The organism is Porphyrobacter sp. HT-58-2 (assembly GCF_002952215.1).
Taxonomy (GTDB): Bacteria; Pseudomonadota; Alphaproteobacteria; order Sphingomonadales; family Sphingomonadaceae; genus Erythrobacter.
Map to the genome: position 1 here is coordinate 2,820,208 of NZ_CP022600.1, position 56,073 is coordinate 2,876,280.

55 protein-coding genes, 1 other RNA gene and 3 pseudogenes (2 of these 59 cut by a window edge) are annotated in these 56,073 nt (G+C 64.8%); 32 read left to right on the forward strand and 27 right to left on the reverse strand.

Annotation, left to right across the window (positions count from 1 at the left end; translation table 11 throughout):
• The 6 genes and pseudogenes from cysS to fsa all read right to left on the reverse strand — a co-directional run.
• Positions 1-100, reverse strand: the beginning of a protein-coding gene (gene cysS / locus CHX26_RS13305; RefSeq protein ID WP_104942782.1) for a cysteine--tRNA ligase. The gene continues 1,370 nt to the left of window position 1, outside the view; the window shows 100 of its 1,470 coding nt (coding positions 1-100); its start codon is at positions 98-100; its stop codon lies beyond the left edge, outside the window.
• Positions 101-140: 40 nt separating this feature from the next.
• Positions 141-803, reverse strand: a complete 663-nt coding sequence (locus CHX26_RS13310; protein WP_104942783.1) for a nitroreductase — start codon at positions 801-803, stop codon at positions 141-143.
• A 123-nt stretch (positions 804-926) separates the two neighbouring features.
• On the reverse strand, positions 927-1,418 hold the full coding sequence (locus CHX26_RS13315) for a hypothetical protein (protein ID WP_104942784.1): 492 nt from the start codon (positions 1,416-1,418) through the stop codon (positions 927-929).
• Positions 1,415-2,029 (reverse strand): hypothetical protein, encoded by a 615-nt coding sequence (locus tag CHX26_RS13320; RefSeq protein WP_104942785.1) that lies wholly within the window; start codon positions 2,027-2,029, stop codon positions 1,415-1,417. The genes CHX26_RS13315 and CHX26_RS13320 overlap by 4 nt, the downstream gene beginning before the upstream one ends.
• A 104-nt stretch (positions 2,030-2,133) precedes the next feature.
• Positions 2,134-4,049, reverse strand: a pseudogene (gene cobT, locus CHX26_RS13325) (cobaltochelatase subunit CobT).
• Positions 4,049-4,705 (reverse strand): fructose-6-phosphate aldolase, encoded by a 657-nt coding sequence (gene fsa / locus CHX26_RS13330; RefSeq protein WP_104943437.1) that lies wholly within the window; start codon positions 4,703-4,705, stop codon positions 4,049-4,051. Before fsa ends, cobT begins: the two are co-directional and overlap by 1 nt.
• 61 nt (positions 4,706-4,766) lie before the next feature.
• Here fsa and CHX26_RS13335 point away from each other — a divergent pair, with 61 nt between their 5' ends.
• On the forward strand, positions 4,767-5,426 hold the full coding sequence (locus CHX26_RS13335) for a DUF2490 domain-containing protein (RefSeq protein ID WP_172449844.1): 660 nt from the start codon (positions 4,767-4,769) through the stop codon (positions 5,424-5,426).
• Here the strand turns inward: CHX26_RS13335 and CHX26_RS13340 are convergent.
• Entirely contained in the window at positions 5,423-6,142 is a 720-nt protein-coding gene (locus CHX26_RS13340) for a DUF4197 domain-containing protein (RefSeq protein WP_233997163.1), read from the reverse strand. The genes CHX26_RS13335 and CHX26_RS13340 overlap by 4 nt on opposite strands.
• A gap of 40 nt (positions 6,143-6,182) precedes the next feature.
• Here CHX26_RS13340 and CHX26_RS13345 point away from each other — a divergent pair, with 40 nt between their 5' ends.
• From CHX26_RS13345 to CHX26_RS13355, 3 genes are read left to right on the forward strand one after another with little or no spacing between them, the layout of a single operon-like run.
• Positions 6,183-8,351 carry a primosomal protein N' gene (locus CHX26_RS13345; RefSeq protein ID WP_104942787.1) on the forward strand — a complete coding sequence of 723 codons (2,169 nt, stop codon included), beginning with the start codon at positions 6,183-6,185 and terminating at the stop codon, positions 8,349-8,351.
• A 45-nt stretch (positions 8,352-8,396) separates the two neighbouring features.
• Positions 8,397-9,905, forward strand: a complete 1,509-nt coding sequence (locus CHX26_RS13350) for a tetratricopeptide repeat protein (RefSeq protein ID WP_146107740.1) — start codon at positions 8,397-8,399, stop codon at positions 9,903-9,905.
• 44 nt (positions 9,906-9,949) lie between these two features.
• Positions 9,950-11,506 carry a cryptochrome/photolyase family protein gene (locus CHX26_RS13355; protein WP_104942789.1) on the forward strand — a complete coding sequence of 519 codons (1,557 nt, stop codon included), beginning with the start codon at positions 9,950-9,952 and terminating at the stop codon, positions 11,504-11,506.
• Here the strand turns inward: CHX26_RS13355 and CHX26_RS13360 are convergent.
• On the reverse strand, positions 11,503-12,402 hold the full coding sequence (locus tag CHX26_RS13360) for a CPBP family intramembrane glutamic endopeptidase (protein WP_104942790.1): 900 nt from the start codon (positions 12,400-12,402) through the stop codon (positions 11,503-11,505). The two genes, CHX26_RS13355 and CHX26_RS13360, sit on opposite strands and share 4 nt — an antisense overlap.
• Positions 12,403-12,504: 102 nt before the next feature.
• Here CHX26_RS13360 and CHX26_RS13365 point away from each other — a divergent pair, with 102 nt between their 5' ends.
• Entirely contained in the window at positions 12,505-13,140 is a 636-nt protein-coding gene (locus tag CHX26_RS13365; protein WP_104942791.1) for a glutathione S-transferase family protein, read from the forward strand.
• A 79-nt stretch (positions 13,141-13,219) separates the two neighbouring features.
• Here the strand turns inward: CHX26_RS13365 and CHX26_RS13370 are convergent.
• Both CHX26_RS13370 and CHX26_RS13375 read right to left on the reverse strand, forming a co-directional pair.
• Positions 13,220-13,717 (reverse strand): annotated as a pseudogene (locus CHX26_RS13370) (methylated-DNA--[protein]-cysteine S-methyltransferase); the annotation flags it as partial.
• Positions 13,718-13,916: 199 nt separating this feature from the next.
• Positions 13,917-14,585: a hypothetical protein gene (locus tag CHX26_RS13375; protein WP_104942792.1), complete on the reverse strand. Its 669-nt coding sequence runs from the start codon at positions 14,583-14,585 to the stop codon at positions 13,917-13,919.
• A gap of 85 nt (positions 14,586-14,670) precedes the next feature.
• Here CHX26_RS13375 and CHX26_RS13380 point away from each other — a divergent pair, with 85 nt between their 5' ends.
• From CHX26_RS13380 to CHX26_RS13420, 9 genes are all read left to right on the forward strand, one after another.
• Entirely contained in the window at positions 14,671-16,263 is a 1,593-nt protein-coding gene (locus CHX26_RS13380) for a S1 family peptidase (protein ID WP_233997164.1), read from the forward strand.
• Positions 16,264-16,329: 66 nt separating this feature from the next.
• Positions 16,330-17,280 (forward strand): hypothetical protein, encoded by a 951-nt coding sequence (locus CHX26_RS13385; RefSeq protein ID WP_146107741.1) that lies wholly within the window; start codon positions 16,330-16,332, stop codon positions 17,278-17,280.
• A 210-nt stretch (positions 17,281-17,490) separates the two neighbouring features.
• Complete coding sequence (locus CHX26_RS13390) at positions 17,491-18,045, forward strand: F0F1 ATP synthase subunit delta (RefSeq protein WP_104942794.1); 555 nt, start codon at positions 17,491-17,493, stop codon at positions 18,043-18,045.
• Positions 18,046-18,056: 11 nt separating this feature from the next.
• Positions 18,057-19,586 (forward strand): F0F1 ATP synthase subunit alpha, encoded by a 1,530-nt coding sequence (atpA, locus tag CHX26_RS13395; RefSeq protein WP_104942795.1) that lies wholly within the window; start codon positions 18,057-18,059, stop codon positions 19,584-19,586.
• 12 nt (positions 19,587-19,598) lie between these two features.
• Positions 19,599-20,468 carry a F0F1 ATP synthase subunit gamma gene (locus CHX26_RS13400; RefSeq protein ID WP_104942796.1) on the forward strand — a complete coding sequence of 290 codons (870 nt, stop codon included), beginning with the start codon at positions 19,599-19,601 and terminating at the stop codon, positions 20,466-20,468.
• A gap of 21 nt (positions 20,469-20,489) precedes the next feature.
• Entirely contained in the window at positions 20,490-21,944 is a 1,455-nt protein-coding gene (gene atpD / locus CHX26_RS13405; protein ID WP_104942797.1) for a F0F1 ATP synthase subunit beta, read from the forward strand.
• Positions 21,945-21,950: 6 nt separating this feature from the next.
• Complete coding sequence (locus tag CHX26_RS13410) at positions 21,951-22,208, forward strand: ATP synthase F1 subunit epsilon (RefSeq protein WP_104942798.1); 258 nt, start codon at positions 21,951-21,953, stop codon at positions 22,206-22,208.
• 164 nt (positions 22,209-22,372) lie between these two features.
• The gene (locus CHX26_RS13415; RefSeq protein ID WP_335682305.1) at positions 22,373-24,481 is read left to right on the forward strand and encodes a prolyl oligopeptidase family serine peptidase; all 2,109 of its coding nucleotides are present in this window, start codon (positions 22,373-22,375) and stop codon (positions 24,479-24,481) included.
• Between the two features lie 245 nt (positions 24,482-24,726).
• On the forward strand, positions 24,727-24,972 hold the full coding sequence (locus tag CHX26_RS13420; RefSeq protein WP_104942799.1) for a DUF1153 domain-containing protein: 246 nt from the start codon (positions 24,727-24,729) through the stop codon (positions 24,970-24,972).
• Between the two features lie 67 nt (positions 24,973-25,039).
• Here the strand turns inward: CHX26_RS13420 and CHX26_RS13425 are convergent, their stop codons facing one another.
• The 3 genes from CHX26_RS13425 to glmU are packed head-to-tail and all read right to left on the reverse strand — an operon-like array spanning position 25,040 to position 27,382.
• Positions 25,040-25,315, reverse strand: coding sequence for an HNH endonuclease (locus CHX26_RS13425; protein WP_104942800.1), 276 nt, complete (start codon positions 25,313-25,315; stop codon positions 25,040-25,042).
• Positions 25,316-25,332: 17 nt separating this feature from the next.
• Positions 25,333-26,004 (reverse strand): hypothetical protein, encoded by a 672-nt coding sequence (locus tag CHX26_RS13430; RefSeq protein WP_146107742.1) that lies wholly within the window; start codon positions 26,002-26,004, stop codon positions 25,333-25,335.
• Between the two features lie 7 nt (positions 26,005-26,011).
• Positions 26,012-27,382: a bifunctional UDP-N-acetylglucosamine diphosphorylase/glucosamine-1-phosphate N-acetyltransferase GlmU gene (gene glmU / locus CHX26_RS13435; protein WP_104942802.1), complete on the reverse strand. Its 1,371-nt coding sequence runs from the start codon at positions 27,380-27,382 to the stop codon at positions 26,012-26,014.
• Positions 27,383-27,457: 75 nt separating this feature from the next.
• Here glmU and CHX26_RS13440 point away from each other — a divergent pair, with 75 nt between their 5' ends.
• The 3 genes from CHX26_RS13440 to CHX26_RS13450 all read left to right on the forward strand — a co-directional run bounded on the left by CHX26_RS13440 (position 27,458) and on the right by CHX26_RS13450 (position 29,949).
• Positions 27,458-28,153 carry an HAD-IA family hydrolase gene (locus tag CHX26_RS13440; protein ID WP_104942803.1) on the forward strand — a complete coding sequence of 232 codons (696 nt, stop codon included), beginning with the start codon at positions 27,458-27,460 and terminating at the stop codon, positions 28,151-28,153.
• Between the two features lie 128 nt (positions 28,154-28,281).
• Entirely contained in the window at positions 28,282-29,211 is a 930-nt protein-coding gene (locus tag CHX26_RS13445; protein ID WP_104942804.1) for an SDR family NAD(P)-dependent oxidoreductase, read from the forward strand.
• A gap of 96 nt (positions 29,212-29,307) precedes the next feature.
• A complete protein-coding gene (locus CHX26_RS13450; RefSeq protein WP_104942805.1) occupies positions 29,308-29,949 on the forward strand; it encodes a DUF4328 domain-containing protein in 642 nt (213 codons plus the stop codon).
• 9 nt (positions 29,950-29,958) lie between these two features.
• Here the strand turns inward: CHX26_RS13450 and CHX26_RS13455 are convergent, their stop codons facing one another.
• The 4 genes from CHX26_RS13455 to CHX26_RS13470 are packed head-to-tail and all read right to left on the reverse strand — an operon-like array spanning position 29,959 to position 33,064.
• Positions 29,959-30,315: a DUF2794 domain-containing protein gene (locus tag CHX26_RS13455; RefSeq protein WP_104942806.1), complete on the reverse strand. Its 357-nt coding sequence runs from the start codon at positions 30,313-30,315 to the stop codon at positions 29,959-29,961.
• Between the two features lie 6 nt (positions 30,316-30,321).
• Positions 30,322-31,059, reverse strand: a complete 738-nt coding sequence (gene epsC / locus CHX26_RS13460) for a serine O-acetyltransferase EpsC (RefSeq protein WP_104942807.1) — start codon at positions 31,057-31,059, stop codon at positions 30,322-30,324.
• Positions 31,060-31,107: 48 nt separating this feature from the next.
• Positions 31,108-31,758: an HdaA/DnaA family protein gene (locus CHX26_RS13465; RefSeq protein WP_104942808.1), complete on the reverse strand. Its 651-nt coding sequence runs from the start codon at positions 31,756-31,758 to the stop codon at positions 31,108-31,110.
• Between the two features lie 13 nt (positions 31,759-31,771).
• Positions 31,772-33,064: a hypothetical protein gene (locus CHX26_RS13470; protein ID WP_104942809.1), complete on the reverse strand. Its 1,293-nt coding sequence runs from the start codon at positions 33,062-33,064 to the stop codon at positions 31,772-31,774.
• A 68-nt stretch (positions 33,065-33,132) separates the two neighbouring features.
• On the opposite strand from CHX26_RS13470, the gene purM reads away from it, so the two are divergent.
• From purM to CHX26_RS13485, 3 genes are all read left to right on the forward strand, one after another.
• Positions 33,133-34,230 (forward strand): phosphoribosylformylglycinamidine cyclo-ligase, encoded by a 1,098-nt coding sequence (gene purM, locus CHX26_RS13475; RefSeq protein WP_104943441.1) that lies wholly within the window; start codon positions 33,133-33,135, stop codon positions 34,228-34,230.
• Positions 34,231-34,314: 84 nt separating this feature from the next.
• Positions 34,315-35,280, forward strand: a complete 966-nt coding sequence (gene purN / locus CHX26_RS13480; protein WP_104942810.1) for a phosphoribosylglycinamide formyltransferase — start codon at positions 34,315-34,317, stop codon at positions 35,278-35,280.
• Entirely contained in the window at positions 35,280-36,485 is a 1,206-nt protein-coding gene (locus tag CHX26_RS13485) for a sulfotransferase family protein (protein WP_104942811.1), read from the forward strand. The genes purN and CHX26_RS13485 overlap by 1 nt, the downstream gene beginning before the upstream one ends.
• A 54-nt stretch (positions 36,486-36,539) precedes the next feature.
• On the opposite strand, the gene ndk is transcribed toward CHX26_RS13485, so the two are convergent.
• The 6 genes from ndk to CHX26_RS13510 form a co-directional block, all read right to left on the reverse strand.
• A complete protein-coding gene (gene ndk, locus CHX26_RS13490; RefSeq protein ID WP_104942812.1) occupies positions 36,540-36,962 on the reverse strand; it encodes a nucleoside-diphosphate kinase in 423 nt (140 codons plus the stop codon).
• 129 nt (positions 36,963-37,091) lie between these two features.
• Positions 37,092-37,598: a hypothetical protein gene (locus CHX26_RS13495; protein ID WP_104942813.1), complete on the reverse strand. Its 507-nt coding sequence runs from the start codon at positions 37,596-37,598 to the stop codon at positions 37,092-37,094.
• A gap of 62 nt (positions 37,599-37,660) precedes the next feature.
• Positions 37,661-38,095 (reverse strand): DNA polymerase III subunit chi, encoded by a 435-nt coding sequence (locus tag CHX26_RS13500; protein ID WP_104942814.1) that lies wholly within the window; start codon positions 38,093-38,095, stop codon positions 37,661-37,663.
• Complete coding sequence (locus tag CHX26_RS13505) at positions 38,092-38,241, reverse strand: DUF2256 domain-containing protein (protein ID WP_104942815.1); 150 nt, start codon at positions 38,239-38,241, stop codon at positions 38,092-38,094. Before CHX26_RS13505 ends, CHX26_RS13500 begins: the two co-directional genes overlap by 4 nt.
• Before the next feature lie 8 nt (positions 38,242-38,249).
• Positions 38,250-38,372, reverse strand: coding sequence for a hypothetical protein (locus tag CHX26_RS16165; RefSeq protein ID WP_257790843.1), 123 nt, complete (start codon positions 38,370-38,372; stop codon positions 38,250-38,252).
• Positions 38,369-39,829 (reverse strand): leucyl aminopeptidase, encoded by a 1,461-nt coding sequence (locus CHX26_RS13510; protein WP_104943442.1) that lies wholly within the window; start codon positions 39,827-39,829, stop codon positions 38,369-38,371. Before CHX26_RS13510 ends, CHX26_RS16165 begins: the two co-directional genes overlap by 4 nt.
• Before the next feature lie 133 nt (positions 39,830-39,962).
• Here CHX26_RS13510 and CHX26_RS13515 point away from each other — a divergent pair, with 133 nt between their 5' ends.
• The 4 genes from CHX26_RS13515 to rsmA all read left to right on the forward strand — a co-directional run bounded on the left by CHX26_RS13515 (position 39,963) and on the right by rsmA (position 45,664).
• A complete protein-coding gene (locus CHX26_RS13515) occupies positions 39,963-42,257 on the forward strand; it encodes an LPS-assembly protein LptD (protein ID WP_104942816.1) in 2,295 nt (764 codons plus the stop codon).
• A 209-nt stretch (positions 42,258-42,466) separates the two neighbouring features.
• On the forward strand, positions 42,467-43,819 hold the full coding sequence (locus CHX26_RS13520; RefSeq protein ID WP_104942817.1) for a peptidylprolyl isomerase: 1,353 nt from the start codon (positions 42,467-42,469) through the stop codon (positions 43,817-43,819).
• A gap of 5 nt (positions 43,820-43,824) precedes the next feature.
• Positions 43,825-44,835, forward strand: a complete 1,011-nt coding sequence (pdxA, locus tag CHX26_RS13525; protein ID WP_233997356.1) for a 4-hydroxythreonine-4-phosphate dehydrogenase PdxA — start codon at positions 43,825-43,827, stop codon at positions 44,833-44,835.
• Entirely contained in the window at positions 44,828-45,664 is an 837-nt protein-coding gene (gene rsmA / locus CHX26_RS13530) for a 16S rRNA (adenine(1518)-N(6)/adenine(1519)-N(6))-dimethyltransferase RsmA (protein WP_104942819.1), read from the forward strand. Before pdxA ends, rsmA begins: the two co-directional genes overlap by 8 nt.
• Here the strand turns inward: rsmA and CHX26_RS13535 are convergent.
• Both CHX26_RS13535 and CHX26_RS13540 read right to left on the reverse strand, forming a co-directional pair.
• On the reverse strand, positions 45,624-46,178 hold the full coding sequence (locus CHX26_RS13535; RefSeq protein WP_104942820.1) for a hypothetical protein: 555 nt from the start codon (positions 46,176-46,178) through the stop codon (positions 45,624-45,626). The genes rsmA and CHX26_RS13535 overlap by 41 nt on opposite strands.
• A gap of 63 nt (positions 46,179-46,241) precedes the next feature.
• Positions 46,242-48,341, reverse strand: a complete 2,100-nt coding sequence (locus tag CHX26_RS13540) for a malate synthase G (RefSeq protein ID WP_104942821.1) — start codon at positions 48,339-48,341, stop codon at positions 46,242-46,244.
• 123 nt (positions 48,342-48,464) lie between these two features.
• On the opposite strand from CHX26_RS13540, the gene CHX26_RS13545 reads away from it, so the two are divergent.
• The 5 genes from CHX26_RS13545 (at position 48,465) to CHX26_RS13565 (ending at position 52,883) form a co-directional block, all read left to right on the forward strand.
• Positions 48,465-49,655: a hydrolase gene (locus CHX26_RS13545; protein ID WP_233997165.1), complete on the forward strand. Its 1,191-nt coding sequence runs from the start codon at positions 48,465-48,467 to the stop codon at positions 49,653-49,655.
• The gene (locus CHX26_RS13550) at positions 49,652-50,668 is read left to right on the forward strand and encodes an arginine N-succinyltransferase (protein ID WP_104942822.1); all 1,017 of its coding nucleotides are present in this window, start codon (positions 49,652-49,654) and stop codon (positions 50,666-50,668) included. Before CHX26_RS13545 ends, CHX26_RS13550 begins: the two co-directional genes overlap by 4 nt.
• On the forward strand, positions 50,665-51,915 hold the full coding sequence (locus tag CHX26_RS13555) for an N-succinylarginine dihydrolase (protein WP_104942823.1): 1,251 nt from the start codon (positions 50,665-50,667) through the stop codon (positions 51,913-51,915). Before CHX26_RS13550 ends, CHX26_RS13555 begins: the two co-directional genes overlap by 4 nt.
• 92 nt (positions 51,916-52,007) lie before the next feature.
• Positions 52,008-52,265 (forward strand): hypothetical protein, encoded by a 258-nt coding sequence (locus CHX26_RS13560; protein ID WP_104942824.1) that lies wholly within the window; start codon positions 52,008-52,010, stop codon positions 52,263-52,265.
• 78 nt (positions 52,266-52,343) lie between these two features.
• The gene (locus tag CHX26_RS13565; protein WP_104942825.1) at positions 52,344-52,883 is read left to right on the forward strand and encodes a hypothetical protein; all 540 of its coding nucleotides are present in this window, start codon (positions 52,344-52,346) and stop codon (positions 52,881-52,883) included.
• Between the two features lie 44 nt (positions 52,884-52,927).
• Here the strand turns inward: CHX26_RS13565 and ssrA are convergent.
• Positions 52,928-53,301: a transfer-messenger RNA gene (gene ssrA, locus CHX26_RS13570) on the reverse strand.
• Positions 53,302-53,436: 135 nt separating this feature from the next.
• Entirely contained in the window at positions 53,437-53,856 is a 420-nt protein-coding gene (gene mscL, locus CHX26_RS13575; protein ID WP_104943444.1) for a large conductance mechanosensitive channel protein MscL, read from the reverse strand.
• Positions 53,857-54,025: 169 nt separating this feature from the next.
• Here mscL and CHX26_RS13580 point away from each other — a divergent pair, with 169 nt between their 5' ends.
• The 3 genes and pseudogenes from CHX26_RS13580 to CHX26_RS13590 form a co-directional block, all read left to right on the forward strand.
• Positions 54,026-54,628 carry a LemA family protein gene (locus CHX26_RS13580; RefSeq protein WP_104942826.1) on the forward strand — a complete coding sequence of 201 codons (603 nt, stop codon included), beginning with the start codon at positions 54,026-54,028 and terminating at the stop codon, positions 54,626-54,628.
• A 5-nt stretch (positions 54,629-54,633) separates the two neighbouring features.
• Complete coding sequence (locus tag CHX26_RS13585) at positions 54,634-55,488, forward strand: TPM domain-containing protein (RefSeq protein ID WP_104942827.1); 855 nt, start codon at positions 54,634-54,636, stop codon at positions 55,486-55,488.
• Positions 55,489-55,491: 3 nt separating this feature from the next.
• A pseudogene (locus CHX26_RS13590) lies at positions 55,492-56,073 on the forward strand (TPM domain-containing protein) (it continues 92 nt past the right edge of the window).

The following is a 56,073-nucleotide window of genomic DNA, read 5'->3' on the forward strand; positions in this document are numbered from 1 at the left end:
GCCCGCAGGAATAGACGCGCGCTTCCCCTGGGTGGACGGGCTCGAACACCTCGAGTGTGCGGGTGAGCGAGTTGAACAGCTTGAGCGGCGCGTCGGTCATGCGCGCGCTTTGGCCAGCCACGCGCCCCGCGTCAATTCTCTCACTCGAAACCGATGAACTTCACCTGCTCCGCCAGCGGCACCCTCTGGCGCTCGAAATTGTTCACCGGCGCATCCGGGTCGCGGTAGCCGATCGCCATGCCGCAGAAGAACATGTAGCGTTCGTGATCGAGACCGAGAAACTCGCGGATCACATTGGCATAGAGCGCCATGTATTCCTGAAAGCAGCTATCCAGCCCCTCCTCGCGCAGCAGCAGGGCGACGGTCTGGAGCCACATGCCGGTATCCGACCATTGGGCTTCCTTCATCAGCCGCGGGAAATAGACGAACAATACCGCCGGCGCATCGAAGCTCACCGCGTTCTTCATCATCGCCGCCATGCGCCCTGCGCCATCATCACGGGCAATGCCCATCGCGCCGAACATCCCGGCAGACACCGCGTTCAGGCGTTCCTTGTAGGCATCCTCCTGCCCCGGCGCGGCCCAGTCATATTCGGCCTGCTGGGGCGCTGACGAGGTGATCTTCGCCTGCAAATCCTTGAGCGGCTGGCCGGTGACGATGCTGGCTTCCCACGGCTGGTAATTGCAGCCCGACGCCGCCCAGCGCGCTTTGTCCATTACCCGGGTCAGGGTTTCGAGATCGACCGGCTTGTCGAGAAACGCCCGGATCGAACGGCGGGTGGTGACGGCTTCGGTGACGTTCATGCTGGGTTACTTTCCGGTCTTTCCAATCAGGCGGGCCGTCTTCTTCCCCGCGAAACAGCAGGGCCGCAAGCGACAAAATCGCCAGCGGCCCTGCAAATCTGCGATCCTGGGATGGATCGCGGCTTATTGCGGATAGTTGGTCGCGCGCACCGCTTCCGACATGTCGTCACCATCGACCAGCTTGGGATTCTTGTACTTCGAACGGAACTCGTTCTCGGTGCTCGGCGCGATATCCGCACGGCCCGACATGAAGCCCGACTTGATCTTGCAGCGCACGAACTGGGTCTCGTCCGGCTCGATCTCCAGCGTCAGCGCGTCCTTGGTTTCAAGCGACTTGACGGTGAAACTGCGCGGGCCGGGTTCGGACACCAACACGAAATAGCGCCCCGCACCCAGCGAGCTGAGCTTGTCTTCGGCACCCACATCAAACACCGCGCAGCCGAGCGCAGCTCCGCTCAGGCCTCCGGTCCGGTAGAAGATGATCTGGCCCTTGCCTTCCGGCGGTGTGGGGATTTCAAACCCGCCTTCGGCCTGTGCCAGCGCCGCAGGAGCGGTGACCGCCGTCGCAACCGGCATGGCAGCGGCAATCGCGATGGCGGCGACAAGTTTCTTCATGGCATTCCCTCCTCGTTAGACCGGTCGTGCTCTTCTGGCGCAGCGGCGGGCCGGTCAAACGCCTCGTCGTTGCGTGTCTTTGCCGTCGCCAGTGTCCCCGGCGCGATGGTAGTGTTGCCTCCGCCGATCAGAAAGCCCAGCGGCCCGATGACGGCGTTGGTGGCTGATGCGAGGTCGATATTGTTCTGCCCACGGCTTAGAATGGCGTCGCCTTCCTCGATGAACTTGAAGCTTCTGAGCTCGATCCGGCGGCCGGCGAAGTCGAGATAGCGCGCTGCCAACACCAGCTCGCCGGCAGAGCCCGCCATGCCAGCCTTCTTGGCGTGGACGACCTGGCCTTCGCCGGTAATTCCGGCGGGCAGCACCTCGACCCCGTCGATGGTGACGGCCTGCGCCAAACGGATCGGGAAGGATTGCCCGGTGCCGCTGATCTTAGAGCCGACTTCCTTTTCGACTGCGATCAGGATCTGATACCCTTTGGGCAGCAGCAGATCAGACACGGGGACGGCGGGCGCATCGGCAGAAGGTTCTGGGTTATCCGCCACATCCCCGGCCACAGGCACCTGACCGGCAGCCTGTGTTTCCTGTGCATCAGCGGCAACAGGCTGCATCAACAGCACCAATATGGACGATAACAACCTGGCGACCCCCGTCTATTTCAGATTCGGGGTGTCCTCCAAGCCGCGATCCACGTCAACTGGAATCAGCCGGGCGGCTAACGGCGCCCTTTCACGCCCTTCTCGTCCTCGAACAGTTCGGCGAGCTGCTCCATGATCGTGCCGCCGAGCTGTTCCACGTCCATGATCGTCACCGCGCGGCGGTAGTAGCGCGTCACGTCATGGCCGATCCCGATAGCCACCAGTTGCACTGGCGAGACCTTCTCGATCCACTCGATCACGCTGCGCAGGTGCGCTTCGAGGTAACCGGCGCTGTTCACGCTCAGGGTCGAATCGTCCACCGGCGCGCCGTCGGAGATCACCATCAGGATGCGGCGTTCCTCGGGGCGGTAGAGCAGGCGGCTGTGCGCCCAGATCAGGGCTTCGCCGTCGATGTTTTCCTTCAGCAGGCCTTCACGCATCATCAGGCCGAGATTGCGGCGCGCGCGGCGCCACGGCTCATCGGCCTGCTTGTAGATGATGTGGCGAAGATCATTGAGGCGGCCGGGGTTGGCGGGCTTGCCGTCGGCGAGCCATGCCTCGCGGCTCTGCCCGCCCTTCCACGCGCGGGTGGTGAAGCCGAGGATCTCGGTCTTGACCCCGCAGCGTTCGAGCGTCCTTGCCAGAATATCGGCGCTGATCGCGGCGATGCTGATGGGTCGTCCGCGCATCGAGCCGGAATTGTCGATCAGCAGGGTAACGATGGTATCCTTGAACTCGACATCGCGCTCGACCTTGTAGGAGAGCGCCGTGCCGGGCGAGACGATCACGCGGCTGAGGCGCGCGGCATCGAGCACGCCTTCTTCCTGATCGAAGTCCCAGCTGCGGTTCTGCTGCGCCATCAGGCGGCGCTGCAAGCGGTTGGCGAGGCGCGTCACCACGCCTTGCAGGCCGGTCAGCTGGCTGTCGAGATAGGCGCGCAGGCGGTCAAGTTCCTCGGCATCGCACAGGTCGGGCGCAGCAACTTCCTCGTCGAAGCGGGTGGTGAAGGCCTTGTAATCGACACTGACCGGGATCTCGCCCTGCGGGCGGTTGGGGCGCACCGGAGCGTTGGCAGCGTCGCTATCGTCGCCGGGCTCGCCTTCGGCCATGTCGCTGTCGGTCTGGGTGTCGGAGGATTCGTCCCCCTCGCCCTCGCCTTCGGCCATATCGCCGGCCATTTCGGCCGACTGGGGATCGCCCTCACCCTGATTGTCGTCGTCGCCCTGCTCGTCATCGCTGGGCGCGTCGTCATCATCAGCTTCGTCCGAATCGCTTTCGTCAGGGGCTTCGGTGGGGCGAGTGAGATCAAGCTCGCGCAGCATGTCGAGCGCGAGCTTCTGGAACGCCTCCTGATCGGCGATCTTGTCGGCAAGGCCCGCAAAATCGCCACCGACTTTCTCTTCGAGGAAATCGCGCACCAGCTCGATCCCGCCCTGCGCCTTGGCAGGCACAGCCTCCCCCGTCAGCGCCTCACGCACCAGCAGCGCAAGCGCGGTCTGCAAGGGGACTTCCGAGGAATTCTGCGCGCGCACGATCTTGTCGGAGGCGGTGCGCAACTCCGTCGCGGCGTCGAGATTGGCCTTGATCCCGCCAAAGCGGTTCGCACCGAGCGCCTCGTAACGCACCTGCTCGATCGCATCGTAGCATGCGCGCGCGATGGGTTCAGGGGGGGCGCGGCTGACCGCGAGGCTCGGCACGCTCTCGCGAGCGCACGCCTGCATGCGCGCGCGATGGGTTCAGGGGGGGCAGAGCGGGCGTGGAGTGCGGCGTTGTGATGGCGCAGCTTGAGCGCGAAGCTATCGGCAAAGCCGCGCGCCTCGGTCACCTGATCGGCCGGCAGATCGCGGCCCGGCAGCGGCACGCGAAAGCGGTTGCCCGCCGCGCCCGGCACATCGGCGCTCCACGCGACCTCAACCTCAGGGTCACGCGCAATCGCCCGGCTCGCACCGGTGAGCGCCTGCTTGAACAGATCGAGCGGGGACTGATCGGCCATTACTTCAGGATGCTCTGCCCGGTCTTGGCCCAGTCAGCAAGGAAGCCCTCGATGCCCTTGTCGGTCAGCACGTGCTTGAACAGATCGTGGATCACCTTGGGCGGCGCGGTCATCACGTCGGCGCCGATCTTGGCCGCCTGCAGCACATGAGTGGTGTGGCGCACGCTCGCCACCAGAATTTCGGTGGCGAAATTGTAGTTGTCATAGATCAGGCGGATGTCCTCGATCAGGTCCATCCCGTCAAAGCCATTGTCGTCATGCCGCCCGACGAAGGGCGAGATGAAGGTCGCCCCCGCCTTGGCCGCCAGCAGCGCCTGATTCGCCGAAAAGCACAGGGTCACATTGACCATCGTGCCTTCGCCGGTGAGCGCCTTGCAGGTCTTGAGGCCATCGACCGTCAGCGGCACCTTGATGCAGACATTGTCGGCGATCTTCCTGAGGACTTCAGCCTCTTTCATCATCGTCGCGTGATCGAGCGCCACCACTTCGGCGCTGACCGGGCCGTCGACGATGCCGCAGATTTCGCGGGTAACCTCCATGAAATCCCGCCCCGACTTGGCGATCAGCGAGGGGTTGGTCGTCACCCCGTCGAGCAGGCCGGTGGCGGCGAGATCCTTGATCGCGTCGATTTCGGCAGTGTCGGCGAAGAATTTCATGGGGTTCACTCCGGTAAAGTTGCGATAGCCAGCACGGGTCGGCAAGCCTATGGGGCAGCGCATGACTCTTGGGCCGATGCGATCTGCGCTGCTGCTTGCCGCCATGCTGGCGGCTTGGCAACCATCGAAAGCGCGGGCGGGCGAAGAAGACACGCAATTCTGGCTCAATGCCATCGCCACAGGCCAGATCGGTGAAGGCACGACACTGACCATCGATGCAACGCAACGCTGGCGCGGCGATGAAGAAGTCGGCAACGATCAACAGACCATCCGTGTGATGGTGGAACAGCAGGTCGCCGACAACACCCGGCTCGGCGGCGGGATCATGCTGTTCGATACTGCCGGCCTGACCGAGATTCGCACGCACCAGCAGGCCACCGTCATTGTGGGCCGGATCGAGGCGCGCACCCGGCTGGAACAACGCTTTTTCGACGGGGCAGACCGGATGGAACTGCGTCTGCGCCAGCGCTTCACCTATAATCAGCCGATCGCCAACAACTGGCGCGCTTCGGCCGGGGTCGAATGGCTCGGCATCATGCAATCGCGCCGCGCAGACGAAGGCCGTTCGACCGAGCAATGGCGCTTCCAGACGAACCTCATCCACCGCGCCGCGCCCAATCTGGAAGTGGGCGCGATCTACTGGCTGGTTGTCTTCCCGCGCGGCCCACGGCCCGACCGGGTAAGCCACATTCCTCAGGCGACGCTGATCTACCGCTTCTAGATCCGTCCGAGTCCGCCGAACACGCCGATCAGCACCGGATCGCGGGTGTCTTCGGGCCGCGCGCGGATCGCGGCTTCCTCGCGCGCGATTTCGCCCCAGATGGCATCATCGACCTGCCGTCCGAAACGGTCGGCGACCCCGGCCACATCGACTCCTGTAAGCGAGCCCAGCGCCTGGCCCAGCAACGGATCGCGGCTCAGACGCATCGCCTGCCCCAATTCCGGCACCATTGCATCGATCAGTGCCGAACCCATCTCGGCGCGCAGGAAATCGCTCGCCGCGTTCGGGCCGCCGCGCACCAGATCGATGGCATTTTCCAGGCCGATCACCTGAATTGCATCGGTCACCACCGGCGCCGCGCGGAAGCTGGCGTCAATGGCGAGATTGGCAAAGCGGTCTTCCAGCTGATCCTTTACCAGCCCCGAGGTAAGAATACGCGAAAGCACATCGCCGCGCGCGCCCAGCACCGAACCAAGGCCAAGCTGCGCAACCTGCTGATCCCAGAACCCGCCCGGCTCGGTCAGGCGCGCAAAAGCGTTCTCACTGGCGAGCAGCAGCATCCGGCGCACTGCCTCGACCATGCTGAAGCCGCCAGTGGTGGCGCAGGCGGGCAAGAGCAGCAGCGTGCCAGCCCCGGCTGCACCCGCCAGCAGGCGGCGGCGGGTGAAGGACTGCGCGGCGGTGGTGACATTCACGGTCATATTGCGGGTCTCCATGCTTGTCCTAGGCCTATGCCGATCTCCATATAACGCCAAGATGAACCGGGTTCGCCTTCTTGTCCTGAACGCCGCACTAGGCCCGCTGGATTACCGCCTGCCGGACGGCGTTGACGCGCCTGCGGGCAGCGTGGTGATCGCACCCCTAGGGCCGCGCAAAGTGACGGGGATCGTGTGGGACGAGGGCCGTCTGCCGGGCGAGGACATCGCCTTTGAACGCCTGCGCCCGATTGTCGAAGTCCTGCCTGTCCCGCCGCTCCCTGCGCCGCTCAGACGGCTGATCGAATGGACCGCCGATTACTATTGCGCTCCGCTCGCCAGTGTCGCGCGCATGGCGCTGTCCAGCGGCGGCGCGCTCGGCGGGCCTGCCACCATGACCGAATACCGCCTGACCGGCAGCGAGGCGACCGGCAGGCTGACCGCGAAGCGCAAGACCGCCTTGGAGAAGCTCGCAGGCGAACAAGGCACCATGCGCGAACTTGCAGGCATGGCGGGCGTCTCGGAAGGCGTGCTGCGCGGCATGGCGGGTGCTGGCCTGCTGGAACCGGTGACCGTGCAGATCGACCGGCCCTATCCGATCGCCGATCCCGATCACGCCCCACCTGATCTGTCCGACGACCAGCGCGCCGTCGCCGGCCGGTTGGTCTCAGCGGTGAACACCCGGGCCTTTGCCCCCTTTCTGCTCGACGGAGTGACGGGTTCCGGCAAGACCGAGACCTATTTCGAACCCGTCGCACAGGCGATCCGGCAGGGACGGCAGGTGCTTGTCCTCCTGCCTGAAATTGCGCTGACCGAGAATTTCCTGGCGCGCTTTGCCGCAAGGTTCGGCACGGCCCCGGTGCTGTGGCATTCGTCGCTCAAATCCACCGAGCGCCGCCGCGCATGGCGGGCGATTGCGAACGGAGAAGCGCAGGTCGTGGTCGGCGCGCGTTCGGCGCTGTTCCTGCCCTATGCCAACCTTGGCCTGATCGTGGTCGATGAAGCGCACGAAGTCAGCTTCAAGCAGGATGACGGGGTGCGCTATAACGCGCGCGATGTCGCCGTGATGCGGGCGCGGTTCGAAGGCGTGCCGGTGGTGCTCGCCAGCGCCACCCCCGCGCTGGAAAGCCTGCACATGGCGGCGCAGGGAATCTACGAAAAGCTCGACCTGCCGAGCCGCTTCGGCGGGGCGAGCCTGCCTGCGGTGCGCCTCGTCAACCTGACGGAGGAAAAGCCCGGCAGCCAGCGGTGGCTGGCCGGGCCGCTGATCGAGGCCCTGCGTGACCGGCTGGACAAGGGCGAACAATCGCTGCTGTTCCTTAACCGCCGCGGCTATGCCCCGCTGACCCTATGCCGCAATTGCGGACATCGCTTCAAATGCCCTTCGTGCAGCGCGTGGCTGGTCGAACACCGCCTGTCGTCCCGTCTCGCCTGCCACCATTGCGGGTTCGAAACCCGGGTGCCGGACGCCTGCCCCGAATGCGGCGAGAAGGATTGCCTCGTGGCCTGCGGCCCGGGGGTAGAGCGCATCGCTGATGAAGTGCGCGACCTGTTCCCGGATGCGCGCGTGGCGCTGGCGACATCGGATACGCTGAACACGCCCGAGCGTGCGGCGCAGTTCATCGCCATGGCGCAAGACAAGGCGATCGACATCATCATCGGCACGCAGCTGGTGACCAAGGGCTTCCACTTTCCCGACCTGACGCTGGTGGGCGTGGTCGATGCCGACCTTGGCCTCGAAGGCGGCGACCTGCGCGCAGGCGAGCGCACCTTCTCCCAGATCGCGCAGGTCGCCGGGCGCGCCGGGCGCGGGGCCAAGCCGGGCGAGGTGCTGATCCAGACCCGCCATCCTGATGCGCCGGTGATCGCCGCGCTGGCCAATGGTGACCGCGACGCCTTCTATGCCGCCGAAACCGAAGGCCGCCGGGATGCGGGCGCGCCGCCCTTCGGGCGCTGGGCAGCGATCATCCTGTCCTCGGAGGACGAAAAGGAAGCCCGCGAGGCCGCCGTGCGGCTCGGGGATGTCCGGCCACGGCTGGCGGAGGTGCAGATCCTTGGCCCTGCCCCTGCCCCGCTGTCGCTGCTGCGCGGGCGCTATCGCTACCGTTTCCTCGTCAACGCGCGGCGCAGCGCCAATCTGCAAGCCGTTCTGCGCGACTGGATCGGCAGCATCCGCTTTGCCCCCGGCGTGCGCGTGGGGGTGGACATCGATCCCTATTCCTTTGTGTGATCGCTACTTTACAATAGCTTAGGCGGCGTTAACTTCGCGGGCGTGGTGCCCCGCCTCTGCCTGTTCGTGATGGCCCTGTGCCTTGCCTGGTGCTTTGCCCTACCTGTCCATGCCCAGGCCTGGCTCAGGGCCGAGAGCGATCATTACGTCGTCCACGCCCGGCTCGACGAGGCGGAATTGCGCAGCCTGATGCAGTCGATCGAGGAATTCGACCGCGTGCTCCATGGGCTGATGCCGGCCGAAACGCGGCACGGGCGCAAGCCTGAGCTCTACCTCACCGACAGGCCCGCCCGGATCGCCCGCGCCGCCAATTTCGGCGCGAGCGCAGTGTGCCAGGACCATGCCGAACTCCCGATCGCCTATGCGCTTTACACCACCGACCCGACCGGCGAGCGTGACCCGAGCGAGGTGTTCTACTGCCTGACCCAGTTTCACCTCGGAAACGGCTTCTTCCGGCCCAAGCCGATGTGGGTGACAGCGGGCCTGTCGCATTACTTCGCGACCGCCTCGAGCAAGGAACGGGGCCTGTTCACAATCGGCAAGCCGCGCAGCATCCGCCCGATCCGCGGCATCACCAGCGCCGCAATGACCGAAGCGCTGATGGTGCGCTTCCGTCACCGCACCGAAGCCGAATATTCGCGCTTTCTCGACCTGAGCCGGGTGATCGCCAGCCCGCTGCTGATCGAGCCGCAATATGCCGGCGTGCTCGATCGCTACATTGATGCCTATGTGACCGGCCGCAGCATGGAAGACGCCGCGCGCGAGCTGGGGGATCTGGAAGCGCTGGCGACCGAGCTGGGCCAGCGGCGGATCGTCGCGCCGATGCGGCGGGTGCGGATCCAGCCGATGTTCGTCGCCGATGTCACTGTCCGCCGGATGGCGCGCGACGAAATTGCGCTGATAGACCTGCGCATCGAACGACTGCTCGAAACCCGGCTGAATGCCAGCGCCCGCGAACTGGGCGAGCTGACCCGCCGCTTTCCCGACAGCGCGCTGGTCTGGTACGAATATGCCGCCGCTGAATATGCACGGGTGCAGAACAGCGATTTCGGCGGACGGCCGGTGTTTCGCGGCTTCGGCTTTTCCAATGGCGAGCTGATCGTCATGGCCAACCCCTATTCCGATGCCGAGGCGTGGCGTGCGGTCAACAAAGCCCTGTCGCTCGACCCCGATCTTGCCCCGGCGAGGCGGCTGCGCGCCGAGATCCTGCTCGCGCGGCTGGTGCGCGAAGGCAATCCCGACGACCCGGCCGCCTATGACGAGGTGCGCGCGATGCTCGGCCCGCTGGCGCGCGCGCCGGAACGCGAGCCGCTCGCCGCCGCGCTCTATCACCAGTCCTATGTCGAACAGGACCGCGAGCCGCCCGAAGCCGCCCTTAATCAGCTCCGCCGCGCCTTTCTCGCCAATGCCGGGGTCGGCGATTTCCGCTATGCCTATGCCACGGCGCAAAGCCGGCGCGGGGAGAAGAACGAGGCGCGCAGCCTGCTGATCTCGATGCTCAACGATCCCGCCTTTCAGGCCGCCGCCTTCCGCGCGCTGGAAGTGACGCAATAGGCACCGCGCGAAACCAAACCGGACGCTCGCGCGTAACCCTGCGCATGACCGCTCCCGTTCTCGTGCCGATCCTCGGCGACCAGTTGTCGCATAACCTGAGCAGCCTCGATGGTCTCTCCCCCGCAAGCACCGTCGTGCTGATGATGGAGGTGTGGGACGAAGCGACCTATGTGAAGCACCATAAGCAGAAGATCGTGCTGATCTTTTCGGCCATGCGCCATTTCGCCGACGAGCTTCGGGCGGAAGGCTGGCAAGTCGATTACATCCGGCTCGACGATCCAGAGAACACCGGCAGCTTCACCGGCGAGGTCGCCCGCGCGATCCAGCGCCACGCCCCTGGCGAAATCCGCGTCACGGAAAGCGGCGAATGGCGGGTGGCGCAAGCGATGCTCGAATGGGAAGGCCGCTTCGCCTGCCCTGTCTCAATCCTCCCCGATACGCGGTTTGTGGCCACCCACGCCGAGTTCCGCAAGTTCGCGGAAGGGCGCAAGCACCTGACGATGGAGTATTTCTACCGCGAAATGCGCCGCAAGACCGGACTGCTGATGGAGGGCGACAAGCCCGTCGCGGGCGTCTGGAACCTCGACAGCGAAAACCGCGAACCGCCCAAGGCCGGATTGAAAGCACCCCCCACGCCGAAGTTCGCCCCCGATGCCATCACGCAGGAGGTGATCGCGCTCGTGGCTGAGCGCTTCCCCGACCATTTCGGCGACCTGGAACCCTTCGGCTGGCCCGTCACCCGCGCTGAGGCGCTGGAAGCTGCCGAAGCGTTCTTCGCGCGCAGGCTCGAAAAATTCGGCCCCTATCAGGACGCAATGGTGCATGGAGAGGACGATCTTTACCACTCGATGCTCTCGACCAGTCTCAATTGCGGGTTGCTCGATCCCCTCGAACTGTGCCGCGCCGCCGAAGATGCCTATAAATCAGGCAGGGCTCCGCTCAATTCCGTAGAGGGCTTCATCCGCCAGATCATCGGGTGGCGCGAATATGTGCGCGGGTTTTACTGGCACCAGATGCCGGGGCTGGCTGAGGCGAACGAACTGGGCGCGACAAGGCCGCTCCCCGAATTCTTCTGGACCGGCAAAACCGACATGCGATGCCTTGCCGACTGCATCCGCACCACGCAGGAGGATGCCCATGCGCACCACATCCAAAGGCTGATGGTGCTGGGCAACTTCTGCCTCATCGCCGGGATTGATCCGCGGGCAGTCGCCGATTGGTATCTCGCGGTCTATGCCGACGCCTTCGAGTGGGTCGAGCTGCCCAATGTGGCGGGCATGGTGCTCTATGCGGATGGCGGCAGGCTGGCGACCAAGCCCTATGCCGCGAGCGGCAATTACATCAACAAGATGTCGGACTATTGCGGCAAGTGCCGTTACAAGGTCAGTCAGAAGACCGGCCCCAACGCCTGCCCCTTCAACCCGCTCTACTGGCACTTCATGGACCGCAACCGCGCCCGCCTCGAAAGCAACCATCGCATCGGGCGCATCTATGCCACCTGGGACAAGATGGGCGAGGCCAAGCAGGCCGAATATCTCCAGAGTGCCGAAAAATTCCTGGACAGCCTCGAACCCGCGCGCAAAGGCTGGGCGCGCGCCTAGGCTCCTGCGGCGACGCCGCGGCGCGCCCACCAGGGGGCCATCACCTCGCCCGCCCTGACTGCGCGCCACACCATCCACGCGCCCGCCACACCCCCGACCACCAGCGCGATGACCGAAGCCTCCAGCCCGAAGGCCCCGCCCGAAATCAGCGGATCGCCCACCAGTCGCGCGTCCACCAGTCCGTCGCCATCATAGCCCGAGACCGGCACGTCCCACACCAGCCCCTGCGTCACGTTCCAGCCAAAGTGCAGCCCCACCGGCAACCACAGGCTCCGCGTGAGCATATAGGCCCCGCCCAGCAGCGTACCCGCCACTGCCGCAATCGTCAGCCCTGACATCCAGGTTGCATTGTCGTTGCCCATATGCACCAGCCCGAACAGCCCCGAGGTGATAAACAGCGCCGCCCAGCTGCCGCCGAATTCCTCGATCCAGCGGAACAGGATGCCGCGGAAGATCAGCTCCTCGATGAAGCCTGCGTTGAACCCGGCCCAGAACAGGATGAACACCCAGCTTGTCATCCCGCCCCAGCCGTCGATCACATAGGCGCCGAGCAGGGCGGCAATGCCGACGATGAGGCTGAACAAGGCCCCCGCCCCGAACACACCCATCGCCAGATCGCGCGGAGCAGCGGCAAATGGCAGGTCGTCATGCTTGCGCGACCCCAGTCGGCGCAGCACCAGCTTCTGCAAGCCGATCAGGGCGACAATCAAGGTCACCGCCACCACCGGCTCCACAATATCCCAGCCGACCGGCTCGCCGAAGAACCCGCCGACGATATTGACAGGCACCATCACGGCAGCAACCAGCGCCAGCGCGATCAGCATGGTGACAAGCGGAAAGTCGATGATCCGCTTCCAAAGCGGCGCGGGCGCGGGCGCGGTTTCGACAATGTCCATGATTCGACAAGGCTCCCCAAGGCGTTACGCGGCAAGGATGGCGCAGCGGCAAGTCTTTGGCTAGGCCTTGGCGCTACACAACCCACGGGAGAGAGCGCCGCCATGCTGACCATCCACCACCTGCGCCTGTCGCAATCCGAGCGTATCGTCTGGCTGGCCGAGGAGCTGGGGCTGGAATACGACCTGAAGCTCTACACCCGCCGCACCGACAACCGCCTCGCGCCCGACGACTACAAGGCGCTGCACCCGATGGGCATTGCGCCGGTCATCACCGATGGCGACTTCGTGCTGGGCGAAAGCGGGGCGATCATGGACTATATCGTCGCGAAATATGCCCCCGGCACGGCGCTGGTGCCGGGCGCGGATCACCCCGACTTTGCCGACCACCTGTTCTACTACCACTGGGCCAACGCGACCTTCATGACCAATGGCATGATGGCGCTGGTGGCGCAGTTCATGGGCGCGGCGGAAATGCCACCCTTCGTCGCCGACCGGGTACAGAAGGGTTGGGCGATCGTCGAAAAACGGCTGGGCGAAGCGGAGTATTTCGGCGGCACGCAGCTGACCACGGCGGACATCATGATGGGCTTCCAGCTCACGACTTCGCGGGCGATGAGCGGCATGGGGATCGAGGGGATGCCCAATTTGCAGGCCTATCTGAAGCGCATCGGTGAACGGCCTGCCTACCAGCGCGCCATGGCGAAGTGCGAACCGGGGATGCCGCCGAAGCTCGATTGAGGGGGAGCGAACCCAATTCACCGTCAAGCCCGGGATTGACCCCGGAAGACGATGGGGTTGGGAATGGAGCTGCCAGTACTCAAAGCAACCCGCCCGCGGCAACCCCCTCCCGCCGCAGCAACTCCGCCTTGATTGCCAGCCCATAGGCATAGCCCCCCAGCGAGCCGTCGGCGGCGATCACCCGGTGGCAGGGGATCAGCACCGCGACGTGGTTCGCCCCGTTCGCCCCGCCCACCGCGCGGCTCGCCTTGGGGTTGCCCAGCGCGGCGGCGAGTTCGCCGTAGCTGCGGGTTTCCCCATGCGGGATGCGGCGCAGTTCTTCCCAGACCCTCTGCTGGAAGGCGGTGCCGTGGACGTCGAGCGGGATTGCGGCGCTGCCGGGACCGGGCTGTTCGACCGCCGCCAGCACCTTCGCGAACAGATCACGGAAGGCCTCGCCCGCCGCGCGCAGTTCCGCCTTCGGGAACCGCGCCCGCAATTCCGCCTCGCCCTCTCCGAAGGCAAGGCAGCACACCCCCTTGTCGGTCGTCGCCACCAGCATCGGCCCGAGCGTCGTTGCCAGCACTGCCCAATGGATGCGCTTGGCTGTGCTACTGCTGTTCGCTCGTTTCATGGCTCACCTGCCTTTCGCTGCGGCCTGCAATTCCGATCGCTCCAGCGTGGCGCCAGACCCGTGCTTGCCCCCTTCCAGATCCCTGCCTGACCCCTGTCAGCCCTGCCTTGACCGGGCCTTGCGCGGCCTGTTTCACGTGGAACAATCGGTTCTGCGCAGGCCTTCAGGGAACCAGCGCCAGGCTGGCGGCAATCGCCCGACTGCGCGCCTTCAACGTGTCGTCAGGCACCTCGCGCTTGGCATCGGCATAGGCGTGAACGGCGAAAACCTGCCCTTCGACCAGCGTCATGCAGGTGGCAAAGTTCATGACCTGGCTCAGCTCGCCGACGGAAACCTGAGCGCTGCCAAGGATATAGGCGCAGTCAGCATCGAAGCCTGCGCTGCGAGCGGCAGCCTCGCCGAGCTTCAGCGAATCGCCGGTTCCCGCCGAAAGATCCTTGCGCGCCTGATCCAATCCCGATTCAAACAGCTGTCCGCCCAATTCGTTTTCGAGCGTACGCGCCATCAGCGGGACGAAGATTGCCTTCGTCACGTTCACCGGCTTCGCCTTGCGCATTGATTTTATGAGAGAATAATCCTCGTACACCGCATCGCAACGCTGGATCGAGGCGTGGGTGAAATTGATCGTGTCGAAATCGGCATAGGCTTCTGCAAGAGCAAGGTCGGCGCCTTCCGGCAGGCAGTAGCCTTCCGGCACAGCGAATGTGAAAGCCTTGTCCGCGATCTTGAAGGTTGCCCCGACGCCCTCCTGCAACTGCGCCTGTTTCTGTGCCTGAGCAGGGCCGGACAGGGCCAGAACGCCAGTCGCTGCGAAGAGAAGCCATTTCGTCATTGCCGTCGATCCAGCCTTGCGTTGTTGATGTGATGCCCTGCCAATGCCATTGATCACATTGCGTTTCAATCGAGGCCTTTATCGCATGACGCCGACCGCCGAGATCATGAGCAAGGTGCGCCAAAGGGCAGCCGCAGTGCTGCTTTGGGTGATGCTGGCATTCGCTCTGGCAATACCCGCTTCCGCCGATCCCGGCGATGTCGATGCGGCAGCGCGCGGAGTGGTGCGGGTGGTAATCATCGGCAGCGAGGACGGCCAGCCCGTCCCCGTCTCGCACGGCACCGGCTTCGCGGTCTCGCCCACCCGCATCGTCACCAATGCCCATGTGGTGCGCGAAGTGCTGCAGGACGATACGCTGCGGATCGGGATCGTTCCGCCAGAGGGCGCAGGCGGCGCTTTCGGGCGGGTGGTGGCGGTCAGCCCGCGCAATGATCTGGCCCTGCTGGAGATCGCCAAGGGCGCCCTGCGCCTGCCGCCACTTGCATTGGCGGGTGGCCCGGGAGCAAACCTCGGCGAGGTGGCCGCGGTCGGCTATCCCATGAATGTCGATCTGGCGCAGGGGCTCGATCTCAGCGACATCTTCCGCGCCCAGCCACCGGTCAAATCGCGCGGCTTCCTGTCGGGCGAGCGCCCGTCGCGCCAGTTCGACACTATCCTCCACACAGCCCCCATCGCGCGCGGCAATTCGGGTGGGCCGCTGCTTGATCCCTGCGGACGGGTGATCGGGGTCAATTCCTTCAGCGCGGATTCGAACAGCGGCGAGGCGGAGTTCTACTTCGCGGTATCCTTGCGCGAATTGCTGCCCTTCCTGCGCACCAACGGGGTCGAACCGGTGGTCAACACCCTGCCCTGTCGCTCGATCGACGAATTGAATGCGGACGAGCGTCAGCGGCTCGAAGCCGAACAGTCGCAGGCCCGTGCATTGCTGGCCGAGCGTGCGGAAACCTTGCGCGAGACGCGCGAACGGGCGCGGATTGCGGCGCAGATGGACGTACTGGCCGAGCGCGAGAACCGCATGGCTTTGGCCCTGATCGCGCTACTGACAGCGACGGCGGCAGGCTATTGCGCCTTTGCGTGGCGCGGGATGGAGGCGCGCCGCACCCATGGTCGGATTGCAGCGGCGGCCTCGGCAGCGGCGGTGGTGACGGCTGTGCTGCTGTGGATCACCCGGCCTGGTCTTGCCGAAATCGAAGACCGGGTCGCCGCTGCCATCGCCGAGGTCGAGGGAAGTAACAAGCCTGCCCCCGCCGCCGGATCAGAAGCAGCAGAAGGCGCGCTCATCTGCACATTGGTACCGGAACGCAGCCGCGTGACCTCGGCCCGCACCGACGATGTGGCCTTCGATTGGTCTGCCGATGGCTGCGTCAACGACCGCACGCAATATGGCCTCGGGCCGGCAGGAGAATGGCAGCGAGTCTTCGCTGCGCAGGAGGATGCCGCGGTCGCGGTCAACACCTTTGAACCGGCCACTCGCACCCTTCGCACTGATCGATATCTGTTGGGTCAGGAAGCGCTTGCGGCAGCCCGCGAGGCTCGCGCGGCCTACACCCCGCCGTCCTGCGGCGTCAGCGACGCGGCGCGCACGCTGGGGGAACAGCAATCCGCCCTTATCGCCGCTCTGCCCGCACGGCCCAATGAGAGACTGGTCTACAGCTGCAAGGCCAAAGGCGGCAGTTAAGCATCTGTTCAAGTTGCAAAAACGAGGATCAGTTCACACGGGAGACAAACCTAGAGGAGAGGCGATGTGGGACGTTTCTTTGTTGCGGGCCTGACAGCCCTGGGTGTGATCGGATTTTCAACCTCGCTAGCGGCTCAGGAAACGCCCTGGCCATTGACCGAAGATGATCCCATCGAAGTTCAGGGCGACCGCCCGCTTTCGCGCGACGAGATCGTGCGCGGTCAGCGCCAGCTGTTTGGCGGTGACCTGCCCTATGACACCGCGCCGCGCTTCCATGATCCGGTCTGTATCGCTGTTGTCGGGCTTTACGGACAGCAGAACGAAATGGTCGCTGAACGCATACGCCGGAATATCCGCGAGGCCGGCGTCGCGTTGGCAGAGCCCGATTGCAAGCCGAACGCACTGGTCTCGGCCAACCGCAAGCCACGCAAGGTTATCGACGCCCTGCGCAAACGCGATCCGCAACTGTTCAACCCCGACAGCGATCGCGCCATCGCCAGGCAGCTTGCCGCCGACAAGCCCGCAATCGTGTGGGGCGAAACCGTGCTGCGCACAAATGACGGCATTCTGCTCGGCAATCGCTCAACCGCCAATACCAACCCGGCCTTCGCCGTTCCGGTCTTTTTCGGTACCAACCCCTCGCGTCATCGCGCCAACCTCTATCAGGCAAAGATGAACGCGATCGTGTTTCTCGATCTTGCGCAGCTGGAAGACATGCACGTCACCCAGCTGGCCGATTACGCAACCCTGCACCTGCTCGGCAATCCGCGCGATCCGGCCGACTATGAAGCTGCTGGGGTGCCAACCATTCTAAGCCTGTTTGCCGATGGCCCGCGCAAGGCTCCGCTGGAGATGACTTCGCTCGATCGGGCCTATCTGCGCGGCCTTTATCAGCTGCGCCGCACAGACTTGGCCTGGAATCTGACCGCCAGCGTTCTGCGGTCCTACACGGGGCCTGCCGTGTTCGAGGACAGCGGCGCACCTACCACCACAAGCAGCCCGACCAGCCCGTCCTGACCGGCGTCTAGAGGTTCAGTCCGCACAAGCGAGGCGCACCATCGCTGGGGCGCCTCGCTTCGCACCTGCACAATTACCGCCCCTCGTGGCTTGCAGGAACCGGAATCAATTGCTAGGCGCGCGCCAACTTTGGGGGGCACCCGCTTGCGTGCCCCGTTTCCAAGGCCCAAGCATTACCCTTCTCATGCTTCGCAAGAGGATTGCACGCGCGTGGATATATCCGCCGGTATCAAGGCTAGCCTGGCTGGACGCTATGCCTCGGCCCTGTTCGATCTCGCCGCTGAAAACGGCAAGGTGACAGCGGTCGAAAAGGATCTCGAAACGCTGGGCGCTGCCCTCGCCGAATCGGGTGATCTGGCGGCGCTGACCACCAATCCCGAACTCGCCCGCGCCGCTCAGGGCGCCGCGATGGCGGCGGTGGCGAAGAAGCTGAAGCTCAGCCCGCTGACCACAAATTTCCTCGGCGTGCTTGCGGCAAACCGCCGCTTGGCGAAGCTGCCCGCGATCATCAGCGCGTTCAAGGCGATTGCCGCTGCCCAGCGCGGCGAAGTGACCGCCACCGTCACCAGCGCCCACCCGCTGTCGGCCGATCAGCTTGCCAGCCTCAAGACCAAGCTGACCGCGCGCGAAGGGCGCACCGTCATGCTCTCCGCCGCGGTCGATCCCGACCTCCTCGGCGGCCTCGTCGTCACCATCGGTTCGCAGCGCATTGATGCCTCGATCCGCACCCGTCTCAACTCGCTCGCCAAGGCCATGCAGGCTTAAAGGACTGAACAATGGAAATCCGCGCCGCAGAAATCTCGAAGGTCATCAAGGACCAGATCGCCAATTTCGGCACCGAGGCCGAAGTCAGCGAAACCGGCACCGTGCTGTCGGTGGGTGACGGGATCGCCCGCATCCACGGCCTCGACAAGGTCCAGGCCGGCGAGATGGTGGAATTCTCGAACGGGGTGCAGGGCATGGCCCTCAACCTCGAAGCCGACAACGTCGGCGTCGTGATCTTCGGCTCGGACAGCGAGATCAAGGAAGGCGATGTCGTCAAGCGCACCGGCACCATCGTCGACGTGCCGGTCGGCAAGGGCCTGCTCGGCCGCGTGGTCGACGCGCTCGGCAACCCGATCGACGGCAAGGGCCCGATTGTGGCCGAAAAGCGCAGCCGCGTCGAAGTGAAGGCGCCGGGCATCATCCCGCGCGAATCCGTGTCGGAGCCCGTCCAGACCGGCCTCAAGGCGATTGACGCGCTCGTCCCCGTCGGCCGCGGTCAGCGCGAGCTGATCATCGGTGACCGTCAGACCGGCAAGACCGCCGTCGCCATCGACACCTTCATCAACCAGAAGGAAGCCAATCAGGGCGACGACGAGAAGAAGAAGCTCTACTGCGTCTATGTCGCGGTCGGCCAGAAGCGTTCGACCGTGGCGCAGATCGTAAAGCAGCTCGAAGAAAACGGCGCGATGGAATATTCGATCGTCGTCGCCGCGACCGCTTCGGAGCCCGCGCCGCTCCAGTACCTTGCGCCCTACACCGGCTGCGCAATGGGCGAGTTCTTCCGCGATAACGGCATGCACGCCGTGATCGTGTACGACGACCTTTCCAAGCAGGCTGTCGCTTACCGCCAGATGTCGCTGCTGCTGCGCCGCCCGCCGGGCCGCGAAGCTTACCCGGGCGACGTGTTCTACCTTCACAGCCGCCTGCTTGAGCGCGCCGCGAAGATGAACGAGGAAAACGGCCACGGCTCGCTCACCGCGCTGCCGATCATCGAGACCCAGGCGGGTGACGTGTCGGCCTACATTCCGACCAACGTGATCTCGATCACCGACGGCCAGATCTTCCTTGAAACAGGCCTGTTCTATCAGGGCATCCGCCCCGCCATTAACGTCGGCCTGTCGGTGTCGCGTGTGGGCGGTGCCGCCCAGACCAAGGCGATGAAGAAGGTTTCGGGCTCGATGAAGCTCGACCTTGCGCAGTACCGCGAAATGGCGGCCTTCGCGCAGTTCGGCTCGGACCTCGACGCCGCGACGCAGAAGCTGCTGAACCGCGGTGCGCGCCTCACGGAGCTGCTCAAGCAGAAGCAGTTCTCGCCGATGCCGTTCGAAGAGCAGACCGTGTCGATCTACGCGGGCACCAACGGCTTCCTCGATGCGATCCCGGTGAACCGCGTGAACGAATACGAAGCGCAGATGCTCGACTACATGCGCCGCGAACACGGCGACGTGCTAGCCGAAATCCGCACCTCGAAGAAGTTCGAAGGCGAAGTCGCGGACAAGACCAAGGCCGCGCTCGAAGCTTTCGGCAAGCAGTTCGCGTAAGGACGCCCTGACGTGCCCTCACTCAAGGAACTCAAGGGCCGGATCAACTCGGTCAAGTCGACCCAGAAGATCACCAAGGCCAAGCAGATGGTCGCGGCGGCCAAGCTGCGCCGTGCCCAGGCTGCGGCCGAGGCCGGGCGGCCCTATGCCACGCGCCTCAGCGCGGTGATGGCCTCGCTGGCGAGCAAGGTGTCGGGTTCCGCCGCGCCCAAGCTGCTGGCGGGCACCGGCGCGGATCAGAAGCACCTCCTCGTCGTGGTTAACACTGACAAGGGCCTGTGCGGCGGTCTCAACTCCAACCTCGTCAAGGCTGCCAAGGCCAAGGCGCGCGAGCTGCAAGCCGCTGGCAAGACAGTCGAATTTTACCTCGTCGGCAAAAAGGGCCGCGCGCCGCTCAAGCGCGAGTTCCCCTCGGCTGTCGGCGCGGGCTTCGACACCAGCACGGTCAAGACCCCCGGCTTCCCCGAGGCCGAAGCCATCGCCAATGAGCTGATCGCCATGTTCGACGCGGGCCAGTTCGATGTCGCGCACCTGATCTACCCGACCTTCAAGTCGGCGCTGGCGCAGGATCCGACGGTGAACCAGCTGATCCCCGTCCCCGCCCCGACCGATGCGGTCGTCGCGGACGCCGTGGTGCAATACGAGCCGGGCGAGGAGGAAATCCTCGAAGAACTGCTGCCGCGCTACGTGCGCACCCAGCTGTTCGGCGCGCTGCTTGAACGCGAGGCTTCCGAGCAGGGCGCGTCGATGACCGCGATGGACAACGCCACGCGCAACGCGGGCGAGCTGATCCAGAAGCTCACCATCCAGTACAACCGCAGCCGTCAGGCCGCGATCACCACCGAACTCATCGAAATCATTGCTGGCGCGGAAGCGCTGTAATCGAAAGCCAAGGAAACAATCATGGCCACCGCCGCTCTCAACCAGACCACCAACGGCACGATTTCGCAGGTCATCGGCGCCGTCGTCGACGTGCAGTTCGAAGGCGAACTGCCGCCGATCCTCACCGCGCTCGAGACCCGCAACGGTGACAAGACGCTGGTGCTCGAAGTCGCCCAGCACCTTGGCGAGAACACCGTGCGCACCATCGCGATGGACGCGACCGAGGGCCTGACCCGCGGCAGCGAAGTCATCAACACCGGTGCGCAGATCAGCGTTCCCGTGGGGCCGAAGGTTCTCGGCCGCATCATGAACGTCGTCGGCGAAGCGATCGACGAGCGCGGCCCGATCGGTGCGGAATCGACCGCCCCGATCCATGCCGAAGCCCCGGCCTTCATCGACCAGTCGACCGAAGCGGCGATCCTTGTCACCGGTATCAAGGTGATCGACCTCCTCGCGCCTTACGCCAAGGGCGGCAAGATCGGGCTCTTTGGGGGCGCGGGCGTCGGCAAGACCGTGCTCATTCAGGAGCTCATCAACAACATCGCCAAGGGCCACGGCGGCGTGTCGGTGTTCGCCGGCGTGGGTGAGCGCACCCGTGAAGGGAACGACCTCTACCACGAATTCCTCGATGCCGGCGTGATCGCCAAGGACGCCGAGGGCAACGCGACCTCGGAAGGCTCCAAGGTGGCGCTCGTCTTCGGCCAGATGAACGAGCCCCCGGGCGCCCGCGCGCGCGTCGCGCTGTCGGGCCTGACCATGGCGGAGTATTTCCGCGACGTCGAAGGTCAGGACGTGCTGTTCTTCGTCGACAACATCTTCCGCTTCACCCAGGCTGGTTCGGAAGTGTCGGCGCTGCTCGGCCGCATTCCCTCGGCGGTGGGCTACCAGCCGACGCTCGCGACCGACATGGGCAAGCTGCAGGAGCGCATCACGTCGACCACCAAGGGCTCGATCACCTCGGTGCAGGCGATCTACGTTCCCGCGGACGACTTGACCGACCCGGCGCCCGCGACCTCCTTCGCGCACCTTGATGCGACGACCACCCTGTCGCGCGCGATCTCGGAGCTCGGCATCTACCCGGCGGTCGACCCGCTCGACTCGACCTCGCGTGTGCTTGAGCCCCGCGTCGTGGGTCAGGAGCACTACGACACCGCCCGCCGCGTTCAGGCGATCCTGCAGAAGTACAAGAGCCTGCAGGACATCATCGCCATTCTCGGGATGGACGAGCTTTCGGAAGAGGACAAGCTGACCGTCGCCCGCGCACGCAAGATCCAGAAGTTCCTCTCGCAGCCGTTCCACGTCGCGGAAGTCTTCACCAACATCCCGGGCGTGTTCGTGCAGCTCGAAGACACGGTGAAGAGCTTCAAGGCGGTGGTCGACGGCGAATATGACCACCTGCCCGAAAGCGCCTTCTACATGGTCGGCGGGATCGATCAGGCGGTCGAAAAGGCCAAGAAGATGGCCGAAGAGGCATAAGGCACCATGCCCCTCCACTTCGAACTCGTCACCCCGGCCAAGCTCGTCCGTTCGGAAGACGTCCACATGGTGGTCGTCCCCGGCGCTGAGGGTGAATTCGGCGTGCTGGAGGGCCATGCGCCCTTCATGAGCACCATCCGCGACGGGGCGGTGCAGGTCTTTGCTTCGGCCAATGCCGCGCCTGAAATCATTCAGGTGCGCGGCGGCTTTGCCGAAGTGAACGAGAAGGGCCTCACTGTTCTGGCGGAGCACGTCGAGGGGTAACTCCCGCGTCAATCAACGAACGACCAATAGGGGCGGGCCAATGGCTCGCCCTTTTTGCGTCTATCCCCTTCCCTTTCCATCGCTTGCTCGGCACAACAGCGCGCAGCATTTCCCTGAGGAGAGGACGCTTGAAACTTGTCTCCACTTTCGCACTGGCACTCGCAATGACGATGACCGCAGCCACTGGCGCAGCCGCTGAGGAAACCCCGGTGCCGGGCGTCCCCGGCCCCGAACAAGATCCTTATATCTGGCTGGAAGAAGCCCGCAGCCCCGAGGCACTTGCCTGGGTCGCCACGGAAAACGAACGCACCCTCGCCGCATTCGAAGCCGATCCGCGCTATGCGCAGTTGAAGGCCGAGGCGCTGGCGATCTTCGACAGCAACGACCGCATCCCCTTCGTCAGCTTCCGCCCGGATGGCCTCTATAACTTCTGGCAGGATAAGGCGAACCCCAAGGGCGTGCTGCGCCGCACAACCCTTGAAAGCTACCGCACTGACAAGCCGGAATGGGAGGTGATCCTCGACGTCGATGCGCTGGCAAAGGCAGAAGGCAAGGAATGGGTCTATCAGGGATCGACCTGCCTGCCGCCGATGCTGAACAAGTGCATGATCGCGCTCAGCGATGGCGGCGAGGATGCCACCATCATGCGCGAATTCGACACGACCACGAAGCAATTCGTCGAAGGCGGCTTCGTGCTCGATGCCAAGAGCCAGGGCGGCATTCAGTGGATCGATGCCGACACCTTGCTGGTCAATCGCAACTTTGGCGAAGGGACACTGACGGAAAGCGAGTATCCCTTCACCAGCCGCGTATGGAAGCGCGGCACCCCGATCGCGGATGCACCCGAAATCTTCCGGGGCGAGGCCAGCGACGTGTGGGCCGGCGCGAATCTGCTGCGCGACAACACCGGCACGATCCACGCCCGCACCGCCTTCCGCGGGGTCAGCTTCCATGAAAGCCTCAATTACGTCTGGAAGGACGGCGAGTGGCTCCAGCTCGATATCCCCAAGAAAGGCGGGCTTTACGGCATAGTCGATGGTCACCTGCTGATTTCGACCGATGAAGACTGGACTGTGGATGGCCAGACCTTCGCTGCCGACAGCCTGATCGCGGTCGATCTGGAAGAATGGAAGGCCGACCCCAACGGCGCGAAGAAGACGCTGGTCTGGGCGCCGGGAGAACGGCAGACCAAGCAGGGCGGCGCGGTGACCGCGAATGCGCTTTACGTGACGCTGCTCGACAATGTCGTGGGCAAGGTGCTCGAATTCAACTTCGCGAACGGCCAGTGGGTCAGCCGCGAAGTGCCGCTGCCGGACAATGCGACGCTCGGGATCGCCGCTTCCTCGAACGAGACCGACCAGATCATGTACACCGTGAGCGGGTTCCTTGAGCCGACCACGCTCTACTATACCGACGGCACGGCGGCACCCGAAGTTCTCAAGACCAGCCCGGCCTATTTCGACCCCGCCGGCATGGAGGTCGAACAGCACGAGGCGGTGAGCAAGGACGGGACGAAGATCCCCTATTTCATCGTCAAGCCCAAGGGCATGGTGCTGGATGGCACCACCGCGACGCTGCTGACCGGCTATGGCGGTTTCCAGGTGCCGCGCCTGCCGTCCTATCTCGGTTCCACCGGCAAGCTGTGGGTGGAAAAGGGCGGTGCCTATGTCCTCGCCAATATGCGTGGGGGCGGTGAGTTCGGGCCGATGTGGCACCAGACCGCAATTCGCGAGAACAAGCAGCGCACCTGGGACGATTTCATTGCAGTGGGCGAGGATCTGGTGAAGCGTGGTTTCACCAGCCCCAAGCACCTTGGCATTCAGGGCGGATCACAGGGGGGGCTGCTGGTCGGCACCTTCTTCACCCAGCGGCCCGACCTCTTGAACGCGGCGATCGTGCAGATCCCGTTGTTCGACATGCTGCGCTATCACCTGATCGGGCGCGGGGCTTCGTGGATCGGCGAATATGGCGATCCGCGCATTCCCGAACAGCGCGCCTGGATCGAAGGCTATTCGCCCTATCAGAAGATCGTCGAAGGCGTGGATTATCCCGCGCCCTTCCTGTGGGCTTCGACCGCGGATGATCGCACGCATCCGGCCCATGCGCGCAAGGGCGCCGCACGTCTCAAGGAGCTGGGGCAACCCTATTACTACTTCGAGGATACCACTGGTGGACATTCGGGCGGGGTCGACAATGACCAGCGCGCGAAACTGCAGGCGCTGCAGTTCATCTACCTGATGCAGCGGCTGATGGGTCCAGCCAAGGGCGCGTAAACACCGGTCCATCGAGCGATGGGAAGGGGGCGGTTTCCAGGCGGAAGCCGCCCCTTTTCGTTAGCTGCCCGAAAGCCAACGCAACTGCCTGTAAAACAAGCCGACACTTTGCGCTCCGCTCGTCGCAGACAATGCACGGCGCGTTTCATGACCAGCAAGTTAACCCTGTCCGGCAAGGTCTGGTTAGGCCTGCCCGTCAACACTCAGTCCATCGGGGGCGATGACACGCGACGAGGAGCTGACCAATGGCCTACCCCAGAACTGTTTCGATCGCCGATGCGATCAAGAGCTACTATGCCCTGCCACGGACGCATCGTGTCCACTGGGACAAGGCGAAGAAGGACGAAGTGGTGCGCGCCGTCCGCGACCGGGCGATCAGCTTCCACGAGGCGCGCGAACGTTATCTGCTGAGCCGCGCCGAATTCGAGCAATGGGAGGCCGATTATCTCGCCGATGGCGGCGACCAGACGCGGGTCGGGCAAGAAGCCTGAGGAGCATTTCCTGTTGCCGCATCACGTGACCCGGAAACCGCATTCCCACCTGTCGACGTGATGCGGGTTAGCGCGTCGGCGCGTCGAAATCGGCGGGCTTGTTCGCGATCCAGGCGACGAATTTGGCAATCGCGGGATGAGCGCGGATCGCCTGAACATCCTCGCCAATCCGCGCGAGCTCGTTGTTGGTGAAGTTCGCGTGGATCGTCTTGTGGCAAATCGGGTGAACCGGCACCTTCACCTTGCCCTTCTTGGCCTTGGGAACGGGGTGATGCCACTGGACGATATCGCCCAGCGGGCGGGCGCAGAGCCAGCAGGTGAGGGTTTCGACGTCCCGGTCCATAACCTTGTTCCCCCCGTCTACTTCCGCCCAACACGTGCACGCATCTTCTTCTTGCCGAGAAAGATGCGCAGGTTTTCGGCAAAGGCATCCTGAACGCTCGCGCGCGCAGCGGCATCATCGGTCTGCGCGCCGGTGTCGAATGCAGGAGCGCCAGTGCTTCCCGCATCGATGAAATCGAAGATGGTATCACCGGTCGGCCCGAATTCGCGGAAGACGAAAGCCGTCTGGATCTTCTTGCTGATTGCGGTGCGAAGCAGGGTTACGAAGACGACATGCAGCTCCGCATAGCAGGGGGCTGCCGAATCCCCGTATCGCGGCCCCTTGGCGATGCCCTTCTGGATCCAGTTGGCATAGGGCGAGACCTCGGGTGCCTCATGAAAGACGACGCGGTAGGCCTGAAATGCCGGGCTCTCCTCCAGCTTCATATCAGCGATCTTGCGCGCCTGGCTGTCAGGATCGACGGCAAGGCCGATGCGCTTGGCAACCTCGTCCATGGGAGTAAGTGTGAGATTGAGGACGGGGCCATTCAGCCACCCTCCCGAGCTGGCACCGTGGTAGACCGCGTAGAACTGCCGCGTCGGCCAGACATGCAATTCGCATAGCGCCTGCGCTGTTTGAGCCGCTGCGGGCACGGCCGACAAGCCCGCCGACAGTGCGAGCGCCACAAGCGCCTTGCAAACCCAACGCATCACCCCCTCACCCCTTCTTCTCCGCCGCCTTTTTCTTCTTCATCGTGTCGTGGAAGCGATCGGCCCAGCCCGGTTTCATCAGCTGCTCGGCGCGGACCATGCGCAGCTCTCCGGGGGCAACGTCTCGGCTGACAGTCGATCCGGCCGCCACAATCGCATCCGCGCCGATGGTAACGGGCGCAACCAGCGCGGAGTTGGAGCCGATGAAGGCGCGTTCACCGATGGTGGTACGGTACTTGAAATAGCCGTCGTAATTGCAGGTGATGGTCCCTGCTCCAATATTCGCGCCTGCGCCGATGGTGGCATCGCCGAGATAGGTGAGGTGGCTGGCCTTGGCGCCTGCATGCAGCACCGCGTTCTTCACCTCGACGAAGTTGCCGATGAAGCTGCCCTCCTCCAGCACCGTGCCGGGGCGCAGGCGGGCAAACGGCCCGACCTTCACGCCGCTCGCCAGCGAGGCGCCCTCGATGTGGCTGTTGGCGCGGATCAGGACGTTGTCGGCGACCTTTACGCCGGGGCCGAAGAAGACATTGGGCTCGATGGTGACATCACGGCCCACCATCGTGTCATGGGAGAAGAACACCGTGTCGGGCGCGATAAGGGTTGCGCCTTCGTCCATCGCCCGAAGGCGGCGGGCGGCCTGCCAGCGCGCCTCAGCCCCGGCGAGTTCGGCGCGGCTGTTGATCCCGGCCACTTCGTCGGGACTGTCGGCGACGATCACCGCGCAAGGACGACCATCGGCAATCGCGATGTTGACGATGTCGGGCAGGTAATACTCACCCTGCGCATTATCATTCCCGACCCGCGCCAGCAGCGCGAACAGATCCGCCGCGCGCGCCGCCAGCAGGCCTGAATTGCACAGATGGCACGCGCGCTCGCCCTCGTCCGCGTCCTTGTATTCGACCATCTTGAGGATCGTGCCCGCATCATCCGCAATCACCCGGCCATAGGCTAGCGGGTCTTCCGGCTCGAAGCCCAGCACCACCACGGCGGGCGCATCCGCGGCGTGCAGCCGTTCGAGCATGGCGCGCATCGTGCCCGCCTTCACGAAGGGCACATCGCCATAGAGCACCAGCACGTCGCCGCCGAACCCCGCCAGCGCAGCCTCGGCCTGCTGCACCGCATGGCCGGTGCCGAGCTGCGGCTCCTGCAGACAGGTGACCGCCCGCGCCCCCACCGCCGCCTCGATCTGTTCGCGCCCCGCGCCCACGACCACCGCAGTCCGCTCCGGCCCAAGCTCGGCGACGCTCGCCATCAGGTGTTCGAGCATCGGGTGGCCCGCTACCTTGTGGAGCACCTTGTGGGTGTCGCTCTTCATGCGGGTGCCCTTGCCCGCGGCAAGGATAATGGCGGCAAAGGGAGAGGTGGTGTCAGTCATGAAAGCCCCTGTAAGCAAACGCGCGCCTGCCAGCAAATGCTTGCGATTTGAAGAAGCATCGGCCACCCGCGCCGCATGACCATCATCCCCTTTGACGCGATCGGCTTCGACCTCGACGGCACCCTGCTTGATACTTTCCGCGATCTCGGCGCGGCGGTGAACCATGCGCTGGTGCTGGGCGGCTTTCAGGCGGTGTCGGTCGAGACGTCAAAAGACCTGATCGGTGGCGGCGCCAAGATCATGCTCGCCCGCGCGATCGAGGCGCAGGGCGGCGTCGACGAGGCGGAGTTCAAGCGGCTCTACAAGGCGATGCTGGCCTTCTACGAGCAGAACAACGCGGTTCACACCGTGCCCTATCCCGGCGCACGCAAAGTGCTGGCGGAGCTGGCCTCGCAGGGCGTCAGGATGGTGGTGGTCACCAACAAGTTCGAAGCCTTCGCCCGCTCGGTGCTGACCCAGCTCGATCTGATCGGTGCCTTCGAAACGGTGATCGGCGGCGACACCATGGGCAAAGGCGAAGACGGCCAGTTTCTCGCCAAGCCCCACCCCGCCCCCGTCCTCAAGGCGCGCGAGGTGACAGGAGCGGGACGTTTCGTGTTCATCGGCGATTCGACCTATGATGTGCGCGCAGCCAAGGCAGCAGGCGTACCGGTAATCGCGGCAGCCTATGGCTATTGCGATAAACCGCCGCACGATCTGGGCGCAGACGCGGTGATCGATTCGTTTGAGGGGCTGATTCCCGTATTGCACGCCCTCGCGCCCGCCACCTGACCCTACGGCACAGCCTCCTGTCAGTTCGGCTGTTGCAAGGGGCGCGCGAAAGTGCCACGCAGCGGCCCGCAATTCGGTTTACGCGGGCGTAAAGCACGCCCGTCTCACATCCACAGGAGAGAGACATCATGACCATCAGCTTCAAGGATAAGGTCGCCATCGTCACCGGCGCAGGCGGCGGGCTCGGCAAGGCCTATGCACTCGAACTCGCCCGGCGCGGCGCGAAGGTCGTCGTCAATGACCTCGGCGGTTCACGCGATGGCACCGGCACCTCGGACGCGGCGGCGCAGGTCGTGGCGGAAATCGAGGCGATGGGCGGCGAGGCGATGGCCAACGGCGCCAGCGTCACCGAATTCGAGCAGATGGAAAAGATGATCACCGACGCCAAGCAGAAGTGGGGCGGCGTGCATGTGCTGATCAACAATGCCGGCGTGCTGCGCGACAAGACCTTCGCCAAGATGGAGCCGGCCGACTTCGAATTCGTCGTCAAGGTGCACCTCACCGGTTCGGCCTTCGCCACCAAGGCCGCTTGGGAAACCATGCGCGAACAGGGCTATGGCCGCATCCTCATGACCGCGTCCTCGACCGGCCTGTTCGGGAACTTCGGCCAGGCGAACTATGGCGCGGCGAAGCTGGGTCTGGCGGGTCTGACCAAGACGCTGGCGCTGGAAGGCGCGAAGTACAACGTGCGCGTCAACACCCTCTCGCCGGTCGCGGGCACCCGCATGACCGAAGACCTCTTCCCTGAAGAAGCCTTCAAGCTGTTCGCGCCCGAGAACGTCGTGCCTGCTGCGCTGTTCCTCGTCAGTGAAGATGCACCCACCAACGCCATCGTTGGCGCGGGTGCGGGCGGCTATCACTCCTCGTGGACGGTGATGAACGATGCCGTGTGGCTGCCCGAAGGCGAGCGCACTCTCGAAGGCTTCGCCGCGCGCTGGGAGGAGATCAATTCCTTCACCAACCTCATCGCCCCGCAGTCGGGCAGCGAGCAATCGGCGAACATCCTCAAGGCGATGCAGAAGGTCACCGGCACCGGCCCGTCGAGCGCGCGCGGGTAAGCTTCAAGCCGCCAAAATCTCTTGAAATGCCAACGCCCTCGTGCACAAATGCGCGGGGGCGTTTGCTATTGTGCGGCGCCCGAACAGGGGTCGTTCATGGAGTCAGAGGGAATTGACGTCGGGATCGGCGTGTTACGTCAGCGCGAGCGGATTGCGGTTTTCGCGATGTATGCGGTGATGGCCATCTCGGCACTCACCGTAGTGTTCGAAGTGATGGAGATCGCCGGCATTGTCGATCTGGTGCAGGAACCGGACACCCCGATGGCGCTGGTCTACATAGGGGTGCTGCTGATCAACTTCGTGATCTATATCGGCGCTGTGATTGCAGTCGCCATGTGGATCCACCGTGGTCACCGCAATCTGCACGAGGCCGGGATACCCGACCTCAAATTCTCTCCCGGCTGGGCCGTCGGCTGGTACTTCGTGCCCATCGCTTTCCTGTTCATGCCGTTTCAGGCGATGCGCGAATTGTGGACCGTGAGCCATAACAGCTCTGACAGCTTCAGCGCGTCCGCGCCGGGCAATCTCGGCATGTGGTGGGCGTTCTGGATCATCGGCAACATCCTCGGCAACGTCAGCTTTCGCACAAGCGACATGGGCGACGGGAGTGTTGGGCTGATCACGGGTCTTGGATCGAGCGTCTGCACTATCGTTGCCGCATGGCTGCTGATGAAGATCATGCAGGAGATTACGGCAGCGCAAACAGACGGGATCGGCGTGGCGCAGGTTTTCGAATAGGCCCGCGGCTTAGTCCTCCACCGCCTTCAGCAGCCGCCGCTCCACCGGCGCGAGGACGTTCGCGAGGTCATGCCCGCGCTTCAGCACCTGTCCGTGTTCGCCGAAAAGCGTCCACATCCCCTGCTTGCCGCGCAGTGCCGGGCGTTTTTCCACCCGCGCCTGAGGGCGCTCGGCCGCGCGACGGAAGGCGGCGAAGGTCGCAGCCTGCCGGGTGAAGTCCATCGCGTAATCGCGCCATTCACCCGCCGCGACCATTCGCCCGTACAGATCGAGGATACGCATCAGTTCCGCGCGCTCGAAGCCAACCTGATCCGCAGCCCTGCCGGGAAAGGGAACAATCTGCCCGGCACTGCCCGTCTGCTGCATCCCGGATCAGTCCTTGGTGCCGCTTTTGCGGACCCGTACCGGCTGCGCCGGTGGCAGGCTGTCGCGCTCGGCCAGCAGCACCTTCATCGCCGCCATCTCCTCGCGCATGGCGGCGATTTCGGATTCGAGCTTTTCCACGCAGTCGCGGCGCGGGCGGCCATCCTCGTCGCAAGGGGGGTCATCGCAGGGCGTACCATAGGGGATGAATTCGCGAATCCAATCCTCTGCGGGAACCAGCGTGGAGCGGGCCTTGATCCCGATCATCGTCGCTCCGGCAGGCACGTCATCGGTGACAACCGCATTGGCGCCCACGCGCGCTCGCTCGCCCACGACAATTGGCCCGATGATTTGCGCGCCCGAACCGATGATGACATTGTCCTTGATCGTCGGGTGACGCTTGCCCCCCTTGCCATTCGCAGGGTTCGTGCCGCCGAGCGTGACGCATTGATAGATCGTGACATTGTCGCCGATCTCCGCCGTCTCGCCGATCACGGTGAAGCCGTGATCGATGAAGAAGTTCTTCCCGATGGTCGCGCCGGGATGAATGTCGATCGCCGTCAGCAATCGCGAGAAATGATTGACGAACCGTGCGAGGAAATAGAGCCGCGCCTCGAACAGCCAGTGAGCAATGCGGTGCAGGCCCAGCGCCAGCACGCCGGGATAGAGCAATATCTCCCAGCGCGAACGCGGCGCGGGGTCGCGGGCGCGCACTGAGTCTAGGTAAGAAATCAGCCGGTCAAACATCGCCCCTCACACTTCCCACCAAAGCCCTGCCAATGCAATCCGCACGGCCTATAGCAGGCGCTGCTGCTCCGGCCCGTGTAGAGCTTCGAGCGCTGCACGCCATACAGACATGGTGGCCGGGCTCTGGCGTTCAAGGGATATCCGATCAATCGCGGCCACCAACGCCTCGATCGCGGCAAAGCTGCGTGTCGTGCGCGGGACGAGATAATCCGTCGCCCCGTCGGGGAGGGAAAGCCCGCGCGCTTCGGCATGGGCGTGGATCAACTCGGCCGCCATGGCATCATCCGGCGCGCCAATCGCCAGTTGCAGCGAGCCGCCGATGCGCGAGGCAAGATCGGGCAAGTCGATCCGCCAGCCGTCATGGTCCTCGTCCGCATTGGCGATGAGCAGCAACGCACCGCCTTCGCGCGTCCCGCCCTGCTGGACGGCGTTCCAGCGATGGAAAAGCTCAGTCTCGACGCGCGTCTCGGCATCGTCGATGATCTCCACTGCCGCACCATGGAGCCCCTGCGCCCAGCGCCCCAGCAGGCTCTTGCCCGAACGCGGTGGCCCGCTCAGCACCGCTACGTGGAACGGCCAGCGTTCCGGGTGCTGCAACGCCTCGATCACCGCCGCATTGGCATCCCCCACGACAATGCGCTTCGCTCCGGCAGGGACACGCGCGGCCAGTGGCAGGGCGATCTGGGAGGGCGCGCTCATGCAGAAGGCGCCTTCAGCGGCTGATGGCGAGCGCGCTTGCTCCGCGCCGCACTGTGAACCCGCGCGCTTCGAGTGCGGCGGCGAGTTCTTCGAGCGATCCGGCAAAGCTTACGCTCATCACCGATGTGCCGCCGATCGCGGTGCTGGTAACGCCCACGCCGCGCACGCCGCCGGTGCCGCGCACTGCGCCCAGCGCCGCATCGAAGGCCCCGGCATCCGATGTGGCGAACTGTACGGTGATGCTGCGTACCGGCACCTCGCCTGGCTCCACCCCGGTCACTGGCTGCGCTTCGATCCGCGGCACGCCCAGCCCAGCGGCAGCGGCCGCTGCGGCGGCTTCGCGCTCCTTTGCGGCGCGTCCGATCTCGATCAGACGCTGGATCGCAGGGTCGATCTCACCCGCTGTGCCCATCCGCAACGTCGGATCGGGACGCAGCTTTCCCTCGGCAAGAGCGGCAGTGAAGATCGTGTCCATCCGCTCGACCGCCTGCGCAAGCATCACGGGGACACCTTCGGGATTGTCAGCCTTTAGCGTGAAGGTTTCGAGCGGCCGACTGTCCGGGCCATAACGCGCAGTGAAGGTGCCGCTCACCGGCCCGCCGGGGAACTGGTGATCGAGCCGCGCGAAGGCCATCAGCACATCGGTCGCGCCATATTGGTCAAGGGTCGAGCGCCACCATGCGCGGCTACGGCGGCCCGCCTGCCCGAAATTGACCAGCAGCGAATCGCCCCCTGCCCCGCTGAGGCGCACGTAATCGATGCGGCTGGTGCCGGGGTTGAATTCGGCCCAGGCGCGCTGCCATGGATTGCGCTGTTCGAAGGTGATGTAAGCACCGCCGCTTTCCATCACCGGGATCACCAGCAGCGGGGCAGAACGCGTCTGCTGCGCTGCGCCGCCGAGATAGGCACCGGCGCGCTGCCGGTCGAAGATCACGCCCAGCGTGGCGATATAGCGCCTGGGGCCGAGCTGTTCGCGCTCGATCACCACGGCCGAAACGAGACCTTCAAGCTGGCTGTCGGAGATCTTGGGGCCTTTCAGCTTCTCCCACGCCTTGCGCTGTGCCTCGCGCCAGCCAGTCAGTCGCGCGTCCTCGGCATTCTTGCCCGAAACATCGACGCTGATGCCCCTGACCTCGATATCGGCGCTGGCGGCTGTCGGCGCGATCCCGCGCTCGCCCGATACCTGCGCCACCAGCGCATAGCCACCGCCAAGCAGCGCCACCGCCAGCGCGGCTCCGCCAATCCAGCGCCGCAGGGGCTGGGAGGCTGCGGCACCGGGGCCGGAAAGGGAAAGCGATGCGCTCATGGGGAAACGCCACGTCCTTTGCCCAATGGCGACTGGAATTCCAAGCGGGAAAGGCTATGGCGGCGTGCATGACGATCAAGAACTCGCCCTACACCTATGCCGATGCCGGCGTTTCGATCGACGCGGGCAATGCCCTCGTAAAAGCCATCGCTCCGCTGGCCAAGGCAACCGCGCGCCCCGGAGCGACCAGCGATCTGGGCGGGTTCGGCGGGTTCTTCGACCCTAAGGCAGCCGGTTACACCGATCCCTTGCTGGTCGCGGCCAATGACGGGGTCGGCACCAAGCTCAAGCTCGCGATCGAACATGACCGGCATGACAGTGTCGGCATTGATCTGGTCGCGATGTGCGTCAATGATCTCATTGTGCAAGGCGCAGAACCGCTGTTCTTCCTCGACTATTTCGCCACCGGGAAGCTCGAGAACGGGGTCGCGGAACGGGTGATTGCGGGAATCGCCGAGGGCTGCAAGATCGCCGGATGTGCGCTGATCGGGGGCGAGACGGCCGAGATGCCGGGCATGTATGCGCCCGGAGACTATGACCTCGCGGGCTTCTGCGTCGGCGCGGTGGAACGCGGCGAGCAGCTCACGGGCGACAAGGTTGCGCCCGGCGACGTGCTGCTGGGCCTCGCGTCGAGCGGCGTCCACTCCAACGGCTATTCGCTGGTGCGCCGCCTGGCGGCAGACAAGGGCTGGAAGATGAACCGCCCCGCCCTGTTCGATCAGGAGCAACTGCTGATCGACGCGCTGATCGCCCCGACGCGCATTTACGTCGCGAGCCTCCTGCCGCTGATCCGCGCGGGGCTCATCAATGCGCTGGCTCACATCACCGGCGGCGGGCTGCTCGAGAACATCCCGCGCATCCTTCCGCAGGGCGCGCACGCCCATGTCGATGCCGATCTGTGGCTCCAGCCGCGCCTGATGGCCTTCCTGCAAGCGCAGGGCCACATCGAGCCCGAGGAAATGGCGCGCACCTTCAATTGCGGGGTCGGCATGGTGCTGGCGGTGAGCGAGGCGAATGTGGCCGAAGTCACCGCAAGGCTCGAAGCCGCAGGCGAGACCGTCGTCACCGTCGGCCGGATTGAAGCGGGCGGCAAGGGCTGCACCGTGCGCGGCAGTGTGGAGACGTGGTCCGCCAAGAGCGATTGGAGCGCGACGCACCTTGGCTGAAAAGGCCCTCCGTTCGTGTCGAGCGCAGTCGAGACACATGGCGCCCGGCCTCTCGACTTCGCTCGAGGCGAACGGGGGCTGGTTGTGACCGACAAAGCCCGCATCGCCGTCCTCATTTCCGGCGCGGGGACAAACATGGCCGCGCTGGTCTATGCCAGCCGGATTGCAGATTGCCCCTACGAGGTGGTGCTGGTTGCCGCGAACGATCCCGCCGCTCCCGGCCTCACGCTGGCCGAGGCGGAAGGCATCCCCACCTTCGCCCTGCCCCACAAGGGCCTCACCCGCGAGGCGCACGACTCCGCCATGGAAGCCGCCGTGCTCGAGGCGGGGGCGGAGTATATCGTTCTGGCCGGCTACATGCGGATCCTGTCCGAAGGCTTCGTGGAGCGCTGGACGGGTCGGATGCTCAATATCCACCCCTCGCTGCTGCCCAAATACAAGGGCCTCGACACCCATGCCCGCGCGATTGCCGCGGGGGACAGTCACGGCGGCACCAGTGTGCATCTGGTGACACCGGAACTCGACGCGGGCGAGGTGCTGGCGCAGATCGCGGTGCCGATCACGCCGCAAGAGACAGCGGAAAGCCTCGCCGAACGGGTAAAGCTGGCCGAACACCAGCTCTACCCGCGCGCCGTAGCCGATTACGTCAGCCGCTGGCGCAATCCCGGCTGGCTGCTCGCCCAGATCCGCACCCGCGCCCTCGCCCTGCCTGAAACCTGCGAGCAGGAAAGCTTCGGCTCGGCGGGATTCCGCGCTGGTGAGGGCAAGTCCGGCAAGTATTTCGCCTATTTCTCCGACCGCCCCCACGGCCACGAACGCATTGCGCTACTGGTCAAGACCAGCGGGATGGACGAGCTTCACGCCCTCGTCGAAGACCAGCCGGAGACGTACTTCAAACCCGCCTTCTACGGCGCAAGCGGTTGGGTCGGGATCGTGCTCGACAGGCCTGACCTCGATTGGGGCGCGGTCGATGCGTGGTTGCAGCGTAGCTGGCGCTCTGTTGCGCCCAAGCGGCTGACACGCTTCATGGACATTGCGGACGAGTTCTGATGCCCCCGCCGCGCGATCACCCTCTGGCCCGTGGGCCGCTGGCGACCCGTGCCAATGATTTCCTTGGGCGGGCGTGGGAGCGCGGCTGGCTGACCCCGCCCGATCTTGATCCCGAAGCACTGTGGACGCTCGCCGCCAGGCCCTATGGCGCGCGGGCCGAGGCGGCGGAGCATGGCGGGCGCTCGGAGGAAGACGTTGCCGATTTCCGCGAACGCCTCACCCGCCTGACCGCCAGCGTCGCAGCCGAGGCCGATCTCAACCCGCTGGGCCGGGCGATGGCCTGGGGGCAATTGTCGCGCGTGGTAAAGAACCGGCTGGCCTTCGGGGCGCTGTGGCTTGAGCGGCCTGAACTGCTCGACACCACCCTTGCAGCGCCGATCATCGTCATTGGCCACATGAGAAGCGGCACAACCAGGATCCACACGCTGCTGGCCGCCGACCCTGCCTTCTCGCATACCCGCTATTGCGATGCCTACCACCCCGTCCCCGCACGATTGGGACTGAACCGGGTCAAGGCGACGCTGGAGCTGACCCTGCTGGGCGCGCTCAATCCATGGATGCAATCAATCCACCCGATGACCCCGGTCGGCGTGGAGGAGGAACTGGCGTGGCTGTCAGCCGCGCTCCACCATTCGATCTACGAATCGCAGTGGCATGTCCCCGGCTTCAGCGCATGGAGCGAGGCGGCAGACCCCGCCCCCGTCTACCGCGAATTCGCCCGCATCCTGCGGACCGACGCCGCGCACCGTGGCGTGGCCGAGCGCCCCCGCGTGCTGAAAGTCCCCGCCTTTGCCGAGGATCTCGCCACACTCCTCGGCGCTTTCCCCGATGCCCGGCTGGTGCTGACCCGGCGCGATCACGATGCGGTGCTGCGCAGCGCAGTCAGTCTTGCGGCCAACCAGATGGCAATGCAGTCCGACGCCTGCGACCTCACCCGGATCGAGGCGCACTGGCGGCACAAGATCTCCTTGCGCGAAGCCCGCATGGCCGCCGCGCTGGATGGGTGGCAGGGGCCGGTCGCACGGCTCGATTTCGACGAGATCAACGCCGATTGGGAGGGCGCGATCGCCCGCTGCTATGCCTCCCTCGGCCTCGATCTGACTGCTGATGCGCTGCTGGCGATGCAGCGGGTGATGGCGGCCAGCGCAGACGGCCACCACCACGCCCACCGCGAACAATTGGCGCGGTTTGCTGGGGCTGGATAGCAAAAGGGCCGCCCCATCGGGACGGCCCTTTCAATCTCGCAAGGCGAAAAAGCCTTAGCCGACGATTTCTTCCGGCTTGAAAAAGAACGCGATTTCGATCGCGGCGTTTTCTTCCGAGTCCGAGCCGTGGACGGTGTTCTCGCCGATCGACAGGGCCAGTTCCTTGCGGATCGTGCCGGGCGCAGCGTCGGCCGGATTGGTCGCCCCCATCACTTCGCGGTTGCGGACGACGGCGTCTTCGCCTTCGAGCACCTGCACCACCACCGGCTCGCTCATCATGAATTCGACGAGTTCGCCGAAGAAGGGACGCTCCTTGTGCACCGCGTAGAAGCCTTCGGCCTGTTCGCGGGTCATGTGGATACGCTTGGAAGCGACGACGCGCAGGCCGGCGTCTTCCAGCATCTTGGTGACCGCGCCGGTCAGGTTGCGGCGGGTGGCATCGGGCTTGATGATCGAAAAGGTGCGGGTGACCGCCATGATATGCTCCTGTGAACGTCTTTTTATGGGAGGGGGATATTGGCCGCGCGCGTTAGATGCTGCGCTGCAAAATGGCAAGCGCCACGATGATGCGGGTCAAACGCCTCCGGGAGCAGCGGTAAGGCCGGCTCAGCCGCCGGTCTGCGTGCCGATGATGATCTGCCCGGTGGTCGGATCGCTGCCCGTCGCCGTGACCGACATCGACGATCCATCGCCCTTGCGCTCACCGCCCACCATCAGCGTGCCGTTGGTGTTCATTTCAAGCTGGATGTCGAACCCGGCCGCCTTGGCCTGTTCGCGGTAATGGGCAATCACCTTGTCGGCGGGCGCGTCGGCTTCGAAGGTGATCATCGTCCCCTGTCCGTCTGGCTGTTTGACGACGGTGTTGGTGACGACCTTCGATCCGGGAAACAGGTTGAAGCCTTCGGGCAGGATGACCGGCACATCAGCACCCGATCGCAAGGTCGCCTCGCCATCCTCGCCCTTGATGGTCATGCTGGTCTCGCCGGTATTCTTGTCGATGGTGTACTCGGCGTTCTGCCCATCCTCGGTGGTGAACTCGCCGGAGGTCTCGGAACCGCAGGCGGCAAGCAGCAGTGCTGCGGTGCCTGCCAGAAAAAGAGCAGTGGTGCGCATGGTAACTCCCCCCCTCACAATCGCACGGGAGCATCACCCATCAGGCCGGTTTGTGCAAGAGACTAGCCCTTCTTGACCCAGCGGCCGTCTTCCTGAGCGAAATAGCTCCGCTCCACCCCTTCACGCCCGTCCTGCGCGCGCCACGCCTGCCGCGCGGCAGGGGCAAGATCAGGGGGAAACAGCAGAAACACGCGGGCAAAGCCGGGCACGTCGCGGAAGGTGCCGTCGGCAAGGATCAGGTGGGTGGCGGCGTTGGTAGGGACAGGCTCCGGGGCGATCAGGATCGGCTGGCGATCTGCGCCCGGCGCGTCTGCCTCGCCATTGGCGAGGAAGCTCTCCGGCCCGGCCTGCCACAGTGCACGGGACAAGGAAGCCCGCTGCTGCGGATCGGCAGCGACGACCAACACCCGCTCCCCGCTATCGACCGCGCGCTTCGCAATCAGCGCGACCACCTTTCCGACCGGATCGTGGGTGTATTGCCAGAAATCGAGTTTCATGGATTACCCTTCCCGCGCCGACACCGGTCAGAACAATACTTCACATTGTCCCAATCGCGCTCCCACTTCTTGCGCCATGTAAAGGGCAGCCCGCAAGCGAGGCAGGTCTTGGTGGGCAGGTCGCTCTTCTTGCGCATTTTTGGCATTTATTGCCTCAAGCGCCGGCGGGCGCGTCCGCGCCCTTGGCTTCCTCGCTCACGCGGCCCAAGGGCCGCATCGCTGCGGGCGCCCGGTCGGGCTTGCGGCCCTGCGGGCCGAAATGCGCGTATTTCGTCAACCTTCGATCACATCCCGCACGAACTGGTCGAGCAGGCGCACGCCGTATCCCGTGGCGCCCTTGTCCCAAGTGTGGCCGGGCTTGTTCGACCACACCATCCCGGCGATGTCCAAGTGCGCCCAGGGCGTGCCATCCTTGATAAACCGCTTGAGGAACTGCGCGGCGGTGATCGAACCGGCCTCGCGCGGGCCGATATTCTTGATGTCGGCGACGGGCGAATCGATCAGCTTGTCGTAATTGGGGCCAAGCGGCATCCGCCACAGCTTGTCACCGCTGGTCCGGCCAGCCGCATCGAGCTGCGCGGCCAGGGTATCGTCATTGGCGAACATCCCGCCATATTCATTGCCCAGGCTGATGATCATCGCACCGGTCAGGGTGGCAAGATCGACGATCCGCGCCGGATCATACTGCTCCTGCGCCCAGTGCAGCGCGTCGCACAGCACCAGCCGCCCTTCGGCATCGGTGTTGAGCACTTCGACCGTCTGGCCGCTCATGGTGGTGACGATGTCGCCAGGGCGCTGGGCCTTGCCGTCGGGCATGTTCTCGACCAGGCCCATGACGCCGATGACATTAGCCTTGGCCTTGCGGCTGACCAGCGCGAGCATCGCGCCCGCCACCGCGCCAGCGCCGCCCATGTCCCACTTCATGTCCTCCATGCCCGGCCCCGGCTTCAGAGATATGCCCCCGGTGTCGAAGGTCACGCCCTTGCCGACGAACACGGTCGGCTTGTCCCCCGCTGCGCCGCCGTTCCAGCGCACCGCCAGCAGCTTCGATTCGCGCTCGGAGCCCTTGCCGACCCCCAGCAGCGCGCCCATGCCGAGTGCCTCCATCTCGGCCTCGCCCAGAACGGTGATTTCCGCACCTGTCCCGGCGAAGGCTTCCTCGCAGGCGGCAACGAACGTCGCGGGATAGATGATGTTGGCAGGTTCGGTCACGAGCCCGCGGGTAAACTCGACCCCCTTGGCAAGCGCGGCTTCACGCGCCCAGGCGGCGTCGGTGCCTTCGGGGGCGTTGACGACGTGCACCGCGGCGAGCGAGGGGCGCTTGTCTGCCGCCAGCCGCGTGCGATAGGCATCGTGCCGCCATGCCCGCAGCCGCAGGCCGAGCAGGACAGCCGCCGCCTCATCCGCCGAAAGCGCAGCCTGCCCCAGATCGAGCACCATCGCCTTCTCGGCCGAGACCAGATACTTCGCCGTCAGCGCCGCGCCTGCCCGTTCAAGGTTGGCGCGGCGATCAGCCACGCCCACCTCGCCAGCTCCTGCCAGCGCAATCCGGCGCAGCGCCCCCGCCATGCTCGCAAAGCCTTCGAACACCTGTCCGGCGCGCCCGGCAAACTGCGCCGCATCGGCCCCTTCGATCAGCACCTGGTCAAGCCCGGCGAGTGCCGCGCCCTGATTGACCACCCGCGCGTGGAGGCGAATGTCGGCAGGCGGGGCGGCGGTGAAGTGGATCTGCATGGGGACTCCGAAGAAGCATGAGGCAGGGGGCGCCGGCGCAAGGCTGGCATGCTGTCCGACACGTGCGACAAGCCGCGCGCCGGCGGCGCAAACGCGATTGCGATTAAGCCTCAGCGGTGCAATAGGCAAGGCCATGTCGGGAGGCTCGCCAGTGGACACGCGCAAGGTCGCGGACCCCGCCTTGCGCTTCCCGGCGCGAGGCGCTGCATCGCGCGTGGCGCTGGCGCTCGGCCTGGTCGCCGCCGCCCCCCCGCTCGCCGCGCAAGAGCAGGCAGCAGACCCCGCCCAGCCCGACGCCCCTGTGATCGCCACCGCGAATCAGCCGCGCCAGATCGATTTCGAGGCGACCCGGATCGCCTATGACAACGAAACCGAAGTCGTCACCGCCAGCGGCAATGTCATTTTGCGCTCGGAAGACCGTTCGGTGCGCGCCGACGAGGTATCGTGGGACCGCAAATCGGGCCGCATCATCGCCACCGGCAATATCCGCATGGTCGACGAGGCCGGAAACCAGCTGTTCACCGATCAGATCGAACTGACCGAGGAATTCGATACCGGCGCCATGAGCGAGCTGCTGATCGCCCTGCGCGCAGGCGGGCGCCTTGCCGCGCGCTCGGCGGAACGGGGCGCGGATGGCAATGCCTTGCTCACCGATGCTGCCTACACCGCCTGCCCGGTGGTCGACGAAGACGGCTGCGCGACCAATCCCAGCTGGCGCGTCACCGCGCGGCGGGTGATCTACGACCAGAAGGAAAGCCGCGTGCGCTTCGAAGGGGCGATGCTGGAGCTGTTCGGCGCGCGCATCCTGCCCCTGCCCGGTCTTGCGATCCGCACCGACGGCAAGGCCGAAAGCGGCTTTCTCGTCCCCGACGTGCGGGTGACGCAGGTCAACGGGCTGGAGCTGTCAGGCGAATATTACTGGCGCATGGCCGACAATATCGATCTGACGCTGGGCGCCTATGTCTTTTCCAACGTCGCCCCGATGGCCAGCGCCAAGTGGCGCCACCTTACCGAAAAGGGCGCCTACCAGATCACCGGCTACGGCACCTTTTCAGACCGTCTGACCGATTTCACCGGCGCGGAAAGCTTCCAGAGCGACCCGCGCGGGTACCTCGATGCCAATGGCCGCTTCCAGTTCTCCCCCGACTGGAACCTCACCGGATCGATCCGCCTCGCCAGTGACCGCACCTTCCTGCGCCGTTACGACCTCAGCCGCGATGACCGGCTGCGTTCGACCATCGATCTCGAACGCATCACCGATCGATCCTACCTCTCGATTGCCGGCTGGGCGACCCAGACGCTGCGGCTGAACGCCGATCAGGGCCAGATACCGCTGGCGCTCCCCGCCATCGATTATCGCCAGAAGATCGGTGACAGGGTTCTGGGCGGCAACCTGATGTTCCAGGCCAACAGCCTCGCGCTGCTGCGCCGCGACGGGCAGGACACCCAGCGTGCCTTCGCCGGGGCGCAGTGGGACATGAAGCGCCTGACCGGCATGGGCCAGCTTGTCACGCTGACGGCGTTGGTGCGCGGCGATGTCTACAACACCAACAATATCGATGCGACCACCACCCTCGCCTATCGCGGGACAGAGGGCTGGACCGCGCGCGGCATTGCCACTGCTGCGATCGACGTCGAGTGGCCGTTCGTGGGCGAGGCCTTTGGCGGCACGCAGGTGTTCAAGCCGCGCCTGCAATTTGTCGCCAGCCCCAAGGTGCGCAATCTTGCCGTCCCCAACGAAGATGCGCGCGCGATCGACCTTGAGGATTCGAACCTTTTCGCGCTCAATCGCTTTCCCGGCTATGACCGGGTCGAAGACGGCAGCCGCGTCACATGGGGCGTGGATTGGGAACTGCAGCGCCCCGGCTGGCGGGTAAAATCGACCATCGGCCAGTCCTTCCGCCTCGAAGCGGTCGAACCGGGCCTGTTTCCCCAGGGCACCGGTTTGTCGGAAAAGGTCAGCGATTTCGTCGGCCGCACCGAAGTGCGCTTCAGGAACCTTGTGAGCTTCACTCACCGCTTCCGGCTCGACAAGGACAATTTCGCCGTGCGCCGCAACGAGGTGGACGCGACCATCGGATCGCGGCGGACCTATCTCGAAGTCGGTTATCTGCAATTGAACCGTGACATTCAGACCGTGGAAGACCTGCGCGACCGCGAGGAATTGCGCGCCGCCGCGCGGATCGCCATCGGGCGCAAGTGGTCGGTGTTCGGATCGGGCGTGTTCAACCTCACTGATGCGGAAGATGATCCGATCTTCCTGCCCGATGGCTTCGAACCGATCCGCACGCGCCTCGGCATTGCCTATGCCGACGACTGCATCGAATTCGGCGCGACCTGGCGGCGCGATTTCATCGACGCGGGCGACGCGCGGCGCGGCAATGCCTTTCAGCTGTTCTTTGCCCTTCGCAACCTCGGGTTCCGGTAAACCACCATTCCACATCTGCAAGAATTGGCAGGGCGGGCAAATGGCGTTAAAGGGGCCGCCATCGGCAAGCGCGCCTGTGGCTCAGGGGATCGACCAAGGCTCAGCTTGCGTTCAGCCGGAACGGGGCAACGGCGAACCAGGGCGCGAACGTGTGCGCTGAACTTTGGCCACAAGGCGGGAATGAACGAGTGAAGCTGAAGCTGTTTTCAATGGATGTGATTGGCAGAACCGGCACCGCGCTGGCGGCGGCAGGCCTGATCGGGCTTGCCATGGTGCCAAGCGCTGCACCGGCTCAGACCGTGGCCGTACCGACGGCTGACAATCCTTTCGGCCTGCCCGAAGATATCACCCTGTTCGGCAAGGCCGATCCTGATCGCCGTACCGCAACCGCGATCGTCAATGGCTTCGTCATCACCGGCACCGATATCGATCAGCGCGTCGCATTGGTGGTATCGGCCTCGGAAGCGCCGATCCCCGACGAGGAAATGCTCCGCCTGCGCGTGCAGGTTCTGCGCAATCTGATCGATGAAACACTCAAGATTCAGGCCGCTGCCGCCGCTGACCTTGAGGTGAAGCGCGAACAGGTCGAACAGACCTATCAACAGCTGGCCGCGCAGAATTTCAGCACCGATCCCAAGAAGATGGACGAATATCTGCTGTCGATCGGATCATCACCTGCCTCGCTCAAGCGCCAGATCGAGGGCGAGGCCGCGTGGGACAACCTGCTGCGCCGCAACATCATGCCCTTCGTCAACGTCTCGGCCGAAGAGGTCAACGACGTGCTGCAGCGCATGAACGAGGCCAAGGGCACGGACGAATACCGCCTCGGCGAAATCTATCTTTCGGCGACGACCGAAAACCGCGCGCAGGTGCTCGCCAATGCGCAGGCGATCATGCAGCAATTGCAGCAGGGCGGCAGCTTTGTCGCCTATGCTCGCCAGTTCTCCGAAGCGACCACGGCGGTTGTTGGCGGCGATCTGGGCTGGGTTCGGCTTGGCCAGCTCCCGCCGCAGCTTGCTGCCGCCGCACGGTCGATGCAGGCCGGACAGCTGCAGGGGCCGATCGAGATTCCGGGCGGCTTTTCGATCCTCTATCTGATCAACAAGCGGCAGGTGCTGATGGCCGACCCGGCCGAGGCGATCCTGAGCCTGAAGCAGATCTCGGTGACCTTCCCCGAGGGCGTCACACAGGCTCAGGCCGAAGCCCGGGTCGAGGAATTCGGCAAGTTCATTCAGGGCCTGCGCGGCTGCGGCGATGTGGATGCGGGCGCGGCGAAGATCGGGGCTGAAGTGATCTCCAACGATCAGATCAAGGCGGCAAACCTGCCCGAACAGCTGCGCGGGATCATTCTCAACCTCCAGATCGGGCAGGCCACGCCGCCGTTCGGCGGGGTGCAGGAAGGCGTGCGCGTACTGATGCTGTGCGGCCGGGACGATCCGGCGGATTCCGGCGCGCCGACCTTCGCGGCGGTGATGGATCAGATCGAGCAGGAGCGCGTGAACAAGCGCGCCCAACGTTACCTGCGCGATCTGCGCAACGATGCCTATATCGAGTACAATTGACGACGCTGCCGACACCGCTGGCGATCACGCTGGGCGATCCGGCGGGGATCGGCCCGGAAATCATTCTGGGCGCATGGGCAAGGTTGCGGGCTGATGGCCGCGCGCCGCCCGCCTTCGTGGTTGGTGGTCCGGAAGTGCTGCGCAAGACGGCTGAAGCCTTGCGGATCGACTGCCCGATCGTCCCGATTGCCGATCCTGCCGAGGCCTTTTTCGCTGCCGCTGTAGGATTGCCGGTTCTGGCGGGTCTAGATGGCCCCTTGACCCCCTCCAGACCCTCCCCAGACGGCGCTCGCCTCGCTCTGGCCTCGCTTCAATGGGGGGTCAGATTGACGCTCGCCGGGGACGCTGTAGGACTGGTCACCGCGCCGGTCGCCAAGTCCGCGCTGGCCGCAGTGGGGTGGGATTTTCCGGGACAGACCGAGTTCCTCGCCGAGGCTTGCGGGCGACCGTGGCACGATGCCGTGATGATGCTGGCAGGGCCATCCCTGCGCACCGTGCCGCTGACGGTCCACGTCCCGCTGGCCGAGGTTCCGGGGCTGATTTCGGAAGGCCTGATCCTCCACAAGGCGCGCATTGTGGCAGAAGGATTACGCAGGGATTTCGGGGTTTTGTACCCCAGACTTGCGATAGCTTCACTGAACCCGCATGCCGGAGAAGGTGGCAAATTCGGGGATGAGGAAGCACGTGTAATCGCGCCTGCCATCGCCGCCCTGCAGGCAGAGGGGATCAACGCTTTCGGGCCGGTTCCGGGAGACGCGCTGTTCACCCCGCGGGCGCGCGCGGGATATGATGCGGCGCTATGCATGTATCACGATCAAGCCCTTATCCCTCTGAAAGCGCTGGAATTTGACGAGGGCGTAAACGTCACGCTTGGCCTCCCCATTATTCGGACCTCGCCCGATCATGGCACGGCGTTCGATATCGCGGGGCAAGGCGTGGCTGATCCCGGCGCGATGGCGGCGGCGATTGTCATGGCGGCAGAGATGGCAGCGGCACGGGTGTCAGCCGATGCCTGATCTCCCTCCCATCCGCGAAGTCATCCACAAGCACGGCCTCGCCGCGTCCAAGGCACTGGGGCAGAACTTCCTGCTTGATGAGCAATTGCTTGCCCGCATTGCGGCGCTGCCCGGGGATCTGGCGGGTCAGCAAGTCCTTGAAGTCGGCCCAGGTCCCGGCGGGCTGACGCGGGCGCTTTTGCGTGCTGGAGCTAAGGTCACCGCCATCGAGATGGACCGCCGTTGCCTGCCCGCGCTCGCTGAACTGGCCGTGAGCTTTCCTGGGCAACTCACTGTTATCGAAGGCGATGCGCTGAAACTCGATCACGGCGCATTGATGCACGGCACGCCGTTCCACGTGCTCTCGAACCTGCCCTATAATGTTGGCACGGCGCTGTTCGTGCGTTGGCTGGGTGGAGAGGCGTGGCCGCCGCAATGGCTCTCACTTACTCTGATGTTTCAGCGCGAAGTGGCTGAAAGGATTGTCGCTTCTCCTGGCAGCAGCGCCTATGGTCGCCTCGCTGTGCTGGCCCAATGGCGGGCAGAAGCGCGGCTGGCGATGAAAGTCCATCGCAGCGCCTTCACCCCGCCGCCGAAGGTGATGAGCGCCATCGTCCACGTCACCCCTAGCGCCATGCCCGCAGGCATCTCGGCCCGCACTCTCGAACGCCTCACCGAAGCCGCCTTCGGTCAGCGTCGCAAGATGCTGCGTCAGAGCTTGAAGGGCGTCCCCGGTGCGCTTGAGGCGCTGGCCGCACTGGGGATCGATGAGACGCGGCGGGCGGAGACAGTGAGTGTGGCAGAGTTCGTCAGCGTAGCGCGGGCACTTGATCGGCGCGCTTCCCGATAGTCTCTTTCCGCAACAATTCGGCGCGTTGCAGCATCAGGCCAAGTATCTCTGAATGCTCGGCTGCCCATTGCATGACGTTGGAAAAAATGAGGATTTCAATGCCATCCACGCCTTCCATCTGAATGCCGTACTCCTTGTCCGAAAGATCCCACGCCGCTGGTTCGACCGTCATCTTGGCGAAGGGCAGGAACAGATCGCGACAACCATATCGGAACGGCGGGACAATCGACAGGCTCAGGCCATCGGGATGAACGCCCACCACCACAGGCGGGTGGCGGTGCGATTTGAGATCGCCTGACATGTGCCCCCAACGAAATCCTGGCTGCGAAATGCGAACCATCCCTGCGAGCTTCTTCGCCAGCGGCTCGCGCGGTTCGAATGCGGCATATAGCAGTTCATACTCGCGCCAACGCGAATTGCTGGCATGAATGATGTAGAATGCCAGCCCGCCGAAGAAGGCAAGGCTGAGCATGCTGATTAGCGCCATGTAGAGCTGATTGAAGATTTCACCCATATGGCCCAGTCCGGAACATGAACGTCATGATCCGAGCCTAGGACATAAAGGTATCCAAAGGGTTCACCCCGCCTTCTTCCTGAGCCGCCAAGCGTGGAGCAGCGGTTCGGTGTAGCCGCTCGGCTGCTCCACCCCCTTGAAGATCAGATCCTTCGCCGCGCTGAAGGCCGCGCCGGTCTCGTTGCCTGTCAGCGGCTCATAGAACGGGTCACCGGCGTTCTGCGCATCGACCTTGGCCGCCATGCGGCGGAGCGAGTCCATCACCTGTTCCTCGCTCACCACCCCGTGCAGCAACCAGTTGGCGATGTGCTGCGAGGAGATGCGCAAGGTGGCGCGGTCCTCCATCAGGCCCACGTCGTTGATGTCGGGCACCTTGGAACAGCCCACGCCCTGATCCACCCAGCGCACGACATAACCGAGCAATCCCTGACAGTTATTGTCGAGTTCCTCGCGGATTTCTTCCTCCGACCAGTTCGTGCCTTCGGCCAGCGGGATCGACAGCAGCGCATCTAGTCCCATCGGCTCTGGAAGGTGCTTCTGCACCTCGAACACGTCTATCTGGTGGTAATGCAGCGCGTGGAGCGTCGCGGCAGTGGGGGACGGGACCCATGCGGTGTTGGCGCCCGCCTTCAGGTGGCCCACCTTCTCGACCATCATCTGCCCCATCAGGTCGGGCGCGGCCCACATGCCCTTGCCGATCTGCGCCTTGCCCGACAGGCCGTGGCGAAGACCGATGGCGACATTGCGCGCCTCGTAGGACTTGAGCCAGTCGCTGCCCTTCATCGCACCTTTCCGCAGCATCGGACCTGCGCGCATCGAGGTGTGGATTTCATCGCCGGTGCGATCGAGGAAGCCGGTGTTGATGAAGACGATCCGGTCGCGCACGGCGTGGATACAGGCGGCAAGGTTGGCCGATGTGCGGCGCTCCTCGTCCATCACCCCGACCTTGATCGTGTGGCGCGGCAGCTTGAGCAAATCCTCGACCGCGTCGAACAGGCCATTGGTGAAGGCGCATTCTTCCGGCCCGTGCATCTTGGGCTTCACGATATAGATGCTTCCGGTGCGCGAGTTGCCGAACCTGCCGTGGCCTTCAACGTCGAGCGTGCTGATCGCGCTGGTGAACACCGCGTCCATGATGCCTTCGGGCACTTCGGAGCCATCCGCGAGGCGGATCGCCGGGTTGGTCATCAGGTGGCCGACATTGCGCACGAACATCAGACTGCGGCCCTTGAGGGTCTGCGCGCTGCCGTCGGTGGCAGTGTAGCTTTTGTCGCCTGCCAGCGTGCGGGTGAGAGTCTTGCCGCCCTTTTCGAAGCTTTCCGACAGATCGCCGCGGATGATGCCGAGCCAGTTGGTGTAGGCCAGCAGCTTGTCCTCGGCATCGACCGCCGCCACGGAGTCTTCGCAATCGGCGATGGTGGTGAGCGCGGCTTCGACGATGATATCGGCGATTCCCGCCTTGTCGGTCGAGCCCACGGGGGTGTTAGAATCGAACACAACTTCGACGTGCAGGCCGTTGTTCTTGAAGAGCAGGCCCTTTTCGGTCTCACCGATATACTGGCCCGCATCCGCAAGCACCACACCCTCGCGCCCGGTCAGATCGGCCCAGCTTGCACCGCCGGCCAGAGGAAAGGCCTGGTCGAGGAACTGCCGCCCGCGCGCGATCACCGCGCTCCCTCGCGCTTCGTCATAGCCGCCGGGTCTGGCAGGCGGCGCATCGAGCGCATCGGTGCCGTAAAGCGCGTCGTAGAGGCTCCCCCACCGCGCGTTCGCCGCGTTAAGCAGGAAACGCGCGTTGAGGATCGGCACCACCAGCTGCGGGCCGGCCATAGTCGCGATCTCGGGATCGACGTTCTGGGTGCCGATCTGGAAGTCGCCCGGTTCAGGGACAAGGTAGCCGATCTCGCTGAGGAAGGCCTTGTAGGCCGCTGCATCGTGCGGTTGCCCCGCGCGCTCCATGTGCCAGGCGTCGATCTGCCCCTGGAGCGCCTCGCGCTTGTCGAGCAGCGCACGATTTCTCGGTGCGAATTCGGCGAGAAGCTCGGCAAATCCCGCCCAGAACGCACCCACATCGCGCCCCAACGGCGCCAGTACTTCGGTTTCGAGGAAGACCGCCAGCCGAGAATCGATGGTCACACCGGCGCGGGTAGTCATGTCAGTCATTCTGGTCCTCGTGTGGTAAACGCAAAGCGGAACCCGGGGAGGAGAGGACGCGCCGCCTATGGCGCAGGCCCGACATGATTGCAACGGGTTGGACTGGCGCGCGCAGACGGCTAGAGGGAACAGATGGACGGGACGAAGGGCACAATCGACGGTGCCGCGATGCTGGCGCAGGTGCAGGCATGGAGCGCGGTGAACACCGGGACGGCGAATCTCGCCGGGCTGGCTGAGCAAGCGGCGATGCTGGAAGAGGCTTTCGGCGTCCTGCCCGGCACAGTCACGCTGGTCGACCCCGCACCCGTCACCGCGATTGCCGCGGATGGCACGGCGTTCGACAAGCCCCACGGCCAGCACCTGTTGGTGCGCGTCCGGCCACAGGCGAACCGGCGGATCCTGCTGACCGGCCATATGGACACCGTGTTCCCCGCCGACCACGCCTTTCAAGGACAACGCTGGCTCGACGACGAGACACTCAATGGGCCGGGGGTGGCCGACATGAAAGGCGGGATTGCGGTAATGCTCCACGCGCTGATGGCGTTCGAAGCGAGCGCGGATGCAGCGGCACTGGGCTATGATGTGCTGATCAATTCGGACGAGGAAACCGGATCGCTTGCCAGTGCCGCGCTGATCGCGGAACTGGCCGCAGGCAAGCTCGCGGCGCTCACCTACGAACCCGCCGCCCTGCCCGACGGCACACTAGCGCACGAGCGCGGCGGTACCGGAAACTATTCGATCACATTCACGGGGCGCAGCGCCCATGCGGGGCGCAACCCGCATGAAGGCCGCAACGCGATTGTCGCGGCGGCCGATCTGATCCTGCGGTTAAAGGCGCTGGAAACGCCGGAGATCACCATCAACCCGGCCAAGCTGGAAGGCGGCGCGGCCAACAACGTCGTACCCGATCACGCCGTTCTGCGCTTCAACATCCGCCCCAAAAGCGTCGAGGCCGGCGCCGCGTTCGATCAGACACTCGGCCAGTTGCTCGGTGCCATCGAGGCCGAACATGAGGTCATCACCCATCGTCACGGCGGTGTCACCCGGCCGCCCAAAAAGGTCGACGCTGCTGCGCAAAGGCTGTTCGATCTGGTGCGGGAATGCGGGGCCGAACTTGGGCAAAGCATTCGCTGGCAGTCCACCGGCGGGGTGTGCGACGGCAACAATATCGCCGCCTGCGGTGTGCCGGTGGTTGATACCATGGGCGTGCGCGGCGGGGCGATCCACTCACCCCAGGAATACCTCATCGTCCCCAGCCTTGCCGAACGCGCCGCCCTGTCCGCGCGCGTGATCACCCGTATCGCTCAAGGAGCCCTCACGTGACCTTTCGCCTGCGCCCCGCGCGCGCTTCCGATCTGGAGGCACTTTATGAAATGGCCAAGCTGACCGGCGGGGGATTTACCAACCTGCCGCCCGACCGAGCGGCACTGCGCGGCAAGCTCGAACGGGCCGAGGCCGCCTTCGCCCGTGAGGCGGACACGTTGGGGGACGAACTGTTCGTGCTGGTGCTTGAAAACGCTCGCACCGGCGCGGTGCGCGGCACCTGTCAGCTGATGACCAATGTCGGGCAACGCTGGCCATTCTATTCCTATCGGCTCAACACCCTCACCCAGTATTCGCAGGAGCTTGACCGCACAGTACGCGCCGAGCTGCTCAGCCTCGTCACCGATCTCGAAGGGTCAAGCGAGGTCGGCGGGTTGTTCCTTCACCCCAACGAACGCGCGGGTGGGCTGGGCCTGCTGCTCGCCCGATCGCGCTACCTGTTCGTGGCGATGCACCGCAAACGCTTCGCCGACCGCATCCTCGCCGAATTGCGCGGGATTATCGACGAGCGCGGTGGATCGCCGTTCTGGGAAGGCGTGGCAGGGCGTTTTTTCGGAATGAACTTTCAGGATGCGGATTATTTCAATGCCATCAACGGCAACCAGTTCATCGCCGATCTGATGCCCAAACACCCGGTCTATGTCGCGATGTTGAGCGAGGATGCGCGCAGCGTCATCGGCGTGCCTCACCCCACCGGCCGGGCGGCGATGCGGATGCTGGAGAACGAAGGCTTTCGCCATGATGGCTATGTCGACATTTTCGACGGCGGGCCGACGATGGTGGCCCATACCGACAATGTCACCAGCGTAAAGGGGAGCGCGGAGGCGCGCGTTACCGCGCTGTCGGTGAGCGAGGGCGAGAAGGCGATCCTCGCGACTGGTCACCTCGGCAGCTTCCGCGCCTGCTTTGGCGCGCGCGTTCTCGACGGCGAGGGAGGAATCGCAATCGATTCGGCCAGCGCAGACCTGCTCGACATATGCGAGGGAGACAAGGTGTGGAGTGTGGCGCGATGAGCCTGACGGAAATCAATTTCGACGGGATTGTCGGCCCCTCGCACAATTATGCCGGCCTCAGCCTCGGGAACATCGCCAGCGCCAGCCATGCGGGCGACCCTTCCTACCCGCGCGCCGCCGCCCTGCAGGGTGTGGCGAAGATGCGCGGCAATCTCGCGCGGCTGGGCGTGCAGGGCTTCCTTTTGCCGCTGCCCCGCCCCAACCGCGCACTGACGCATGCGCTCACGCTCGACGGCACCGAGCCGCCGCAATTGCGCGCCGCGCCGTGGTCGGCCTCGTCGATGTGGACCGCCAATGCCGCGACCGTCAGCCCCGCGCCCGATACCGCCGACGGGCGCTGCCACCTGACGCCCGCGAACCTCGTCACCATGCTCCACCGCGCACAGGAATGGCCCGACACCAAGCGCCAGCTGGAAATCGCGTTCGGCAACACGGCGCACTTCACCATCCACGACGCGGTGCCGCCGACCTTCGGCGACGAAGGCGCGGCCAATCATATGCGGCTCTGCGACAGCCACGAGGCGTCCGGCGTCGAGGTGTTCGTTTACGGCAAGACCGGTGGCCGCTTTCCCGCGCGCCAGCACGAACAGGCCAGCCGCCTTGTCGCCCGCGCCCACGGGCTCGATCCGGCGCGGACTGTGTTCATCGAGCAGAACCCTGAAGCCATCGCGGCAGGCGCGTTCCACAATGATGTAGTGGCGGTGGCGAATGGCCGGGTGCTGTTCACCCATGACATGGCCTTCGCCGACCAGCAGGGCGCCTATGACGCGATCCGCGCGGCCTTCCCCGCGCTGGAGGTGGTCGAGGTGCCATCCAGCGCGGTCAGCTTGCAGGAGGCGATCCGCACCTACCTGTTCAACGCGCAACTCATCACTCTGCCGAGCGGCGAAATGGCGCTGATCGTGCCCGAGGAATGCCGCGAGAGCAAAGCCGTGTGGAGCTGGGTGGAGACGATGCTCGCCAGCAATGGCCCGATCCGGCAGGTGATCCCGGTCGATGTCCGGCAGTCGATGGCCAATGGCGGCGGCCCTGCCTGCCTGCGCCTGCGCGTCGTCTGCGATCCGGCCACGGTCGACCCGCGTTTCCTGCTCGACGAGGCCAAGGCCGATCTGATCGAACGCACCATCGCTGCGCATTGGCCTGAACAGATCGATCCGTCCGATCTCGGCACACCCGCACTGGCAAACAGCGTAATCGCGGCACGTCTCGCCCTGCTTGATGCGCTCGACCTGACACAGCTTGGTTAACGCGTTTGGCGCATGCGCCGGAGCGGCGTAAGGTTACCCCAATGTTAAGGCGACTCAGCCCCGTGGCGGGTCGTAGCACTTCGGGAGACGCCATGCTGCGCAAGCTGGGACGGCTGTTCGTGATCAAGACGCGCTTTGAGGCGTTCGTGATCATCTACGCGCTGGCGCTCGGGGCAACGGCGCGCGGCTCCGCCTATCTCGACGAATATCCCGGTGTCGGCGGCCAGTTGCTGTTCCTCGCCACCACCGGCGCCGTGTTCCTGGCGGGAGCAAAGATCCTTGATTGCATCCGGGCGGAAAGGGAACTGGCTGAACTGCGGGCGAAGACAGAACGGCCCGATTCCGCGTAACGTCAACGATCTCTTGACCAGTGGTCGTCAACGTGCAATTGACGACTCGTCAGGAAGTTATTGACGGGGAAACTGCACGTGAACATCACCGAACAGAAAGCAATGCGCGACCGGGTCGGCGCCTTGATGATCGCCTGGGCTAAGGAACAGGAGCCGCCTTTCACTGGGGAGAACCGCGAGGGCTTTGAAGAGGCGATCCTTGCGGCCCATCTTATCGCAGACGAAGGCAGGATCGTTCTGCACCGATGGGTAGAAGCCGCGCGCCGTTCCGGCATCAGCTGGAGCGAGATCGGCGATGCGCTTGGCATCTCCAAACAAGCCGCCCAGCAGCGCTTCCGCACACCCGGAACGGATGCAAACGATGAACTCGTGGGAGGTGGCGAGAAAGTGATCCGCTATGGCGCGCATGCCTTCAACGAGATGAGCATTTTGCGAGAAGAAGGCCGTCAGGGACACGAACTGATCGGCGTCGGCCCGCTGCAACTGTCCTTCCGGCGCACCGATGTATGTTGGGAGTACCGGCGCGTGATTGGCGGCAGCGCCGCGCTGGCCCGCGATGGCTGGATCGAGGTCGCCAGCTGGCTGCCGTTTGTCTACTTCAAGCGTCCGGCACGGTGATGGATGAGGTGGGGGATTCTGTTGCTAGGCTCCCCCGGGCCCCCGGTTTCCGATTCTGTTACCCGGTTCGGTCCGAACCGTGCTCTAAGCTTTGTAAATTCAGGCCGTTAGGCCGTCACATTACGCAGCGAGAGCAAGTGCTTCGTTGTCGTTGGCACTTATGGGTTTTGAGCCTTTAACGGGTTACTCAGCCCGGACGAAAACACTGCTTTTCAACACACGTCGATCCTGGTTCGGCCCCTCCAGCTGAGCCGCTCGGTCGGCACGCTTGATGCGTGCTGGCCGCGTGGCCCAGATGGTGGAGCCGCCGGGTACTGCCCCCGGGTCCGTTGCATCTATTGCACAGCGCAATTTATCGTCATAGCCGGGCGAACCCGGCAGGAACCGATATAGCGCGGCAATCCTGAATGTGAAGTGGACGAGCTTTTGTTTGATGCACGCCCCTCCGGGCGCACGTATCCTCGCTCACACGGCCTGAAGGCCGCGTCGCTGCGGGCGGGCGGTCGCCCTTGCGGCCCTGCGGGCCGTTTGGCGCAGACATCCGGCCCCTACTCTACTTCTTCAGCGCGTCGCGGATCTCGGTGAGCAGTTCGACTTCGGTCGGCCCGGCCGGCGCCGCTTCTTCCGGCTTCGAAAACTGCGCGGCCACCTTGTTCACATACCGCACCATCAGGAAGATGATGAAAGCGAGGATCAGGAAGTTGATCACCACCGATACGAAAGCCCCCAGCCCGATCACGTTCGCCCCCGCCTCGCGCGCGGCGGCGAGCGGCGTGCCAGGCTCGACCTCCCCGGCAAGCACGATGTAACGATCCGAGAAGTCGATATTGCCGAAGATCGCACCGACCACGGGCATGATGATCTCGTCCGTCAGCGACTTGACGATGGCCCCGAACGCCGCCCCGATGATGACGCCCACGGCAAGATCCATGACGTTGCCCTTGGCGATGAAAGCCTTGAATTCAGACAGCATGACGATCCCCTTCTTGTTTGCTGCTGAGCATGCTTTGGCACTCTCGCCATGGCCTGCCAAGTCACCGCACGATCCCTTCCACCGCTTGAACCGCGAAAGTGGTGTGCTATATGCACAATACAGGAACACCTCGCCGGGCAAGACCCGTGCGACACGGAGGGATCAGTTGATGAAATTCACCACCATGCTGCGCGGCGCCTTTGCCGCTGTCGCCGCGCTCGGCCTTGCCGCCTGCGGGATCAATTCCGTCCCGGCGGCCGAGGAAGAGGCCAAGGCCAAGTGGGCCGATGTCGAGGCGCAGTTCCAGCGCCGTGCCAACCTCATCCCCAACCTCGCCGAGGTCGCCAAGGGCGCGGCCGAGAACGAGCGCACCATCCTCACCCAGGTGACTGAGGCGCGCGCCAAGGCCACAAGTGTCAACATCACCGGCGATGATCTCAATGATCCGGCCAAGATGGAAGAATTCGCCGCTGCACAAAGCCAGCTTGGCGCCGGTATCGGCCGTCTGCTTGCCAGTTTCGAGGCCTATCCGCAGATCCAGTCGAACCAAAACTTCCTCGCGCTGCAAAGCCAGCTGGAAGGGACGGAGAACCGCATTGCCGTGGCCATCCGCGACTACAACGAAGCGGTGCGCAAGTATAACACCACGATCCGCACCTTCCCCGACACGATCGGCGCCAATATCATCCACGGGGCTGAACCGATGGTGCCTTACAAGGCCGTGACCGAAGGTGCTGAAGCCGCCCCGACGCTCGACATGACGTCGAACTGACCGGCGTGCTGCGTCGCCTGATCCTTTTGCTCGCGCTGGCGGGGGCGTGGCTTGCTGCCCCTGCTGCCGCGCAGCCGCAATTTCCCGAGCTGACCGGGCGGGTGGTGGACAATGCCGACCTGCTCTCCCCGGAGGCTGAGGCGGCTCTGACGGCCAAGCTTGAGGCGCTGGAGGCACAGTCACAGCGGCAACTGGTGGTCGCCACCATTCCTGATCTGCAAGGCTATGATATCTCGGACTATGGTTATCAGCTCGGCCGTGCATGGGGGCTTGGCGATGCGCAGCGCAATGACGGCGCGCTGCTGCTGGTCGCGCCCAATGATCGCAAGGTGCGGATCGAGGTCGGCTATGGTCTTGAAGGCTATCTCACCGATGCCCTGTCGGCGCTGATCATCCAGAACCAGATCCTGCCGCGTTTCCGTGATGGCGACTTTCCCGGCGGGATCGAAGCCGGAACGGACGCGATCATCGCCCAGTTGCAATTGCCGCCCGAAGAAGCCGCGCGCATCGCGGCCGAGGCGGGGGCCAAGCGCAAGAGCGACGGGGGCTTCCCGGTGGGCGTGCTGATCTGGCTGGCCTTCATGTTCTTCTTCTTCATCCTCCCGCTCCTTGCCGGACGCGGGCGACGGCGGAAGTATCGCTCAAAGGGCGAAGGCCCGTGGGGAAGCCGAGGGCGCGATCTTGGCGATACGGCGCGCGACGTGATCCTGTGGGAAGTCGGCAGCGCGATCCTGCGCGGGGCGCTGTCGGGCAGCGACAATGACGGCGGCGGCTGGGGCGGCGGAGGCGGCTTTGGGGGCGGCGGTTTTTCCGGCGGCGGCGGTTCGTTCGGAGGCGGCGGCGCCTCGGGAGGATGGTGAGCCATGGCCTATCTCGATGAAGCCGGGCACGCGCTGGTCAGCGCCGCTGTGACCGAGGCCGAAAGCGCCACCTCGGGCGAGATCGTCACTGTGCTGGCGGATCGTAGTGATGGCTACACCGATGTCGCGCTGCTGTGGGCCGTGGGCGCGGCCTTTACCGTGATGAGCGTGTTTGCCGCCCTCCCCAGCCCTTCCTTGATCTGTGGGACAGCCTGATCGGCGGCTGGGGCCATGAATGGATCACGGGCGAGCTGGCCAGCATGGTGATCGGTCTCGGGCTCGTCACCTTCGCGGCTGTGCTGCTGGTGCAGCAATGGGAGCCGCTGAAATTCGCGCTGATCCCCGGCCCCACCAAGACGATCCGCGTTCACAATCAGGCGGTGCGCCAGTTCAAGGTCGGGGCGCAAGGCCGCACCACCGGGCACACCGGCGTGCTGATCTACCTCTCGATGCGCGAACACCGCGCCGAAATCGTCGCGGATGAAAGCATCGCTGCCAAGGTGCCTGCCGAGGTCTGGGGCGAGGCGATGGGCGACATGCTCGTCGAGATCCGCAAGGGCCGCATCGCCGAAGGTCTCGCGGTGG

Coding starts and splice junctions, on each gene's coding strand:
- CHX26_RS13555 (WP_104942823.1), top strand. CDS start 50,665: ATGAGCCTGACGGAAATCAATTTCGACGGGATTGTCGGCCCCTCGCAC.
- CHX26_RS13410 (WP_104942798.1), top strand. CDS start 21,951: ATGCCCCTCCACTTCGAACTCGTCACCCCGGCCAAGCTCGTCCGTTCG.
- CHX26_RS13540 (WP_104942821.1), bottom strand. CDS start 48,341: ATGACTGACATGACTACCCGCGCCGGTGTGACCATCGATTCTCGGCTG.
- CHX26_RS13445 (WP_104942804.1), top strand. CDS start 28,282: ATGACCATCAGCTTCAAGGATAAGGTCGCCATCGTCACCGGCGCAGGC.
- CHX26_RS13440 (WP_104942803.1), top strand. CDS start 27,458: ATGACCATCATCCCCTTTGACGCGATCGGCTTCGACCTCGACGGCACC.
- CHX26_RS13430 (WP_146107742.1), bottom strand. CDS start 26,004: ATGCGTTGGGTTTGCAAGGCGCTTGTGGCGCTCGCACTGTCGGCGGGC.
- CHX26_RS13380 (WP_233997164.1), top strand. CDS start 14,671: ATGACGCCGACCGCCGAGATCATGAGCAAGGTGCGCCAAAGGGCAGCC.
- atpD (WP_104942797.1), top strand. CDS start 20,490: ATGGCCACCGCCGCTCTCAACCAGACCACCAACGGCACGATTTCGCAG.
- CHX26_RS13510 (WP_104943442.1), bottom strand. CDS start 39,829: ATGCAGATCCACTTCACCGCCGCCCCGCCTGCCGACATTCGCCTCCAC.
- CHX26_RS13505 (WP_104942815.1), bottom strand. CDS start 38,241: ATGCCAAAAATGCGCAAGAAGAGCGACCTGCCCACCAAGACCTGCCTC.
- CHX26_RS13495 (WP_104942813.1), bottom strand. CDS start 37,598: ATGCGCACCACTGCTCTTTTTCTGGCAGGCACCGCAGCACTGCTGCTT.
- CHX26_RS13315 (WP_104942784.1), bottom strand. CDS start 1,418: ATGAAGAAACTTGTCGCCGCCATCGCGATTGCCGCTGCCATGCCGGTT.
- CHX26_RS13455 (WP_104942806.1), bottom strand. CDS start 30,315: ATGCAGCAGACGGGCAGTGCCGGGCAGATTGTTCCCTTTCCCGGCAGG.
- CHX26_RS13320 (WP_104942785.1), bottom strand. CDS start 2,029: ATGCAGCCTGTTGCCGCTGATGCACAGGAAACACAGGCTGCCGGTCAG.
- CHX26_RS13335 (WP_172449844.1), top strand. CDS start 4,767: ATGACTCTTGGGCCGATGCGATCTGCGCTGCTGCTTGCCGCCATGCTG.
- CHX26_RS13545 (WP_233997165.1), top strand. CDS start 48,465: ATGGACGGGACGAAGGGCACAATCGACGGTGCCGCGATGCTGGCGCAG.
- CHX26_RS13470 (WP_104942809.1), bottom strand. CDS start 33,064: ATGAGCGCATCGCTTTCCCTTTCCGGCCCCGGTGCCGCAGCCTCCCAG.
- CHX26_RS13485 (WP_104942811.1), top strand. CDS start 35,280: ATGCCCCCGCCGCGCGATCACCCTCTGGCCCGTGGGCCGCTGGCGACC.
- epsC (WP_104942807.1), bottom strand. CDS start 31,059: ATGTTTGACCGGCTGATTTCTTACCTAGACTCAGTGCGCGCCCGCGAC.
- fsa (WP_104943437.1), bottom strand. CDS start 4,705: ATGAAATTCTTCGCCGACACTGCCGAAATCGACGCGATCAAGGATCTC.
- ndk (WP_104942812.1), bottom strand. CDS start 36,962: ATGGCGGTCACCCGCACCTTTTCGATCATCAAGCCCGATGCCACCCGC.
- CHX26_RS13340 (WP_233997163.1), bottom strand. CDS start 6,142: ATGGAGACCCGCAATATGACCGTGAATGTCACCACCGCCGCGCAGTCC.
- CHX26_RS13345 (WP_104942787.1), top strand. CDS start 6,183: ATGAACCGGGTTCGCCTTCTTGTCCTGAACGCCGCACTAGGCCCGCTG.
- CHX26_RS13515 (WP_104942816.1), top strand. CDS start 39,963: ATGTCGGGAGGCTCGCCAGTGGACACGCGCAAGGTCGCGGACCCCGCC.
- CHX26_RS13535 (WP_104942820.1), bottom strand. CDS start 46,178: ATGGGTGAAATCTTCAATCAGCTCTACATGGCGCTAATCAGCATGCTC.
- CHX26_RS13500 (WP_104942814.1), bottom strand. CDS start 38,095: ATGAAACTCGATTTCTGGCAATACACCCACGATCCGGTCGGAAAGGTG.
- CHX26_RS13450 (WP_104942805.1), top strand. CDS start 29,308: ATGGAGTCAGAGGGAATTGACGTCGGGATCGGCGTGTTACGTCAGCGC.
- CHX26_RS13560 (WP_104942824.1), top strand. CDS start 52,008: ATGCTGCGCAAGCTGGGACGGCTGTTCGTGATCAAGACGCGCTTTGAG.
- purM (WP_104943441.1), top strand. CDS start 33,133: ATGACGATCAAGAACTCGCCCTACACCTATGCCGATGCCGGCGTTTCG.
- CHX26_RS13360 (WP_104942790.1), bottom strand. CDS start 12,402: ATGGACATTGTCGAAACCGCGCCCGCGCCCGCGCCGCTTTGGAAGCGG.
- rsmA (WP_104942819.1), top strand. CDS start 44,828: ATGCCTGATCTCCCTCCCATCCGCGAAGTCATCCACAAGCACGGCCTC.
- CHX26_RS13580 (WP_104942826.1), top strand. CDS start 54,026: ATGAAATTCACCACCATGCTGCGCGGCGCCTTTGCCGCTGTCGCCGCG.
- mscL (WP_104943444.1), bottom strand. CDS start 53,856: ATGCTGTCTGAATTCAAGGCTTTCATCGCCAAGGGCAACGTCATGGAT.
- CHX26_RS13425 (WP_104942800.1), bottom strand. CDS start 25,315: ATGGACCGGGACGTCGAAACCCTCACCTGCTGGCTCTGCGCCCGCCCG.
- CHX26_RS13310 (WP_104942783.1), bottom strand. CDS start 803: ATGAACGTCACCGAAGCCGTCACCACCCGCCGTTCGATCCGGGCGTTT.
- glmU (WP_104942802.1), bottom strand. CDS start 27,382: ATGACTGACACCACCTCTCCCTTTGCCGCCATTATCCTTGCCGCGGGC.
- CHX26_RS13415 (WP_335682305.1), top strand. CDS start 22,373: ATGACGATGACCGCAGCCACTGGCGCAGCCGCTGAGGAAACCCCGGTG.
- atpA (WP_104942795.1), top strand. CDS start 18,057: ATGGAAATCCGCGCCGCAGAAATCTCGAAGGTCATCAAGGACCAGATC.
- CHX26_RS13375 (WP_104942792.1), bottom strand. CDS start 14,585: ATGACGAAATGGCTTCTCTTCGCAGCGACTGGCGTTCTGGCCCTGTCC.
- CHX26_RS13365 (WP_104942791.1), top strand. CDS start 12,505: ATGCTGACCATCCACCACCTGCGCCTGTCGCAATCCGAGCGTATCGTC.
- CHX26_RS13420 (WP_104942799.1), top strand. CDS start 24,727: ATGGCCTACCCCAGAACTGTTTCGATCGCCGATGCGATCAAGAGCTAC.
- CHX26_RS13355 (WP_104942789.1), top strand. CDS start 9,950: ATGACCGCTCCCGTTCTCGTGCCGATCCTCGGCGACCAGTTGTCGCAT.
- CHX26_RS13520 (WP_104942817.1), top strand. CDS start 42,467: ATGGATGTGATTGGCAGAACCGGCACCGCGCTGGCGGCGGCAGGCCTG.
- CHX26_RS13465 (WP_104942808.1), bottom strand. CDS start 31,758: ATGAGCGCGCCCTCCCAGATCGCCCTGCCACTGGCCGCGCGTGTCCCT.